This is a genomic window from Ramlibacter sp. AN1015, assembly GCF_037726105.1.
Taxonomy (GTDB): Bacteria; Pseudomonadota; Gammaproteobacteria; order Burkholderiales; family Burkholderiaceae_C; genus Ramlibacter.
This window is the reverse complement of record NZ_JBBJUM010000001.1, coordinates 112,494-167,171: the sequence shown is the minus strand read 5'-3', so window position 1 is coordinate 167,171 and position 54,678 is coordinate 112,494. Positions and strand designations below refer to the sequence as shown.

The 54,678-nt window shown below is 68.1% G+C and carries 58 protein-coding genes and 1 tRNA gene (2 of these 59 running past the window's edge); 46 read left to right on the top strand and 13 right to left on the bottom strand.

Annotated elements, in window-relative coordinates; genetic code table 11:
- The 26 genes from WG922_RS00820 to tatC form a co-directional block, all read left to right on the top strand.
- A protein-coding gene (locus WG922_RS00820; RefSeq protein ID WP_340279941.1) for a glutamate synthase-related protein crosses the window boundary here: on the top strand, window positions 1-3,842 show its 3' portion. Its footprint begins 886 nt before the window's first position; 3,842 of the gene's 4,728 nt are visible here — the last part of the coding sequence; the start codon falls outside the window, past its left edge; its stop codon occupies window positions 3,840-3,842.
- 33 nt (window positions 3,843-3,875) lie between these two features.
- Window positions 3,876-5,342: a glutamate synthase subunit beta gene (locus WG922_RS00815; protein WP_340279939.1), complete on the top strand. Its 1,467-nt coding sequence runs from the start codon at window positions 3,876-3,878 to the stop codon at window positions 5,340-5,342.
- 105 nt (window positions 5,343-5,447) lie between these two features.
- Window positions 5,448-6,266 carry an ABC transporter ATP-binding protein gene (locus WG922_RS00810; protein WP_340279937.1) on the top strand — a complete coding sequence of 273 codons (819 nt, stop codon included), beginning with the start codon at window positions 5,448-5,450 and terminating at the stop codon, window positions 6,264-6,266.
- A complete protein-coding gene (mlaE, locus tag WG922_RS00805) occupies window positions 6,263-7,045 on the top strand; it encodes a lipid asymmetry maintenance ABC transporter permease subunit MlaE (protein WP_340279935.1) in 783 nt (260 codons plus the stop codon). Before WG922_RS00810 ends, mlaE begins: the two co-directional genes overlap by 4 nt.
- Before the next feature lie 37 nt (window positions 7,046-7,082).
- Window positions 7,083-7,583 (top strand): outer membrane lipid asymmetry maintenance protein MlaD, encoded by a 501-nt coding sequence (gene mlaD / locus WG922_RS00800; protein ID WP_340279933.1) that lies wholly within the window; start codon window positions 7,083-7,085, stop codon window positions 7,581-7,583.
- Between the two features lie 7 nt (window positions 7,584-7,590).
- Entirely contained in the window at window positions 7,591-8,364 is a 774-nt protein-coding gene (locus WG922_RS00795; protein ID WP_340279931.1) for an MlaA family lipoprotein, read from the top strand.
- 101 nt (window positions 8,365-8,465) lie between these two features.
- Window positions 8,466-9,116 (top strand): MlaC/ttg2D family ABC transporter substrate-binding protein, encoded by a 651-nt coding sequence (locus tag WG922_RS00790; protein WP_340279929.1) that lies wholly within the window; start codon window positions 8,466-8,468, stop codon window positions 9,114-9,116.
- Between the two features lie 7 nt (window positions 9,117-9,123).
- Window positions 9,124-9,405: an STAS domain-containing protein gene (locus WG922_RS00785; RefSeq protein WP_340279927.1), complete on the top strand. Its 282-nt coding sequence runs from the start codon at window positions 9,124-9,126 to the stop codon at window positions 9,403-9,405.
- A gap of 62 nt (window positions 9,406-9,467) precedes the next feature.
- Window positions 9,468-10,394, top strand: coding sequence for an ABC transporter ATP-binding protein (locus WG922_RS00780; protein ID WP_340279925.1), 927 nt, complete (start codon window positions 9,468-9,470; stop codon window positions 10,392-10,394).
- Window positions 10,391-11,146, top strand: coding sequence for an ABC transporter permease (locus WG922_RS00775; protein ID WP_340279923.1), 756 nt, complete (start codon window positions 10,391-10,393; stop codon window positions 11,144-11,146). The genes WG922_RS00780 and WG922_RS00775 overlap by 4 nt, the downstream gene beginning before the upstream one ends.
- 2 nt (window positions 11,147-11,148) lie before the next feature.
- Window positions 11,149-11,394, top strand: a complete 246-nt coding sequence (locus tag WG922_RS00770; protein WP_340279922.1) for a BolA family protein — start codon at window positions 11,149-11,151, stop codon at window positions 11,392-11,394.
- A 13-nt stretch (window positions 11,395-11,407) separates the two neighbouring features.
- Window positions 11,408-12,670: a UDP-N-acetylglucosamine 1-carboxyvinyltransferase gene (murA, locus tag WG922_RS00765; protein ID WP_340279921.1), complete on the top strand. Its 1,263-nt coding sequence runs from the start codon at window positions 11,408-11,410 to the stop codon at window positions 12,668-12,670.
- A 17-nt stretch (window positions 12,671-12,687) separates the two neighbouring features.
- On the top strand, window positions 12,688-13,344 hold the full coding sequence (gene hisG / locus WG922_RS00760; protein ID WP_340279920.1) for an ATP phosphoribosyltransferase: 657 nt from the start codon (window positions 12,688-12,690) through the stop codon (window positions 13,342-13,344).
- Between the two features lie 2 nt (window positions 13,345-13,346).
- Window positions 13,347-14,678 carry a histidinol dehydrogenase gene (gene hisD, locus WG922_RS00755; RefSeq protein WP_445322783.1) on the top strand — a complete coding sequence of 444 codons (1,332 nt, stop codon included), beginning with the start codon at window positions 13,347-13,349 and terminating at the stop codon, window positions 14,676-14,678.
- A gap of 107 nt (window positions 14,679-14,785) precedes the next feature.
- Window positions 14,786-15,808, top strand: a complete 1,023-nt coding sequence (gene hisC, locus WG922_RS00750) for a histidinol-phosphate transaminase (RefSeq protein WP_445322782.1) — start codon at window positions 14,786-14,788, stop codon at window positions 15,806-15,808.
- Window positions 15,805-16,416, top strand: coding sequence for an imidazoleglycerol-phosphate dehydratase HisB (hisB, locus tag WG922_RS00745; protein WP_340279915.1), 612 nt, complete (start codon window positions 15,805-15,807; stop codon window positions 16,414-16,416). The genes hisC and hisB overlap by 4 nt, the downstream gene beginning before the upstream one ends.
- Window positions 16,417-17,070, top strand: coding sequence for an imidazole glycerol phosphate synthase subunit HisH (gene hisH, locus WG922_RS00740; RefSeq protein WP_340279914.1), 654 nt, complete (start codon window positions 16,417-16,419; stop codon window positions 17,068-17,070).
- Window positions 17,071-17,130: 60 nt separating this feature from the next.
- A complete protein-coding gene (hisA, locus tag WG922_RS00735; RefSeq protein WP_340279913.1) occupies window positions 17,131-17,871 on the top strand; it encodes a 1-(5-phosphoribosyl)-5-[(5-phosphoribosylamino)methylideneamino]imidazole-4-carboxamide isomerase in 741 nt (246 codons plus the stop codon).
- A gap of 2 nt (window positions 17,872-17,873) precedes the next feature.
- Window positions 17,874-18,653 carry an imidazole glycerol phosphate synthase subunit HisF gene (hisF, locus tag WG922_RS00730; RefSeq protein ID WP_340279911.1) on the top strand — a complete coding sequence of 260 codons (780 nt, stop codon included), beginning with the start codon at window positions 17,874-17,876 and terminating at the stop codon, window positions 18,651-18,653.
- Window positions 18,654-18,761: 108 nt separating this feature from the next.
- Window positions 18,762-19,151 (top strand): phosphoribosyl-AMP cyclohydrolase, encoded by a 390-nt coding sequence (hisI, locus tag WG922_RS00725; protein WP_340279910.1) that lies wholly within the window; start codon window positions 18,762-18,764, stop codon window positions 19,149-19,151.
- 5 nt (window positions 19,152-19,156) lie between these two features.
- The gene (locus WG922_RS00720; RefSeq protein ID WP_340279909.1) at window positions 19,157-19,528 is read left to right on the top strand and encodes a phosphoribosyl-ATP diphosphatase; all 372 of its coding nucleotides are present in this window, start codon (window positions 19,157-19,159) and stop codon (window positions 19,526-19,528) included.
- Window positions 19,529-19,559: 31 nt separating this feature from the next.
- Window positions 19,560-19,913 carry a DUF4870 family protein gene (locus WG922_RS00715; RefSeq protein ID WP_340279908.1) on the top strand — a complete coding sequence of 118 codons (354 nt, stop codon included), beginning with the start codon at window positions 19,560-19,562 and terminating at the stop codon, window positions 19,911-19,913.
- Between the two features lie 40 nt (window positions 19,914-19,953).
- Window positions 19,954-20,343, top strand: coding sequence for a histidine triad nucleotide-binding protein (locus WG922_RS00710; protein WP_340279907.1), 390 nt, complete (start codon window positions 19,954-19,956; stop codon window positions 20,341-20,343).
- Window positions 20,344-20,416: 73 nt separating this feature from the next.
- Entirely contained in the window at window positions 20,417-20,665 is a 249-nt protein-coding gene (gene tatA, locus WG922_RS00705; RefSeq protein ID WP_340279905.1) for a Sec-independent protein translocase subunit TatA, read from the top strand.
- A 25-nt stretch (window positions 20,666-20,690) separates the two neighbouring features.
- Complete coding sequence (tatB, locus tag WG922_RS00700; protein WP_340279903.1) at window positions 20,691-21,164, top strand: Sec-independent protein translocase protein TatB; 474 nt, start codon at window positions 20,691-20,693, stop codon at window positions 21,162-21,164.
- Window positions 21,164-21,955 (top strand): twin-arginine translocase subunit TatC, encoded by a 792-nt coding sequence (tatC, locus tag WG922_RS00695; RefSeq protein WP_445322775.1) that lies wholly within the window; start codon window positions 21,164-21,166, stop codon window positions 21,953-21,955. The genes tatB and tatC overlap by 1 nt, the downstream gene beginning before the upstream one ends.
- Before the next feature lie 179 nt (window positions 21,956-22,134).
- On the opposite strand, the gene WG922_RS00690 is transcribed toward tatC, so the two are convergent.
- Entirely contained in the window at window positions 22,135-23,283 is a 1,149-nt protein-coding gene (locus tag WG922_RS00690) for a S1C family serine protease (RefSeq protein WP_340279902.1), read from the bottom strand.
- 98 nt (window positions 23,284-23,381) lie between these two features.
- Between WG922_RS00690 and WG922_RS00685 the strand changes: the two genes are divergently transcribed.
- Together WG922_RS00685 and pdxA are read left to right on the top strand one after the other, a co-directional pair.
- A complete protein-coding gene (locus WG922_RS00685) occupies window positions 23,382-24,140 on the top strand; it encodes a Nif3-like dinuclear metal center hexameric protein (RefSeq protein WP_340279901.1) in 759 nt (252 codons plus the stop codon).
- A gap of 169 nt (window positions 24,141-24,309) precedes the next feature.
- The gene (gene pdxA, locus WG922_RS00680) at window positions 24,310-25,353 is read left to right on the top strand and encodes a 4-hydroxythreonine-4-phosphate dehydrogenase PdxA (RefSeq protein ID WP_340279899.1); all 1,044 of its coding nucleotides are present in this window, start codon (window positions 24,310-24,312) and stop codon (window positions 25,351-25,353) included.
- On the opposite strand, the gene mscL is transcribed toward pdxA, so the two are convergent.
- Window positions 25,350-25,802 (bottom strand): large conductance mechanosensitive channel protein MscL, encoded by a 453-nt coding sequence (gene mscL, locus WG922_RS00675; protein ID WP_340279897.1) that lies wholly within the window; start codon window positions 25,800-25,802, stop codon window positions 25,350-25,352. The two genes, pdxA and mscL, sit on opposite strands and share 4 nt — an antisense overlap.
- A 139-nt stretch (window positions 25,803-25,941) precedes the next feature.
- On the opposite strand from mscL, the gene petA reads away from it, so the two are divergent.
- From petA to WG922_RS00640, 7 genes are all read left to right on the top strand, one after another.
- Window positions 25,942-26,538, top strand: a complete 597-nt coding sequence (gene petA, locus WG922_RS00670; RefSeq protein WP_340279895.1) for a ubiquinol-cytochrome c reductase iron-sulfur subunit — start codon at window positions 25,942-25,944, stop codon at window positions 26,536-26,538.
- 5 nt (window positions 26,539-26,543) lie between these two features.
- Window positions 26,544-27,956, top strand: coding sequence for a cytochrome b (locus WG922_RS00665; protein WP_340279893.1), 1,413 nt, complete (start codon window positions 26,544-26,546; stop codon window positions 27,954-27,956).
- A gap of 20 nt (window positions 27,957-27,976) precedes the next feature.
- Entirely contained in the window at window positions 27,977-28,744 is a 768-nt protein-coding gene (locus WG922_RS00660) for a cytochrome c1 (protein ID WP_340279892.1), read from the top strand.
- 103 nt (window positions 28,745-28,847) lie between these two features.
- Window positions 28,848-29,459 carry a glutathione S-transferase N-terminal domain-containing protein gene (locus WG922_RS00655; RefSeq protein WP_340279890.1) on the top strand — a complete coding sequence of 204 codons (612 nt, stop codon included), beginning with the start codon at window positions 28,848-28,850 and terminating at the stop codon, window positions 29,457-29,459.
- 43 nt (window positions 29,460-29,502) lie between these two features.
- The gene (locus WG922_RS00650; RefSeq protein ID WP_340279888.1) at window positions 29,503-30,054 is read left to right on the top strand and encodes a ClpXP protease specificity-enhancing factor; all 552 of its coding nucleotides are present in this window, start codon (window positions 29,503-29,505) and stop codon (window positions 30,052-30,054) included.
- A 41-nt stretch (window positions 30,055-30,095) separates the two neighbouring features.
- Window positions 30,096-30,171, top strand: a tRNA-Thr gene (locus WG922_RS00645).
- A gap of 307 nt (window positions 30,172-30,478) precedes the next feature.
- Complete coding sequence (locus WG922_RS00640) at window positions 30,479-30,880, top strand: GreA/GreB family elongation factor (protein ID WP_340279887.1); 402 nt, start codon at window positions 30,479-30,481, stop codon at window positions 30,878-30,880.
- Window positions 30,881-31,000: 120 nt separating this feature from the next.
- On the opposite strand, the gene gdhA is transcribed toward WG922_RS00640, so the two are convergent.
- The 3 genes from gdhA to WG922_RS00625 form a co-directional block, all read right to left on the bottom strand.
- The gene (gene gdhA / locus WG922_RS00635; RefSeq protein WP_340279885.1) at window positions 31,001-32,344 is read right to left on the bottom strand and encodes an NADP-specific glutamate dehydrogenase; all 1,344 of its coding nucleotides are present in this window, start codon (window positions 32,342-32,344) and stop codon (window positions 31,001-31,003) included.
- 351 nt (window positions 32,345-32,695) lie between these two features.
- Window positions 32,696-33,076: a TraR/DksA family transcriptional regulator gene (locus WG922_RS00630; RefSeq protein WP_340279883.1), complete on the bottom strand. Its 381-nt coding sequence runs from the start codon at window positions 33,074-33,076 to the stop codon at window positions 32,696-32,698.
- 62 nt (window positions 33,077-33,138) lie between these two features.
- A complete protein-coding gene (locus tag WG922_RS00625; protein WP_340279881.1) occupies window positions 33,139-33,459 on the bottom strand; it encodes a hypothetical protein in 321 nt (106 codons plus the stop codon).
- 201 nt (window positions 33,460-33,660) lie between these two features.
- On the opposite strand from WG922_RS00625, the gene secA reads away from it, so the two are divergent.
- Window positions 33,661-36,429 carry a preprotein translocase subunit SecA gene (gene secA / locus WG922_RS00620; RefSeq protein ID WP_340279879.1) on the top strand — a complete coding sequence of 923 codons (2,769 nt, stop codon included), beginning with the start codon at window positions 33,661-33,663 and terminating at the stop codon, window positions 36,427-36,429.
- Between the two features lie 141 nt (window positions 36,430-36,570).
- Entirely contained in the window at window positions 36,571-37,863 is a 1,293-nt protein-coding gene (cqsA, locus tag WG922_RS00615; protein ID WP_340279877.1) for an alpha-hydroxyketone-type quorum-sensing autoinducer synthase, read from the top strand.
- A 20-nt stretch (window positions 37,864-37,883) separates the two neighbouring features.
- Here the strand turns inward: cqsA and WG922_RS00610 are convergent, their stop codons facing one another.
- Together WG922_RS00610 and WG922_RS00605 are read right to left on the bottom strand one after the other, a co-directional pair.
- The gene (locus WG922_RS00610; RefSeq protein ID WP_340279876.1) at window positions 37,884-38,861 is read right to left on the bottom strand and encodes a response regulator; all 978 of its coding nucleotides are present in this window, start codon (window positions 38,859-38,861) and stop codon (window positions 37,884-37,886) included.
- On the bottom strand, window positions 38,858-40,171 hold the full coding sequence (locus WG922_RS00605; protein WP_340279875.1) for a sensor histidine kinase: 1,314 nt from the start codon (window positions 40,169-40,171) through the stop codon (window positions 38,858-38,860). Before WG922_RS00605 ends, WG922_RS00610 begins: the two co-directional genes overlap by 4 nt.
- Here WG922_RS00605 and WG922_RS00600 point away from each other — a divergent pair.
- Both WG922_RS00600 and WG922_RS00595 read left to right on the top strand, forming a co-directional pair.
- Complete coding sequence (locus tag WG922_RS00600) at window positions 40,170-40,979, top strand: helix-turn-helix transcriptional regulator (protein ID WP_340279873.1); 810 nt, start codon at window positions 40,170-40,172, stop codon at window positions 40,977-40,979. The genes WG922_RS00605 and WG922_RS00600 overlap by 2 nt on opposite strands.
- 13 nt (window positions 40,980-40,992) lie before the next feature.
- Window positions 40,993-41,760 (top strand): type III pantothenate kinase, encoded by a 768-nt coding sequence (locus tag WG922_RS00595; RefSeq protein ID WP_340279872.1) that lies wholly within the window; start codon window positions 40,993-40,995, stop codon window positions 41,758-41,760.
- Between the two features lie 12 nt (window positions 41,761-41,772).
- Here the strand turns inward: WG922_RS00595 and WG922_RS00590 are convergent, their stop codons facing one another.
- Together WG922_RS00590 and WG922_RS00585 are read right to left on the bottom strand one after the other, a co-directional pair.
- On the bottom strand, window positions 41,773-42,900 hold the full coding sequence (locus WG922_RS00590; RefSeq protein ID WP_340279871.1) for a M14 family metallopeptidase: 1,128 nt from the start codon (window positions 42,898-42,900) through the stop codon (window positions 41,773-41,775).
- Window positions 42,897-44,093, bottom strand: coding sequence for a M20 aminoacylase family protein (locus WG922_RS00585; protein ID WP_340279869.1), 1,197 nt, complete (start codon window positions 44,091-44,093; stop codon window positions 42,897-42,899). The genes WG922_RS00590 and WG922_RS00585 overlap by 4 nt, the downstream gene beginning before the upstream one ends.
- A 112-nt stretch (window positions 44,094-44,205) precedes the next feature.
- Between WG922_RS00585 and WG922_RS00580 the strand changes: the two genes are divergently transcribed.
- Window positions 44,206-46,272: a molybdopterin-containing oxidoreductase family protein gene (locus WG922_RS00580; RefSeq protein ID WP_340279867.1), complete on the top strand. Its 2,067-nt coding sequence runs from the start codon at window positions 44,206-44,208 to the stop codon at window positions 46,270-46,272.
- A 53-nt stretch (window positions 46,273-46,325) separates the two neighbouring features.
- Window positions 46,326-47,450, top strand: coding sequence for an aminopeptidase (locus WG922_RS00575; RefSeq protein ID WP_340279866.1), 1,125 nt, complete (start codon window positions 46,326-46,328; stop codon window positions 47,448-47,450).
- On the opposite strand, the gene WG922_RS00570 is transcribed toward WG922_RS00575, so the two are convergent.
- From WG922_RS00570 to WG922_RS00555, 4 genes are all read right to left on the bottom strand, one after another.
- Window positions 47,431-47,685: an acyl-CoA-binding protein gene (locus tag WG922_RS00570; protein ID WP_340279865.1), complete on the bottom strand. Its 255-nt coding sequence runs from the start codon at window positions 47,683-47,685 to the stop codon at window positions 47,431-47,433. The two genes, WG922_RS00575 and WG922_RS00570, sit on opposite strands and share 20 nt — an antisense overlap.
- A 160-nt stretch (window positions 47,686-47,845) precedes the next feature.
- Window positions 47,846-48,304: a hemerythrin domain-containing protein gene (locus tag WG922_RS00565; protein WP_340279863.1), complete on the bottom strand. Its 459-nt coding sequence runs from the start codon at window positions 48,302-48,304 to the stop codon at window positions 47,846-47,848.
- 116 nt (window positions 48,305-48,420) lie between these two features.
- Window positions 48,421-49,194 (bottom strand): hypothetical protein, encoded by a 774-nt coding sequence (locus WG922_RS00560; protein ID WP_340279861.1) that lies wholly within the window; start codon window positions 49,192-49,194, stop codon window positions 48,421-48,423.
- Between the two features lie 175 nt (window positions 49,195-49,369).
- Window positions 49,370-49,918 (bottom strand): phasin family protein, encoded by a 549-nt coding sequence (locus WG922_RS00555; RefSeq protein WP_340279859.1) that lies wholly within the window; start codon window positions 49,916-49,918, stop codon window positions 49,370-49,372.
- Between the two features lie 139 nt (window positions 49,919-50,057).
- On the opposite strand from WG922_RS00555, the gene rfbB reads away from it, so the two are divergent.
- The 5 genes from rfbB to WG922_RS00530 all read left to right on the top strand — a co-directional run.
- Window positions 50,058-51,149 carry a dTDP-glucose 4,6-dehydratase gene (gene rfbB / locus WG922_RS00550; RefSeq protein WP_340279858.1) on the top strand — a complete coding sequence of 364 codons (1,092 nt, stop codon included), beginning with the start codon at window positions 50,058-50,060 and terminating at the stop codon, window positions 51,147-51,149.
- Window positions 51,146-52,075 carry a dTDP-4-dehydrorhamnose reductase gene (rfbD, locus tag WG922_RS00545; protein ID WP_340279857.1) on the top strand — a complete coding sequence of 310 codons (930 nt, stop codon included), beginning with the start codon at window positions 51,146-51,148 and terminating at the stop codon, window positions 52,073-52,075. Before rfbB ends, rfbD begins: the two co-directional genes overlap by 4 nt.
- Entirely contained in the window at window positions 52,072-52,959 is an 888-nt protein-coding gene (gene rfbA / locus WG922_RS00540) for a glucose-1-phosphate thymidylyltransferase RfbA (protein WP_340279856.1), read from the top strand. The genes rfbD and rfbA overlap by 4 nt, the downstream gene beginning before the upstream one ends.
- Entirely contained in the window at window positions 52,956-53,537 is a 582-nt protein-coding gene (gene rfbC / locus WG922_RS00535) for a dTDP-4-dehydrorhamnose 3,5-epimerase (RefSeq protein ID WP_340279854.1), read from the top strand. The genes rfbA and rfbC overlap by 4 nt, the downstream gene beginning before the upstream one ends.
- 120 nt (window positions 53,538-53,657) lie before the next feature.
- Window positions 53,658-54,678, top strand: the 5' portion of a protein-coding gene (locus tag WG922_RS00530; protein ID WP_340279853.1) for an MraY family glycosyltransferase. The gene runs 152 nt beyond the window's last position; only the first 1,021 of its 1,173 coding nucleotides appear in the window; it begins with the start codon at window positions 53,658-53,660; its stop codon lies off the right edge, out of view.

Here is a 54,678-nt window from a genome sequence, read left to right as displayed (position 1 = left end):
GCTTCGCGAGCCAGTCCGACACCGCCACCTTCGACAACTGCCTCGAACTGCTCACCATGGCGGGCTACCCCATCAGCCAGGCCGTGATGATGATGATCCCGGAACCCTGGGAGCAGCACGCCACGATGGACCCGCGCCGGCGCGCCTTCTACGAGTACCACGCCGCGATGCTCGAGCCCTGGGACGGCCCGGCGTCCATCGTCTTCACCGACGGGCGCCAAATCGGCGCCACCCTGGACCGCAACGGGCTGCGCCCCTCGCGCTACTGCGTCACCGACGACGACCTGGTCATCATGGCTTCCGAGTCGGGCGTACTGCCGGTTCCCGAGAACAAGATCGTTCGCAAGTGGCGCCTGCAGCCCGGCCGCATGTTCCTGATCGACCTGGAACAGGGCCGCATGATCGACGACGAGGAGCTCAAGGCCAGCCTCGCCAACAGCAAGCCCTACAAGCAGTGGATCGAGAACCTGCGCATCAAGCTCGACGACCTGTCCGAGGGTGCCGGCCATCCATCCGCCAACGAGGTCTCGCTGCTCGATCGCCAGCAGGCCTTCGGCTACACCCAGGAGGACATCAAGTTCCTGATGTCTCCGATGGCGCAGGCCGGCGAGGAGGGCGTCGGCTCCATGGGCAACGACAGCCCGCTGGCGGTGCTGTCCGACCGCAACAAGCCGCTCTACAACTACTTCAAGCAGCTGTTCGCGCAGGTGACGAACCCGCCGATCGATCCGATCCGCGAGGCCATCGTCATGTCGCTGGTGTCCTTCATCGGGCCCAAGCCGAACCTGCTGGACATCAACCAGGTCAATCCGCCGATGCGGCTCGAGGTGAGCCAGCCCATTCTCGACTTCGCGGACATGGCCAAGCTGCGCGACATCGACAAGGTCTCGCAAGGCAAGTTCCGCAGCTACACGCTGGACATCACCTACCCGCTCGCCTGGGGACACGAGGGTGTCGAGGCCAAGCTGGCCTCGCTCAACGCCGAGGCGGTGGATGCGATCAAGAGCGGCAAGAACATCCTGATCATCAGCGACCGCGGCGTGAGTGCCACGCAGGTCGCCATCCCCGCGCTGCTGGCGCTGTCGTCCATCCATCAGCACCTGGTGCGCGAGGGCCTGCGCACCACCGCAGGCCTGGTGGTCGAGACCGGCTCGGCCCGCGAGGTCCACCATTTCGGCGTGCTGGCCGGCTACGGTGCGGAGGCCGTGCACCCCTACCTGGCGATGGAGACCCTGGCCGCAATCCACAAGGACCTGCCGGGCGAGCTGTCGGCCGAGAAGGCCGTCACCAACTACGTCAAGGCGATCGGCAAGGGCCTGTCCAAGATCATGTCCAAGATGGGCGTGAGCACCTACATGAGCTACTGCGGCGCGCAGCTGTTCGAGGCCATCGGCCTGAACAGCGACACCATCTCGCAGTACTTCACCGGCACGGCCAGCCGCGTCGAGGGCATCGGCGTCTTCGAGATCGCCGAGGAAGCGATTCGCATGCACAAGGCGGCCTTCGGCAGCGACCCGGTGCTGTCCTCCATGCTCGACGTAGGCGGCGAGTACGCCTGGCGCGTGCGTGGCGAGGAGCACATGTGGACGCCCGATGCGATCGCCAAGCTGCAGCACTCGACCCGCGCCAACAGCTGGAGCACCTACAAGGAATACGCCCAGTTGATCAACGACCAGAGCCGGCGCCACATGACGCTGCGCGGCCTGTTCGAGTTCAAGGTCGATCCGTCCAAGGCCATTGCGCTGGACGAGGTCGAGCCGGCCAAGGAGATCGTCAAGCGCTTCGCGACCGGTGCCATGTCGCTCGGATCGATCTCCACCGAAGCGCACGCCACGCTGGCCATCGCCATGAACCGCATCGGCGGCAAGAGCAACACCGGCGAGGGCGGCGAAGACCCGGCGCGCTACCGCAACGAGCTCAAGGGCATTCCGATCAGGCAGGGCCAGACCCTGGCCGAGGTCGTCGGGCGCGACGTCATCGAAGTGGACATGCCCTTGCAGGAGGGCGACTCGCTGCGTTCGCGCATCAAGCAGGTGGCCTCGGGCCGCTTCGGCGTCACGGCCGAGTACCTGGCCTCGTCCGACCAGATCCAGATCAAGATGGCGCAAGGCGCCAAGCCGGGGGAGGGCGGCCAGCTGCCGGGCGGCAAGGTCTCCAACTACATCGGCAAGCTGCGCTACTCGGTGCCGGGTGTCGGCCTGATCTCGCCGCCGCCGCACCACGACATCTACTCGATCGAAGACCTCGCCCAGCTCATTCACGACCTCAAGAACGTCGCGCCGCACGCCAGCATCAGCGTCAAGCTGGTGTCCGAGGTGGGCGTGGGCACCATCGCCGCGGGCGTGGCCAAGTGCAAGAGCGACCACGTGGTGATCGCGGGGCACGACGGCGGCACGGGCGCCTCCCCCTGGTCCTCGATCAAGCACGCCGGCAGCCCCTGGGAAATCGGCCTGGCCGAGACCCAGCAGACGCTGGTGCTGAACCGGCTGCGCAGCCGCATCCGGGTGCAGGCCGACGGCCAGATGAAGACCGGCCGCGATGTCGCCATCGGCGCGCTGCTCGGCGCCGACGAGTTCGGCTTCGCCACCGCGCCGCTGGTGGTCGAGGGCTGCATCATGATGCGCAAGTGCCACCTGAACACCTGCCCCGTGGGCGTGGCCACCCAGGACCCGGTGCTGCGCAAGAAGTTTTCGGGCAAGCCCGAGCACGTCGTCAACTACTTCTTCTTCGTCGCCGAAGAAGTGCGCCAGATCATGGCGCAGCTGGGCATCCGCAAGTTCCAGGACCTGATCGGCCGCACCGACCTGCTGGACATGAAGAAAGGCATCGCGCACTGGAAGGCGCGCGGGCTCGACTTCACCCGCCTGCTGGCGCAGCCGCTGGTGCCCGCCGAGGTGCCGCGCTTCCACGTCGAAGACCAGGACCACGGTCTCGAGCGCAGCCTCGACAAGGTCCTGATCGAGAAATCGCGCCCGGCCATCGAGCGCGGCGAGAAGGTGCAGTTCATGGAGGTGGCGCGCAACGTCAACCGCTCGGTCGGCGCGATGCTCTCCGGCGCGGTGACCAAGGTGCATCCGGAGGGCCTGCCCGACGACACCATCCGCATCCAGCTCGAAGGAACCGGCGGGCAGTCTTTCGGCGCATTCCTCGCCAAGGGCATCACGCTCTACCTGATCGGCGACGCCAACGACTACACCGGCAAGGGTCTGTCCGGCGGACGGATCATCGTGCGCCCCAGCATCGACTTCCGCGGCCTCGCCACGCAGAACATCATCATCGGCAATACGGCGCTGTACGGCGCCACGACCGGCGAGGCGTTCTTCAGCGGCGTGGCAGGCGAGCGCTTCGCGGTGCGCCTGTCCGGCGCCACGGCGGTGGTGGAGGGCACCGGCGACCACGGCTGCGAGTACATGACCGGCGGCACGGTGGTGGTGCTTGGCAAGACTGGCCGCAACTTCGCGGCGGGCATGTCCGGGGGCGTGGCCTATGTCTACGACGAGGACGGACAGTTCGCCTCGCGCTGCAACACCGCGATGGTGTCGCTGGACAAGGTGGTCTCCTCGGTCGAACAGCAGGGGGCGGGCGCCCGCACCAGGATGCATGGCAACAGCACGGACGAGGCCCTGCTCAAGCGACTGCTGGAGGACCATAACCGCTGGACCGGGAGCCGGCGCGCGCGGGAGCTGCTGGACACCTGGGCCGAGAGCCGCCAGAAGTTCGTCAAGGTCTTCCCCAACGAATACAAGCGCGCGCTGGCCGAGATGCACGAGCGCGAGGTGGCCGAGGCCAGCACGGGTAACAACGCGCACGCGGCGGTGCACGACGGCGTGGCCGCCGCCTGAAGCCGGCGAACAACAATCTAACGGAGCAAGAGCATGGGCAAAGTCACCGGCTTCATGGAGTACGAGCGGCTCGAGGAGGGCTACAAGCCCGTCGCGGAGCGCCTGAAGCACTACAAGGAATTCACCATCGGCCTGGACGACAAGGCCGCCCAGGTGCAGGGCGCGCGGTGCATGGACTGCGGCATCCCGTTTTGCAACAGCGGTTGCCCGGTCAACAACATCATCCCGGACTTCAACGACCTGGTGTACCGCCAGGACTGGCGGGGCGCGTGGATGGTGCTGGATTCGACCAACAACTTTCCGGAGTTCACCGGCCGCATCTGCCCCGCCCCCTGCGAGGCGGCCTGCACGCTCAACTTCAATGACGACCCGGTCGGTATCAAGTCCCTCGAGCGCGCCATCGCCGATCGCGCCTGGGACAACGGCTGGGTGCTGCCGCGCGTGCCTGAGGCGCGCACCGGCCGGAAGGTGGCGGTGGTCGGCTCGGGACCGGCCGGCATGGCCGCCGCACAGCAGCTGGCGCGGGTCGGCCACGACGTCACCCTTTTCGAGAAGAACGACCGGATCGGCGGCCTGCTGCGCTACGGCATTCCCGACTTCAAGATGGAGAAGTTCCAGATCGACCGCCGCGTCGAGCAGATGCGCGCCGAAGGCGTGACCGTGCGCACAGGCGTGATGGTCGGGCGCCTGCCCGAAGGCTCCAAGGTCACCAACTGGGCAAGGGAAACCATCAGCCCCGAGCAGCTGCAGCAGGAGTTCGACGCCGTGCTGCTCGCCGGCGGGGCCGAGCAATCGCGCGACCTGCCCGTCCCGGGGCGCGACCTGGACGGCATCCACTTCGCCATGGAGTTCCTGCCGCAGCAGAACAAGATCAATGCCGGAGACAAGATCAAGGGCCAGATCCGCGCCGACGGCAAGCACGTCATCGTGATCGGCGGCGGCGACACCGGCAGCGACTGCGTGGGCACCAGCAACCGCCATGGGGCGGCCAGCGTGGTGCAGTTCGAACTGATGCCGCAGCCGCCAGAAGAGGAGAACAAGCCCCTGACGTGGCCGTACTGGCCCTACAAGCTGCGCACCAGCTCCAGCCACGAGGAAGGGTGCGAGCGCGAGTTCGCCATCGCCACCAAGGAGTTCATCGGCGAGAAGGGCCGCGTCACCGGCCTGAAGACCGTGCGCGTCGAATGGAAGGACGGCAAGATGATCGAGGTGCCCGGCACCGAGCAGATCCTCAAGGCCGACCTCGTCCTGCTGGCCATGGGCTTCGTGAGCCCGGTGGGCACCGTGCTGGAGTCCTTCGGCGTCGAGAAGGACGCCCGCGGCAACGCCCGCGCGCACACCGACTTCACCGGCGGTTATGCGACCAACGTGCCCAAGGTCTTCGCCGCGGGCGACATGCGGCGCGGCCAGAGCCTGGTCGTGTGGGCGATTCGGGAGGGTCGGCAGGCGGCCCGCGCCATCGACGAATTCCTGATGGGCACCAGCGTGCTGCCACGCTGAGGCATCGGGGGTGGACGCCAGGCCGGTCAACGGTCCGGCGGCGCTCGGTATCATCGCGCCACCGCAACGGCCGGGTTTTCCCGGCCCCGCCCTCCACCGAGCTTCATGTCCGACCCCGATCCTTCCGCGCTCGTCGCGTGCCGCAACCTGCGCTTCGGCTACGGTGAGCGGCGCATCCTCGACGGCGTGAGCTTCGACGTGCCGCGCGGCAAGGTCACCGCGCTCATGGGCGCCTCCGGCGGCGGCAAGACCACGGTGCTGCGCCTGATCGGCGGCCAGCTGCGCGCGCAATCTGGCGAGCTGCGCTTCGACGGCCAGGACATCGGCACGCTCGACGCGGCAGGGATGTACGCCATGCGCCGGCGCATGGGCATGCTGTTCCAGTTCGGGGCGCTCTTCACCGACATGACCGTGTTCGACAACGTCGCCTTTCCCCTGCGCGAGCACACCAGCCTGCCCGAGGCTCTGGTGCGCGACATCGTGCTGATGAAGCTCAATGCGGTCGGATTGCGCGGAGCGCGCGACCTGATGCCGGGCGAGGTCTCCGGCGGCATGGCGCGCCGCATCGCGCTCGCGCGGGCCATCGCGCTCGACCCGGAGCTGATCATGTACGACGAGCCCTTCGCAGGCCTGGATCCGATCTCGCTGGGAACCTCCGCACAGCTGATCCGCCAGCTGAACGACACCCTCGGCATCACCAGCGTCGTGGTGTCGCACGATCTCGACGAGACCTTTCGCATCGCCGACCAGGTCATCATCCTGGCCAACGGCCGCGTGGCCGCGCAGGGCACGCCCGAGCAGGTGCGCGCCTCGACCGACCCGCTGGTGCAGCAATTCGTGCAGGCGCGGCCCGAGGGGCCGGTCCATTTCCACTATCCGGGGCCCAGCGTGGACCAGGACTTCGGCGCAGGCCTCTCGGCATGAGCTGGTGGAACCCCGCCGACGTCGGCCGCGCCACCCGCGTGAAGCTCGCCGACCTGGGGCGCGCAGCGCGCCTGTTCGCACGCCTGGTGGCGCTGCTCGGGACGAGCCTGCGGCGCTTCTCGCTGGTGCGCGACCAGGTGCACCTCCTTGGCAACCACTCTCTGGCCATCATTGCCGTTTCCGGCCTGTTCGTCGGTTTCGTACTCGGCCTGCAGGGCTACTACACGCTGCAGCGCTACGGCTCGTCCGAGGCACTGGGTCTGCTGGTCGCCCTCAGTCTCGTGCGCGAACTCGGCCCGGTCGTCACGGCGCTGCTGTTCGCCGGCCGCGCCGGCACCTCGCTCACGGCCGAGATCGGCCTCATGAAGGCCGGCGAGCAGCTCTCGGCGATGGAGATGATGGCGGTCGATCCCGTGCGGCGCATCCTGGCGCCGCGCTTCTGGGGCGGCGTCATTGCCATGCCCCTGCTGGCGGCCGTGTTCAGCGCCGTGGGCATCATCGGCGGCTACGTCGTCGGAGTCCTGATGATCGGCGTCGATCCCGGCGCCTTCTGGAGCCAGATGCAAGGCGGTGTCGATGTGTGGCGCGACGTCGGCAACGGCATCGTCAAGAGCGTCGTGTTCGGCATCACCGTCACGTTCATCGCGCTGCTCGAAGGCTTCGAAGCCCATCCCACGCCCGAGGGCGTTTCGCGTGCCACGACGCGCACCGTGGTGGTGGCGTCGCTGGCAGTGCTCGGACTCGATTTCGTGCTGACGGCCATGATGTTCAGCCTGTGACCGCGATGCAGCGCAAATGACAAGGATGTGATTGCAAATGGAACGTTCGAAACTCGACGTGTGGGTGGGCCTTTTCGTGCTGCTCGGGGCGGCGGCGGTGCTGTTCCTGGCCCTGCAGGCGGCCAACCTCCTGAGCCTGAATTTCCAATCGACCTATGCGGTCGAGGCGCGATTCGACAACATCGGCGGCCTCAAGCCGAGGGCGGCGGTGCGCAGCTCCGGCGTGGTGGTGGGCCGCGTGGCGTCTATCACCTTCGACGACCAGAGCTACCGCGCCCGGGTGGTGCTCGAACTCGAGGACCGCTACCGCTTCCCGCGCGACAGCTCGCTGAAGATCCTCACCAGCGGACTGCTGGGCGAGCAGTACATCGGCATCGAGGCCGGCGCCGCCGAGAAGAATCTGGCGGCCGGCGATACGATCGGCAACACGCAGTCCGCCGTGGTGCTGGAGAACCTCATCGGCCAGTTTCTCTACAACAAGGCGGCCGAACCCACGCCGGCACCAGTGCCCGCGCCTACCTCTCCTCCTCGCAAGTAATTCAATCGTGTTCCGCTCTGCCGTGCCTTCTTTCGCGCTCCTCGCTCCCTGGTTCCGCCGGTTTGCCGTGCTGCTGGCCCTGGCGGCGCTGGGCGGCTGCGCCACCGGGCCCGACCCACGCGATCCGCTCGAGCCCTGGAACCGGCGCGTGTCCAACTTCAACGAAGCGGCCGACTCGCTGGTCCTCAAGCCAGCCGCCATCGCCTACCGCGAGGCCGTGCCGCCGCTCGCACGCACCGGGGTGAACAACTTCTTCGGCAACCTCGCCGACGCCTGGTCGGCAGCGAACACCCTGCTGCAGCTGCGCCTGCACCATGCCGCCGAGAACTGGCTGCGGTTCGGTGTGAACACCTTCTTCGGTCTGGGCGGCCTGCTGGACGTCGCGACCGACCTCGGCATCGAGCGCCACCGCGCGGACGCCGGGCAGACCCTGGGCCGCTGGGGCGTTCCCACGGGGCCGTACCTGGTGCTGCCGATCCTCGGGCCATCCACCGTGCGCGACACCGTAGCGCTTCCCGCCGACTACTGGGGCGACCCGCTGAGCGCGGTCAAGCCCGGCTCTCTGCAGACGGGCCTGCAGGCGCTGCGCATCGTGGAGGTGCGCTCCAACCTGCTGCGCGCCAGCTCGGTGCTCGATAACGCCGCCCTGGACAAGTACAGTTTCACCCGGGATGCGTATCTCCAGCGCCGGCAAGCCTTGATCTGGCGCCCTGCCGATGGCGAAGGTGGTCACGAAGGGGACAATGCCTCCGACGGCGACAGCGAGGATTTCTCGCGCTGAGCGTCGCCGCCGGTCGCGGGCGGAACCCGCCGGCACCCGGGCATTCCAACACCGCACATCCGGCGAGGCGCCTCGCCGGCAACGTAAAGGAAACAGGAACAATGAAACGACGCGTATTCGGCCTAGCGGCCTTCGTCTTTGCCGGTGGCGGCGCCGGCCTGCTGGCAGGTGTTCCCGTCAGCGCCTGGGCTGCCGACGAGGCGCCCGACGCCATGATCAAGCGCCTGTCCGCCGAGGTGCTTTCCCTGATCCGCTCCGACTCGGCGCTTCGGGCCGGGGACATCAATCGCATCATGACGGTGGTCGACAACCGCATCATGCCGAACGTGAACTTCCGGCGCATGACCGCTTCGGCCGTCGGACCCGCCTGGCGCCAGGCGACGCCGGAGCAGCAAAAGCGGCTGCAGGAGGAGTTCAAGACGCTCCTGGTGCGCACCTACGCGGGTGCCCTGGCGCAGGTGAACAACGAGCAGATCGTCGTCAGGCCGCTGCGCGCGTCACCCGGTGACGAGGAAGTGGTGGTGCGCAGCGAAATCCGGGGCCGGGGCGAGCCGATCCAGCTCGAGTACCGCCTGGAGAAGACACCGGGCGAGGGCGCCGGCTGGAAGATCTACAACCTGAACGTGCTGGGCGTCTGGCTGGTCGAGACCTACCGCAGCCAGTTCGCGCAGGAAATCAACACCCGCGGCATCGACGGGCTGATCGCCACGCTGAGCGAACGCAACCGGGCCAACGCGGCCCAACGCACCTGAGCGGCGCATGACCACCACGCTGGTGTTGCCGGTCCGCGTGACGCACGAGGATGCGGCCGCCTGCGCGCGCATGCTGGCGCAGGCCGTGCGGGCCCAGGCCGCCCCGGACGCGGTCGCCGATGCTTCGGCGCTCGAACAATTCGATTCCTCCGCACTGGCGGTGCTACTCGAGTGCCGGCGCGAGGCGCTCGCCCTGGGTAAGCGCTTTGCCGTGCGCGGGCTGCCGCAGCGGCTGCGCGCGCTGGCTGCGCTGTACGGGGTCGAGGCGCTGCTGCCGCAGACTGTCTGAGGCGCGGCCTGCCCGTGCGGGCGAAGGGGCGTTCGCCTGCCCTCTAAAATCGCGGGTTCCCTATGCCCGCCATTTCCTTTCAATCGGTCTCCAAGACCTATGCCACCGCGCGTGGCGAGTTCAAGGCGCTCTCCAGCGTCAGCCTCGAGATCGAAGAGGGCGAGTTCTTCGGGCTCCTGGGCCCGAACGGCGCCGGCAAGACCACGCTGATCAGCATCCTTGCCGGCCTGGTGCGCGCCAGCTCCGGCCGCGTTTCGGTCAAGGGGCACGACGTCCAGGCCGACTACGCGCAGGCGCGCCGCCAGTTGGGCATCGTGCCGCAGGAGCTGGTCTTCGATCCCTTCTTCACCGTGCGCGAAGCCCTGCGCATCCAGTCCGGCTATTTCGGCGTGAAGAAGAACGATGCCTGGATCGACGAGTTGCTCGAGAGCCTGGGGCTCGCCGACAAGGCGACCTCGAACATGCGCCAGCTTTCGGGCGGCATGAAGCGGCGCGTGCTGGTGGCCCAGGCCCTGGTGCACAAGCCGCCGGTGATCGTGCTGGACGAACCCACTGCAGGCGTCGATGTGGAGCTGCGCCAGACGCTCTGGCAGTTCATCGCGCGCCTGAACCGGCAGGGGCATACGGTGCTTCTCACCACGCACTACCTCGAGGAGGCCGAGGCCCTGTGCGGGCGCATCGCCATGCTCAAGGCGGGGCGCGTCGTCGCGCTGGAGCGCACCAGCGACCTGCTGCGCGCCGCATCGAGCAACGTGCTGCGCTTCAAGACCGAAGGCCACCAGCTGCCGCCCGACCTCGCGGCGCGCGCGCGCATCACCGGGCGCATCGTGCAGCTGCCGGCCCACGACGCGCACGAGATCGAGAGCTACCTCGCAGCCATCCGCCAGGCCGGCCTGCGGGTGGAGGACGTCGAAATCCGCAAGGCGGACCTGGAGGACGTGTTCCTCGACGTGATGGCCGAGAAGAACAAAGAGGTGATCGCATCGTGAACGGCTGGCAAACCCTGTTCTACAAGGAGGTGCTGCGCTTCTGGAAGGTGGGTTTCCAGACCGTCGCGGCACCGGTGCTCACCGCGCTGCTGTACCTCACCATCTTCGGCCACGTGCTCGAGGACCATGTGAAGGTCTACGACCGCATTCCCTACACGGCCTTCCTGGTGCCGGGTCTGGTCATGATGAGCGTGCTGCAGAACTCGTTCGCGAACAGCTCGTCCTCGCTGATCCAGAGCAAGATCATGGGCAACCTGGTGTTCGTGCTGCTCACGCCGCTGTCGCACTGGAGCTGGTTCGTCGCCTATGTCGGCTCGTCGGTGGCACGCGGGCTGGCCGTCGGCGGCGGGGTGCTGGTGGTGACCGCGCTGTTCGTGCGGCCGCAGTTCGCCTCGCCGCTGTGGATCCTGGTGTTCGCGGTGCTGGGCTCGGGCATGCTGGGTGCACTGGGCATCATCGCCGGTCTCTGGGCCGAGAAGTTCGACCAGATGGCGGCTTTCCAGAACTTTGTGATCATGCCCATGACCTTCCTCTCGGGCGTGTTCTATTCCATCCATTCCCTGCCCGGTTTCTGGCAGCAGGTGAGCCACCTGAATCCGTTCTTCTACATGATCGACGGCTTCCGCTACGGCTTTTTCGGCGTGAGCGACGTCTCGCCGTGGCTCAGCCTCGCGGTGGTGGGCGCGGCCCTGGCCGTGGTGAGCGCCGCCGCGCTGCACCTGCTGCGCATCGGCTACAAGATCAGGAGCTAAGCATGACCGCCGACGAACTCAGGACCCTCATCGCATCCGGGCTGGCGTGCCAGCACCTCGAGGTGGAAGGGGACGGTCGCCACTGGGCGGCCGTCATCGTTTCCAGCGAATTCGAGGGCAAGCGCCCGATCCAGCGGCACCAGCGCGTCTACGCGACCCTGGGTGCGAGAATGCACACGGACGAGGTGCACGCCTTGTCGATGAAAACGCTGACCCCGGCCGAGTGGGCAGCGTCGCCCGACCACTGATTCACGACTTTCCATGGACAAGCTTTTGATCCGCGGCGGCCGCAGGCTGCAGGGCGAGGTTCCCATTTCGGGCGCGAAGAACGCCGCCTTGCCGGAACTGTGCGCCGCGCTGCTCACGGCCGAGCCTGTGACGCTGGACAACGTACCGCGCCTGCAGGACGTGGCCACCATGGTCAGGCTGCTCGAGAACATGGGCGTGGCGGTGGAGCGCGCAGGCGACCAGGTGGGCATCGACGCGGGCCGCCTCACTTCGCCCGAGGCGCCCTACGAGCTGGTCAAGACCATGCGTGCCTCGGTGCTGGCGCTCGGGCCGCTGCTGGCCCGCTTCGGCGAAGCCACCGTTTCGCTGCCCGGCGGCTGCGCGATCGGATCGCGGCCGGTCGATCAGCACATTCGCGGCCTGCAGCAGATGGGCGCGGAAATCGTCGTCGAGCACGGCTACATCCTCGCCCGGCTTCCCAAGGGCCGCGAGCGGCTGCGCGGGGCGGCCATCCGCACCGACATGGTGACCGTGACCGGCACCGAGAACTTCCTCATGGCCGCCGCGCTCGCCGAAGGCGAGACGGTGCTGGAGAACGCCGCCATGGAGCCCGAGATCGCCGATCTCGCGGAAATGCTCATCGCGATGGGCGCGGACATCGACGGGCACGGCACCGGCCGCATCCGGGTGCGCGGCGTCGAGCGCCTGCATGGCTGCAGCCACCGCGTGGTGGCCGACCGCATCGAGGCGGGCACCTTCCTGTGCGCCGTGGCCGCCGCCGGCGGCGACGTGGTGCTGCGGCACGGCCGCGCCGACCACCTCGAAGCCGTGATCGACAAGCTGCGCGACGCGGGCGCGTCGGTGCAGGCGCTCGAGGACGGCATCCGCGTGCGATGCGACACGCGCGTGGCGGCGCAGAGCTTCCGCACCACGGAATACCCTGGCTTTCCCACCGACATGCAGGCGCAGTTCATGGTGCTCAACGTGATCGGCACCGGGGCGTCCCTGGTGACCGAAACCATCTTCGAGAACCGCTTCATGCACGTCAACGAACTGGTGCGCCTGGGCGCGAAGATCCAGGTCGATGGCAAGTCGGCGCTGATCGAAGGCGTCGAGAGGCTGTCGGGTGCGGCCGTCATGGCAACCGACCTGCGGGCATCGGCAAGCCTGGTGATCGCCGGGCTGGTTGCCGAGGGCGAAACCGTGGTGGATCGCATCTATCACCTCGACCGGGGCTACGACCGCATGGAGCACAAGCTGCGCGGCATCGGTGCCGACATCGAACGCGTCGGCTGACGCAAGCCCCAGGCGCCATGAACACCCCCGACGTTCTCACGCTGGCCTTGTCGAAAGGCCGCATCTACGACGAGACGCTGCCGCTGCTGAAGGCCGCCGGCATCGAGGTGCTGGAAGACCCCGACACCTCGCGCAAGCTGATCCTGGCCACCAACGACGCGGCCGTGCGGGTGGTGCTCGTGCGCGCGACCGACGTGCCTACCTACGTCCAGTACGGCGGCGCAGACCTGGGCGTCACGGGGCTCGACACCCTGATCGAGCACGGCAGCCATGGCCTGGTGCAACCGCTGGACCTGGGCATCGCGCGCTGCAGGGTGAGCGTCGCCGTACGCGCCGACTTCGACTACGCCACTGCCGTGCGCCAGGGCGCGCGCCTGCGGGTGGCCACCAAGTACGTATCCATCGCCCGCGAGTTCTTTGCGGCCAAGGGCGTGCACGTCGATCTCATCAAGCTGTACGGCAGCATGGAGCTGGCGCCGCTCACCGGATTGGCCGACGCCATCGTGGACCTGGTGTCCACCGGCAGCACGCTGCGCGCCAACCAGCTCGTCGAGGTCGAGCGCATCATGGACATCAGCTCGCGCCTGGTGGTGAACCAGGCCTCCCTCAAGCTCAAGCAGGCCCCCATACGGCGGCTGATCGACGCCTTCGCCACCGCCACCGCCACCGCATGACCATGCCCGCCGCTCCCGACGCACGCCCCCTGCGGCTGTCCACCGACCAGCCCGATTTCGAAGCGGCATTCAACGCGCGGCTGCATTGGTCCGACGCGACCGACGCCGAGGTGGAGCAGCGGGTGGCCGAGATCGTCGCTGCCGTGCAGCGCCGCGGCGATGCCGCCGTGCTCGAGTACACCGAGCGCTTCGATGCGTTGAAAGCACAGTCGGTGGGTGAACTCGAGATCGCCCATGGCGAGCTGCAGTCGGCCTTCGACTCCCTGCCGCAGGCGCAGCGGGACGCGCTCGAGCAGGCCGCGGTGCGCGTGCGCACCTATCACGAGGCCCAGAAGCGCGCCTGCGGCGAGAGCTGGAGCTACCGCGACGCCGACGGCTCGCTGCTCGGCCAGAAGGTGACGCCGCTCGACCGCGTCGGCATCTACGTGCCCGGCGGCAAGGCGGCCTATCCGTCCTCCGTCCTCATGAATGCGGTACCGGCTCAGGTGGCTGGCGTGCCCGAGATCATCATGGTCGTGCCCACCCCGCGCGGCGAGAAGAACGCGCTGGTGCTGGCGGCCGCCTACCTGGGCGGCGTCACGCGCGCCTTCTGCATCGGCGGAGCCCAGGCGGTCGCTGCGCTGGCGTATGGCACCGACACCGTTCCGCGCGTGGACAAGATCACCGGCCCGGGCAATGCCTATGTGGCCAGCGCCAAGCGCCGCGTGTTCGGCCAGGTGGGCATCGACATGATCGCCGGGCCGAGCGAAATCCTGGTGCTGGCCGACGGCAGCACGCCGCCCGACTGGGTGGCCATGGACCTGTTCTCGCAAGCCGAGCACGACGAGCTCGCGCAGAGCATCCTGCTGTGCCCCGATGCGGCGTACATCGCGCGCGTGCAGGCCGAGATCGCGCGGTTGCTGCCCACCATGCCGCGCGCCGGGATCATCGCCCGCAGCCTCAACGGGCGCGGCGCCCTGATCCAGACCCGCAGCATGGAAGAAGCCTGCGAGATCAGCAATCGCATCGCGCCCGAGCACCTGGAGATCGCCAGCACCGAGCCGCACCGCTGGGAGCCGCTGCTGCGCCATGCCGGCGCCATCTTTCTCGGCGCCTTCACCAGCGAATCGCTGGGCGACTACTGCGCCGGCCCCAACCACGTGCTGCCCACCAGCAGCACCGCGCGCTTTTCCAGCCCGCTGGGGGTCTACGACTTCCAGAAGCGCAGCAGCCTGATCGAGGTGAGCGAGCAGGGTGCGCAGGTGCTCGGCGCAATCGCCTCCGTGCTGGCCCACGGCGAGGGCCTGCAGGCGCACGCTCGCGCCGCCGAAATGCGCCTGCGACCGCGCCCATGACCCACGCCCCCATGCAGACCTCCGCACAGCCCGGCCAGCCAGTCGGCGAACCGCCCCTCGCTCTGCCCCCGCGCCTGGCCCGATTGATCCGCTCGGACGTGCAGTCGATGCACGCCTATGCCGTCCAGGACGCCACCGGCATGGTCAAGCTCGACGCCATGGAAAACCCCCATGGCTTGCCCCATGCGCTGCAGGCCGAGCTCGGGCGGCGACTGGGCGCGCTCGCCCTGAACCGCTACCCGGGGCCGCGCACGGAGGCGCTGAAGTCGGCGCTGGCCGCGCATGCGCAGCTGCCTGACGGCTGCGCGCTGATGCTTGGCAACGGCTCCGACGAACTGATCTCGCTCATCGCGATGGCCTGCGACGTTCCGGGCGCGACCATCCTGGCGCCGCAGCCGGGATTCGTCATGTACGGCCTCAGCGCCCAGCTGCAGGGCCTGCGCTTCGTGGGGGTGGACCTCACGCCCGACTTCGAGCTGGACGAGGCCGCCATGCTGGCCGCCATCGCACGCCACCAGCCGGCCATCATCTACCTGGCCTACCCGAACAACCCCACGGCCAACCTGTGGGACGACGCCGTCATCGAACGCATCGTCGAAGCCGCGCCGGGGCTGGTGGTGATCGACGAGGCCTACCAGCCGTTTTCCAGCCGCAGCTACCTGGATCGCCTGCCGCGCCATGCCCACGTGCTGCTGATGCGCACCATGAGCAAGTTCGGCCTGGCCGGGGTGCGCATCGGCTACCTCATGGGCGTGCGCGCGCTGGTCGCCGAGATCGACAAGGTGCGCCCGCCCTACAACGTGAGCGTGCTCAACGCCGAGGCGGCGCTCTTCGCCCTCGAGCATGCCCCGGTCTACGCCGCGCAGGCCGCGCAGCTGCGCGAGGAGCGCACGCGCTTGCTGCAGCGGCTGGCGCAGCTGCCGGGCGTGCAGGTCTGGCCGAGCGACGCCAACATGGTGCTCGTGCGCGTCCCGAACGCCCGCGCGGCCTTCGAGGGCATGCGCCGCCTGGGCGTGCTGGTCAAGAACGTTTCCGCGATGCATCCGCTGCTGGCAAACTGCCTGCGCCTCACGGTCGGCACGGCCGAGGAGAATGCGCGCATGCTGTCGGCCCTGCAGGCTTCCCTATGAGCAATCCCGTATCCAACGCCGAACGCACCGCCGAAGTGGTGCGCAACACCGCCGAAACCCAGATCCGCGTGCGGGTCAACCTCGATGGCACCGGGCAGGCCCGCCTGGCCACCGGCATCGGCTTTTTCGACCACATGCTCGACCAGATCGCGCGGCACGGCCTGATCGATCTGGAGATCGATGCAAAGGGCGACCTGCACATCGACGGCCACCATACCGTCGAGGACGTGGGCATCACGCTGGGGCAGGCCGTGGCCCGCGCCGTCGGCGACAAGAAGGGCATCCGCCGCTATGGGCATGCCTACGTACCGCTGGACGAGGCGCTCTCACGGGTGGTGATCGACTTTTCGGGCCGCCCCGGCCTGGTGATGGATGTCCCCTTCAAGAGCGGAATGATCGGCGCGTTCGACACCCAGCTCACCTACGAGTTTTTCCAAGGCTTCGTCAACCACGCCTTCGTCACCCTGCACATCGACAACCTGCGCGGCGAGAACGCGCACCACCAGTGCGAGACGGTCTTCAAGGCCTTCGCCCGCGCGCTGCGTGCCGCGCTCGAGCGCGATCCGCGATCGGCCGGGATGATCCCCTCCACCAAGGGCTCGCTGTAGATGGCGCTCGTCAAGACGGTCGCGGTGGTCGATTACGGCATGGGCAACCTGCGCTCGGTGACCCAGGCGGTGCTGCACGCCGCCCAGGGCAGCGGTGTGGACGTGGTCTGGGCGCGGCGGCCCGAGGAGGTGATGGCGGCCGAACGCGTGGTGCTGCCGGGGCAGGGCGCCATGCGCGACTGCGTGCGCGAGCTGCACGCGTCGGGCATGTATCCGGCCGTGATGCACGCCGCCGGCCACAAGCCGCTCATGGGGGTGTGCGTCGGCATGCAGATGCTGCTCGATCGCAGCGAGGAAGGTCCGACCGAAGGCTTGGGCCTGATCCCGGGCGAGGTGGTGCGCTTTCGCCTCGGTGAGTTGCGCCAGCCGGATGGCAGCCGCTACAAGGTGCCGCAGATCGGCTGGAACCAGGTGCGGCAGTCACAGCCGCACCCGGTCTGGGCGGGGGTTGCGGACAACAGCTGGTTCTATTTCGTCCACAGCTTCCATGCCCATACGTCGGATGCCCGCCACAGCGTCGGAGAGGCGGATTACGGCGGTCCCTTTACCGCCGCGATTGCCCGCGATAATATTTTCGCAACACAGTTCCACCCGGAAAAAAGCGCCGAGACCGGCCTTGCCCTCTACCGCAACTTCCTGCACTGGAATCCTTGATCCCGGTCCCCATTCGGGTCTGGTAGTCGGCCGTTCCTCCGCTTCACCCTTCTTTTCCTCATGCTTCTCATCCCCGCCATCGACCTGAAGGACGGACATTGCGTGCGCCTCAAGCAGGGCGACATGGACCAGGCCACCACCTTCAGCGAGGACCCTGCCGCCATGGCGCGGAACTGGCTGGAAAAAGGTGCTCGGCGCCTGCACCTGGTGGACCTCAACGGCGCGTTCGCCGGCAAGCCGCAGAACTTCAGCGCCATCCGCTCCATCCTGAAGGCGGTGGGCGACGAGATCCCGGTGCAGCTCGGAGGCGGCATCCGCGACCTGGACACCATCGAGAAGTACATCGACGGCGGCCTGCGCTACGTCATCATCGGTACCGCCGCCGTCAAGAACCCGGGCTTCCTGAAAGACGCCTGCAGCGCCTTCGGCGGGCACATCATCGTCGGGCTCGATGCCAAGGACGGCAAGGTCGCCACCGACGGCTGGAGCAAGTTGACCGGCCATGAGGTGGTCGATCTGGCGCGCAAGTTCGAGGACTGGGGCGTCGAGTCCATCGTCTACACCGACATCGGCCGCGACGGCATGCTCACCGGCATCAACATCGAAGCCACCGTCAAGCTGGCGCAGTCGCTCACGATTCCGGTGATCGCCTCGGGCGGCCTGTCCAGCATGGCCGACATCGAGAAGCTCTGCGCCGTCGAGGACGAAGGCATCGAGGGCGTGATCTGCGGGCGCGCCATCTATTCCGGCGACCTGGACTTCTCCCTGGCCCAGACCAAGGCCGACGAGATGAGCGCCTGAACGTGCTGGCCAAACGCATCATCCCGTGCCTGGACGTGACGGGGGGCCGCGTCGTCAAGGGGGTCAACTTCGTCGAGCTGCGCGACGCGGGCGACCCGGTCGAAATCGCGGCGCGCTACAACGATCAGGGCGCCGACGAGCTCACCTTCCTCGACATCACCGCCACCAGCGACGAGCGCGACCTGATCCTGCACATCATCGAGGCCGTGGCCTCGCAGGTGTTCATTCCGCTGACCGTCGGCGGCGGCGTCCGCAGCGTGGACGACGTGCGCCGCCTGCTCAATGCGGGCGCCGACAAGACCAGCTTCAATTCGGCGGCCATCGCCAACCCGCAGGTCATCTCCGATGCCTCCGACCGCTACGGCGCGCAGTGCATCGTGGTGGCCATCGATGCCAAGCGGCGCGCCGGCGCCGACGAGCTGGCGCGGGGTGCTGGCTGGGACGTCTACAGCCATGGGGGGCGCCGCAACACGGGACTGGACGCTGTGGCCTGGGCGAGCGAGATGGCGCGCCGTGGGGCGGGCGAGATCCTGCTGACCAGCATGGACCGCGATGGCACCAAGTCCGGTTTCGACCTGGCACTCACGCGCGCCGTGGCCGATGCGGTCGAGGTGCCGGTAATCGCGTCCGGCGGCGTCGGCAGCCTCGAACACCTGGCCGACGGCGTGCAGATCGGGGGTGCCGATGCCGTGCTCGCGGCCAGCATCTTCCACTACGGCGAATTCACGGTGGCCCAGGCCAAGGCCCACATGCGCGCGCGTGGAGTGCCGGTGCGCACCTGAGGGCCTGCAGCGGCCGCGCAGAGCGCGGAATTTTTCCCGCTGAGCCGGTGTTTTCGCGCGCCCGCAGCGCCGGTATCCCGGCCGATGCGATGGTGGACAATCGCCCCCATGAATTGGCTGGACCAGGTGCAGTGGGACGAGCGCGGACTGATTCCCGTCATCGCGCAGGAGGCGTCGAGCGGCGACGTGCTCATGTTCGCGTGGATGGACCGCGAGGCGCTGCGCCAGACGGTGGAGCTCGGCCGCGCCGTGTATTTCAGCCGCTCGCGCGGCCGCCTGTGGTTCAAGGGCGAGGAGTCCGGGCATGTGCAGCGCGTGCACGAGGTGCGCATGGATTGCGACAGCGACGTGCTGCTGCTCAGGGTGACGCAGCTCGGGCACGAGCCCGGCATCGCCTGCCACACCGGCCGCCACAGCTGCTTTTTCCACGTGCTGCGCGACGGCGCCTGGATCGAAGGCGAGCCGGTCTTGAAAGACCCCGCAACCATCTACAAGTGAGCTGCATGAGTTCCACCGACGCACTCGACCGCCTGGCTGCGGTCATCGAAAGCCGCAAGCCCGCCCAGGGCGGCGACCCCGAGCGCAGCTACGTCGCGCGGCTGCTGCACAAGGGCCCCGACGCCATTCTCAAGAAGATCGGCGAGGAGGCCTGCGAGACCGTGATGGCCGCCAAGGACTGCGACCACGGAGGCGACCGCTCCAAGCTCGTCGGCGAGGTCGCCGACCTCTGGTTTCACAGCATGATCGCCCTGGCGCACTACGGACTCTCGCCTGCCGACGTGGTGGCCGAGCTCGTGCGCCGCGAAGGCCTTGGCGGGCTGGAAGAAAAGGCCCTGCGCAAGGCCTTGGCACGCGAAGCGGGCCAGCAGCCTTGAATCTGCCACCCAACCGGAGCAAGGAATGTCGATGCACGATCCCGTCCCTGTGGCGCTGACGCCCAAGACTTCGAACGACCGGCTGCTCATGCATGTGCTGTACGGCATGCACACGGTCGCGTGGCTGAGCCTGGGGACGCTTGCCGTGATCGCCCTGGTAGTGAACTACATCAAGCGTGGGGACGAGCATCACCCGCTGTACCTGGCGCACCACGCCTACATGATTTCCACCTTCTGGTGGACGGTGCTGTGGCTGGTGGTCACGTCTCCCCTGTACCTGCTGTTCGTGCTGCCCGGGATGGCCGCCCACGGCATCGTGGGCCTCTGGTACCTCTATCGCTGCCTGCGCGGCTGGCTGCGCTTTACCAACGGTGCCACGCCGTGAGCACACCCGTTCTCCCGATTCCCTGTTTCGCCGCATTGCCATGACCGAGCACGACGACAACGCAGCCCCTCGCGCGCACGACCCCGACTGCCTCTTCTGCAAGATCGTCGATGGCAGGATCCCGTCGCGCAAGGTCTACGAAGACGAGGAACTCCTGGCCTTCCACGACATCCACCCGTGGGCGCCGGTGCACTTCTTGCTCGTTCCGAAGCGGCACATCGTTTCCATGGCCCACGTCACCGAATCCGATGCTCCCCTGCTGGGCCGCCTGATGGCCCTCGCACCGCGGCTGGCGCGCGAGCAGGGCTGCAATCCCTATCCCGCGGGTGGCTTCCGCATGGTGGTCAATACCGGTGCGGAAGGTGGCCAGGAAGTGCACCATCTGCACGTGCATGTGATCGGTGGGCCACGCCCTTGGCTCAAGGGGTGAAACCCTGTCCCTTCGGGGCAAGTGCCCATCCGCACGCGAACTAGAATCGTCCCAATTCATTCAGGAGTTATCCATGGGTTCCTTTTCCATCTGGCACTGGCTGGTCGTGCTGCTGATCGTGGTGCTGGTCTTCGGCACCAAGAAGCTCAAGAACATGGGCTCCGACCTCGGCGGTGCCGTCAAGGGCTTCAAGGACGGCATGAAGGACGGCTCCACGCCCGAGGATGCGTCCACCACGCCGCCGCAGCAGGTCACCAGCGCCCCGGCCGCGCAGGACAAGGGCAAGACGACGATCGACGTCGAGGCGCGCAACAGGTCCTGAACCTGCCTCATCGGCAGCATCGACCGTGATCGACCTCGGCATTTCCAAGATGGCGCTCATCGGCGCGGTGGCGTTGATCGTCATCGGGCCGGAGAAGCTGCCACGCGTGGCCCGCACCGTCGGCACGCTGCTGGGCAAGGCCCAGCGCTACGTGAACGACGTCAAGGCGGAAGTCAACCGCTCCATGGAGCTCGATGAGCTGCGCAAGATGAAGGACACGGTGGCGAACGCGGCGCGCGACGTCGAGAGTTCCATCCACGGAGCGGCCAGCGACGTCGAGCGCGAGTTCAACGAGGCGGCGAGCGCTTTCGACACCCACGGACCGGTTCAGTCGCTCGAGGTGCCGCCGTCCTACCCCGAGTACAAGAATCCGCGCAAGAAGTGGCGGATCAAGCAGGGCGCCATGCCCAACTGGTACAAGGCCCGCAACGGCGTCCGCACGCGCGCCCTCTCCGGCGCGGCGCGGGTCGCGCGCTACCGGCCGAAGAAATTCAACTGATGGCCGACCCCAACAAAGAAGACGAGCTCGCAGGGACTGAACAGCCATTCGTTGCGCACCTGGTCGAGCTTCGCGACCGACTGATCAAGGCCGTCATCGCAGTCGGCGTGGTGGCGGCCGCCCTGGCGATCTGGCCCGGACCGGCGGCGCTCTACGACCTGCTGGCAGCACCGCTCACCGCCACGCTGCCCGAAGGCGCGACCCTGATCGCCACCTCGGTGATCTCGCCTTTCATCGTGCCGCTCAAGATCCTGCTGATGGCGGCGTTCCTGATCGCGCTGCCGGTGGTGCTCTACCAGGTCTGGGCCTTTGTCGCTCCCGGCCTGTACAACCACGAGAAGAAGCTGGTGCTGCCGCTGGTGGTCTCCAGCACGCTGCTGTTCTTCGTCGGCGTGGCGTTCTGCTACTTTTTCGTCTTCGGGCAGGTCTTCACCTTCATCCAGAGCTTCGCGCCCAAGAGCATCACGGCCGCGCCAGACATCGAGGCCTACCTGAGCTTCGTGCTCACGATGTTCCTGGCCTTCGGGCTTGCGTTCGAGGTTCCCATCGTCGTGGTGGTGCTGGCGCGCGTGGGCATCGTCACAGTCGAGAAACTACGCGCGTTCCGCAGCTACTTCATCGTGCTGGCCTTCATCATTGCGGCCATCGTGACGCCGCCCGACGTGGTATCACAGCTGGCGCTCGCGATTCCCATGGTGCTGCTTTACGAAGTAGGCATCTGGGCTGCCCAGCTCTTCATCAAGCACACCAAGGCGCCTGACGAAGAAGGCGCGGCCGCGTCCGACGCCTGATCATCGGGACCCAATGGGCAGCTGCGGCTGCGCGGCCGGCCCCGCTGCACTGCGCGATTCCTCGTGCGGCACCGGCATGCTGGTGATTCCATGGCCACGCTGCGGCCTCCCGCGTGTCGCCGGACGGACCGGCACGGCCCCCTGCGCTGTGGCGCCCCCCGAACGGCTCGCCGGGCCTGCTAGCGCGGCTGCAGCTCTTGCGGACGAGGCCGTTCGCCGGGGGTGACGTTCACCTCCACCGCGTCGCTGCGTCGCTGCACCTTGAAGGGTGCCGGCGCCCCGGGCTTCAACGAAGCGACGCTGGTGAGCAGTTCCGACACGTTGCCAATGTTGCGGCCGTTCACCTGGACGATCACGTCGCCCGGGCGGATCCCCGCCTGTGCGGCAGGGCCGTTCTGCAGCACCCCGGTGATCAGCACACCGCTGCGTGCCTTGACCCCGAAGGTCTCCATGAGTTCGGGCGACAGGTCGGCCGGCTCCACGCCGATCCATCCGCGGCGCACGACCCCGTCGCGCACGATCGCTTCCAGCACCATCTTGGCCGTCGAGACGGGGATCGCGAAACCGATTCCCATGTTGCCGCCCGAGCGCGAGTAGATGGCTGTGTTGATGCCCATGAGCTGGCCGTTCACATCCACCAGGGCGCCGCCGGAATTGCCCGGGTTGATGGCGGCGTCGGTCTGGATGAAGTTCTCGAAGGTATTGATGCCCAGCTGGTTGCGCCCGAGCGCGCTCACGATGCCGCTGGTGACGGTCTGGCCCACGCCGAAGGGATTGCCGATCGCCAGCACCTGGTCGCCCACCTGCAGGCTGTCGGAGTTGCCGAGCGTGATTACCGGCAAGCGGTCGAGGTCGATCTTCAGGATGGCGAGATCGCTCTCCGGGTCGGTGCCGATCACGCGGGCCCGTGCACTGCGGCTGTCGTTGAGCAGCACCTCGATCGCGTCGGCGCCGGCGATCACGTGGTTGTTGGTGAGGATGTAGCCCTCGGGGCTGATGATCACGCCGCTGCCCAGGCCGCTTTGCGGCTGCGCGCCGCGTTCTCCGAAGAAAAAGCGAAACCACGGGTCCTGCGCATGCGGTCCCTGCAGCGCCTTGGAGGTGTTGATGCTCACCACCGCCGGCGAGGCCCGCTGCGCTGCGCCGCGGAAGCTGCCGATCGGGGTGGTGCCCGGCAGCGGCGGTGGAGCCTCGAACAGCGATACGCCCGTGCCGCGGCTGAGGCTGGCCGGACGGCCCAGCCACTCCGGCTTGAGGGTGGCAACGACGAACCAGGCCGCGAGCAAGACGGTGACGGCCTGGGAGAACACCAGCCAATAGCGACGCATGAAAATCCAGCTGCGAAGAGACACGGGAGTGTAGACCCCGCGCGACATCCGGCGGGCCCGCGCCACAATCGGCGTTTCGCGTTTTCGTCCTTCCTTTCATGGTCCAACAGCAAACGCTCTTGCGTGCATTCGACGACCTCCTCCAGCCCGGCCGCTTCAAGGACTACGGTCCCAATGGCCTGCAGGTCGAGGGACGCCCCGACGTCCGGCGCATCGTCTCCGGCGTGACGGCGAGCCTGGCGCTCATCGAGGCGGCGGTGCAGGCGCAGGCCGACGCCATCTTCGTGCACCACGGGCTGTTCTGGCGTGGGCAGGACGGCCGCGTCACGGGCTGGATGAAGCGTCGTCTCTCGGTGCTGCTGGCCCACGACATCAACCTGTTCGCCTACCACCTGCCGCTGGACGCGCACCCCGAACTCGGCAACAACGCCCAGCTCGCCGCCCGCCTGGGCCTGCGCACAACCGGTCGCTTCGGCGACCAGGAGCTCGGATTTCTTGGAGAGCCCGAGCAGCGAGCTGGATTCGCCGACACGGCCGCACTCGGCGAGCACGTGGCGCAGGTCCTCGGCCGTGCCGTGGTCGCCGTGCCGGGGCACCCGGGCCCGCTCGAGCGCGTCGCATGGTGCACTGGCGGCGCGCAGGGCTACTTCGAGGCCGCCATCGCCGCGGGGGCGCAGGCCTTCATTACCGGCGAGATCTCCGAGCCGCAGGCGCACTACGCACGCGAGTGCGGCGTGAGCTTCATCGCCTGCGGCCACCACGCGAGCGAGCGCTACGGCGCCCCGGCGGTGGCGGCCCATGTGGCCGCGCAGTTGGGTATCGAGCACCTGTTCATCGACCTGCCCAACCCCGCATGAGACATCCGGCGCCACCGCTTCATTCGCCGACGGCAGCCAGGGGGCTGCTCGCCGCCCGCCCATCACCTGCCTGCGGCACGCGGGAGCGAGGTCTCGGAGTCCGGCTTCGACGCCGCCGGGCGCCGGGTCGTTGGCGTGGCCGATGCGGGCAGCGTCCGGGAGGCGCCCCATGACAGCGAAGGTCCTGGCGCTCACCATGGGTGACCCCGCCGGTATCGGCGGCGAAATCCTTGCGCGCGCTTTCCGGGAGGCGCCGGCAGTCACGGCTGGCTGCTTCGTCGCCGGCGACCTGGCGCACCTGCGCCGTGCCGCGGCCGCCGCCACGCCACCGGGCGCCGCAGCGCTGCCGATCGCGCTGATCGAACGCCCCTCGCAGGCGCTGGAGGTTCCGCGGGGCTGTCTGCCGGTGCTGCAGGTCGGCGCTGCCGCGCCTGCGCTGGTGCATTGGGGACGGGTGCAGCCGCAGGCCGGCGCCATGGCTGCCGCAGCAGTCACGTGGGCGGCACGTGCCGCACTGGCGGGCGAGGTCGCCGGAGTAGTCACCGCGCCTCTGCACAAGGAGGCGCTGGCCGCCGCGGGCGTCGATTTTCCCGGACACACCGAGCTCCTGCAGCACGAGACTGCGGCTCAGCTGGGGCGCGCCGCGTCCGATGTGCCGGTGCGCATGATGCTGGCCAGCGACGAGTTGCGCACGGTGCTGGTGAGCATCCATGTCTCGTTGCGCGAAGCCATCGAGGCGGTCCGCACCGACAGCGTGCTGCAGACCCTGCGCATTACCCATGAGGCGCTCTCCCGGGCACTGGGCCGTCCGCCCCGCATGGCGGTGGCGGGCCTGAATCCGCATGCAGGGGAGGGCGGGCTGTTCGGCCGGGAGGAGATCGAGCACATCGCGCCGGCCGTCGAGATCGCCCGCCGCGAAGGGCTGGATGCGAGCGGACCCCACCCGCCGGACACCATCTTCATGCGCGCGCGGGGCCTGCGCAGCTTCGACGTGGTGGTCGCCATGTACCACGACCAGGGTCTGATTCCCGTCAAGTACCTGGGGCTGGACAAAGGGGTGAACGTCACCCTCGGCCTGCCGCTGGTGCGCACCAGCCCCGACCACGGAACGGCCTTCGACATCGCGGGCACGGGACAGGCCGACCCGTCGAGCCTGATCGAGGCGATCCGGGTGGCGCGCTCGCTGCTGCCGGACGCCGTGGCTGCGCGCTAGCGCTCGTTGGCAGGCGACGCGCCGCGCAGGCTGTCGCGGATCTCGCGCAGCAGCACGATGTCCTCGGCAGGCGCCGCAGGGCTTGCGGCTGCTGGTTCGGCCGACCGGCGCCGCAGCCGGTTGATCTGGCGCACCATCAGAAAGATCACCAGCGCCAGGATGAGGAAGTTGACCAGCACGGTCACGAAGCTGCCCCACGCGAGCACCGGGACGCCGGCGCGGACGAGTTCCGGGAGGCTGCGGCCCACGCCGTCGGGGACGGGGGCCAGCACCAGGAACTTGTTGGAAAAATCGATGCGTCCGACGATGGTCGAGACGATCGGCATGATGACGTCCTTGACCAGCGAATCGACGATCTTGCTGAAGGCGGCCCCGATGATGACGCCGACTGCCAGGTCGATGACGTTGCCCTTGATCGCGAACTCGCGGAATTCCTTGAGCATTCCCATGGTTTCTGACCCGTGTTGATGAAGCCCGGCAGTATCGATCCAAACCCCTTTCGCGCTGGCGTTACCCCTAAAGGGCGGGGGTTGCGCTCCGCTACAATCACCGGTTGACCTAACTTCAGCGATTCCCCCGAGGACCCCCATGAGTGACACCCCAGTGGACGCCAGCAAGCGGACGTGGTTGATCGCGTCCACCTGCGCGGGCGCGGTGGGCGGCGCGTTCGTCGCCGTTCCGTTCGTCAGTAGCTTCCAGCCGTCCGAGCGGGCCAAGGCCGCGGGTGCTGCCGTCGAGGTCGACATCTCGGCCCTGCAGCCCGGGGACAAGGTCACCGTCGAGTGGCGGGGCAAGCCGGTGTGGATCATGCGTCGCACGCCGGAGCAGCTTGCGGCACTGCCCAAGCTCAACGATCAGCTGGCCGATCCGATGTCGCAGCGCACCGCCTATCCCACGCCGGAATACGCGCAGAACGTGCACCGGTCCATCAAGCCCGAGTTCTTCGTTGGCGTCGGGATCTGCTCGCACCTGGGCTGCTCCCCGGTGGACAAGTTCCAGCCCGGTGCGCAGCCTTCGCTTCCGGACGACTGGCAAGGCGGGTTCCTCTGCCCGTGCCACGGCTCGACCTTCGACCTGGCCGGTCGCGTGTTCCGCAACCGCCCCGCGCCCGACAACCTCGAGGTGCCGCCGCACATGTTCCTCTCGGATACCCGGCTGCTGATCGGCGAAGACAAGAAGGCCTGAGCACCATGGCTGAATTCAAGGAAATCTCCCCCAACGCCCCGATCGGCGCGAAGCTCGGCAACTGGTTCAGCAACCGGTTCCCCTCGGCCATCGCCGGTTACCGCGACCACCTCGCCGAGTACTACGCGCCGAAGAACTTCAACTTCTGGTACTTCTTCGGGTCCCTCGCCCTGCTGGTGCTGGTGATCCAGATCGTCACCGGCATCTTCCTGGTGATGCACTACAAGCCCGACGCGAACCTCGCCTTCGCCTCGGTCGAATACATCATGCGCGACGTTCCCTGGGGCTGGCTGGTGCGCTACATGCACTCCACCGGCGCCTCGGCCTTCTTCGTGGTGGTGTACCTGCACATGTTCAAGAGCCTGATCTACGGCAGCTACCGCAAGCCGCGCGAGCTGGTCTGGATCTTCGGCTGCTCGATCTTCCTGGTGCTCATGGCCGAAGCCTTCATGGGCTACCTGCTGCCCTGGGGTCAGATGTCCTACTGGGGCGCACAGGTGATCGTGAACCTGTTCTCCGCCATCCCCTTCGTCGGTCCCGACCTGGCCATCCTGATCCGCGGTGACTACGTGGTGAGCGACGCCACGCTCAACCGCTTCTTCAGCTTCCACGTCATCGCCGTGCCGCTGGTGCTGCTGGGGCTGGTCGTGGCGCACCTGCTGGCGCTGCACGACGTCGGCTCCAACAATCCCGACGGTGTCGAGATCAAGGGCCCCAACGCTCCGAAGGACGAGCAGGGACGTCCGCTGGACGGCATCCCCTTTCACCCGTACTACACCGTGCACGACATCATGGGTGTATCGGTCTTCCTGATGGCGTTCTCGGCGGTGATCTTCTTCGCCCCCGAGTTCGGCGGCTACTTCCTCGAATACAACAACTTCATCCCGGCCGACCCGCTGAAGACGCCGGCGCACATCGCTCCGGTCTGGTACTTCACGCCCTACTACTCGATGCTGCGCGCCATCACCACCGAGATGATGTATGCGCTCGTGCTGATCGTCGTGCTCGCCACCGTGCTCGCGCTGGTGCGTACCCGGCTGCCGGGCCTGATCAAGGGCGCGCTGGTGGTCGCAGCCGCCGTCGCCATCGCCCTCATGCTCGGCATCGATGCCAAGTTCTGGGGTGTGGTGGTGATGGGCGGCGCTGTCATCATCCTGTTCTTCCTGCCGTGGCTGGACGCCAGTCCGGTGCGCTCGATCCGCTACCGCCCCGACTGGCACAAGTGGGTCTACGGCCTGTTCGTGCTGAACTTCCTGGTGCTGTCCTATCTGGGCGTACAGCCGCCGTCGCCGCTCGGGGAGCGTGTGTCGCAGGTCGGCACGGTGCTGTACTTCGCCTTCTTCCTGCTGATGCCGTTCTGGAGCCGGCTGGGCACGTTCAAGCCCGTGCCCGAGCGCATCACCTTCGCTGCGCACTGAGCCGGGACACCACTGCAGCCATGAAAAAACTCATTCAATTCCTGATCCTCTCGGCGGCCATGGCGCTCGGCGTGGCCGGGCCGGCGCACGCGGCCGGCGGCGGACTCGCCTGGGACAAGGCGCCGATTCGCACCAACGACCTGGCGTCTCTGCAGCACGGCGCCAAACTGTTCGTCAACTACTGCCTGAACTGCCACTCGGCAGCCTTCATGCGCTACAACCGGCTGGCCGACATCGGCCTGTCCGACGCGCAGATCAAGGACTACCTGCTGTTCACGAGCGACCGCGTCGGTGACACCATGAAAGCCGCGATCGATCCCAAGCAGGCCAAGGAATGGTTCGGAGCCAACCCGCCCGACCTGACGCTCATCGCGCGCTCGCGCTCGAGCCATGGTGGCACGGGCGCCGATTACCTCTACACCTTCCTGCGCACCTTCTACCCCGACCCGACCAAGCCGACCGGCTGGAACAACCTTGCCTTTCCCAACGTGGGCATGCCGCACGCGCTGTGGGAACTGCAGGGTCTTCGTGAGCCGGTGTTCGACACCGTCGTGAGCCACGGGAGCGAGGTCCAGGTGTTCCGCGGCTGGAACCAGGTGACGCCCGGCACCATGTCGCCCATCGAGTACGACCAGGCCGTGGGTGACCTCGTCAACTACCTGCACTGGATGGCCGAGCCCTACCAGAACCAGCGGGTGCGGGTCGGTGTGTGGGTGATGCTGTTTCTTGGCCTCTTCACCTTCATCGCCTGGCGACTCAACGCCGCTTTCTGGAAGAATGTCCACTGACCGGGCATCCTGAACGCCGCCGGCACGCCGCCGGCATCCACCGATTTTTCCGGAGTGGGCCGCCCGCGCGTCCCACTCCTTTCCGATTCAAGGAGCCATTGCCATGATGGTGCTGTATTCCGGTACGACCTGCCCGTTCTCCCACCGCTGCCGTTTCGTCCTGTTCGAAAAGGGAATGGACTTCGAGATCCGCGACGTCGATCTGTACAACAAGCCCGAGGACATCAACGTGATGAACCCCTACGGGCAGGTGCCGATCCTGGTCGAACGCGACCTGATCCTGTACGAGTCGAACATCATCAACGAGTACATCGACGAGCGCTTCCCCCACCCGCAGCTGATGCCGGGCGACCCGGTGGACCGCGCGCGCGTGCGGCTGTTTCTGCTCAATTTCGAGAAGGAGCTGTTCGCGCACGTCAGCACCCTCGAGTCCCGTGCCTCCAAGGGCAACGAGAAGGCGCTGGAGAAGGCGCGCAGCCACATCCGCGACCGCTTGACCCAGCTCGCACCCGTGTTCCTCAAGAACAAGTACATGCTGGGGGACAACTTCTCCATGCTCGACGTGGCCATCGCGCCGCTGCTCTGGCGCATGGACTACTATGGAATCGAGTTGTCCAAGAACGCAGCGCCGCTGTTGAAGTACGCCGAGCGCATCTTCTCGCGTCCGGCCTACATCGAGGCGCTGACGCCCTCCGAGAAGGTCATGCGCAAGTAAGTACCGCGTGTCGCGCGCGCTGCGCGCGCCACGCCCGCCTCCGATGAACGCTCTCGACTCCACGTCCACCCGCCCTTACCTGATTCGTGCCCTCTACGACTGGTGCACCGACAACGGCTTCACGCCCTATGTCGCGGTGCTCGTCGATGAGACCGTGCAGGTACCTCGCGAGTACGTGAAGAACGGCGAAATCGTGCTGAACATCAGCTTCGACGCCACCAGCTCGCTCAAGCTGGGCAATGAGTTCATCGAATTCCGCGCGCGCTTCGCTGGCGTGGCGCGCGAGATCATGGTCCCGATCGGCCGCGTGCTCGCCATCTACGCCCGGGAGAATGGCCAGGGCATGGCGTTCCCGGTGGCGCCCGCCGCACCCGGTGGCGCTGGCCCCCAAGCCGACGCGGCTTCGGCGCCGCGGCCTTCTCCTCTCAGCAGCGTGCCCGCGGCCGGTGGCGAGCCGGAACCTGCGCCCGACCGGATCATGCAACTGGTCCCCGGCGAAGCCGCAGCCGAAGGCAGCAAGGGCGGCGAGGACGGCGAGCCGCCCAAGCCGCCGCCAGGGGGCGGTCCGCGACCGGCCCTCAAGCGGATCAAGTGAGCTGCTGCAGGCGGCTTCGGTCCGCTTAGAATTTTCGTGCTGCCGGTTTAGCTCAGTTGGTAGAGCAACCGCCTTGTAAGCGGTAGGTCATCAGTTCGAATCCGATAACCGGCACCAGTCCTTCTCCTCCGCGCGCAGCGGCCCAGCCGCACGGCTGCGCGGCCGCAGGTCCGAGCAGTGCACCGGTCTGGATCCACGGTCGCGGCAATGCCCCTGCCGGCCTTGCCAGAATCGCGTCAACTTGCCCGCGTGCCGCATACTGGCGGCGTGTCCTGCCTGCCGTACCACCTCCTGTCTGCCGCCGCTGCGCCTGCGCGTGGGCGACGGCGTGCTGTCGCACTTTTCCCGGCCCGGCGGCCCCTCGCATTTCCTTGACGCGCCATCCGTACCGCCGGGCCGATCCGGCGCACTCATGGAGCGAAGCATGCAACCGACCCCCCATTTTCTCGACAAGCAACTGACCGAGCTGGACTTCGTCCGGCTTCAAAGACTGAGCGCCTCGCACACCACCGCCGGCCTGGCGGACCTGCTCGCCGACGCCGACGTGGTGCCCGGCCCGCAGATCGCAGCGGAGGTGATCACCATGTACTCGCAGTTCGAGCTGGAGGACAGGGATTCGGGCGAGCGCCGCGTACTTGCCGTGTGCTATCCCGAGGACGCGGAGCCTTCGAGCGGCTTCATCTCGGTGCTGTCGCCCCTGGGCTGCAGCCTGATCGGACTGCCGGCAGGCGCGCAGGTGCGCTGGCAGACGCCCACGGGCGAGCGCCAGGGGCTGGTGCGGGCGGTTCTGTTCCAGCCGGAAGCCAGCGGCGACTACGTGACCTGATGCGGCTTCGGAGGGCGCCTTCGCCAGGTGCTCGGACCTGACGCACCGCGCGTGCGTGCCGTCCGGATCGGGCGCTGGACCGGCGGCTCGCCGGGCAGGCCTGGCGAGCGGGCCCTTCGCTCAGATGACGCCCTGGGCCAGCATGGCGTCGGCGACCTTCACGAAACCTGCGATGTTGGCGCCATCGACGTAGCTCACGGTGCCGTCGTCGCGCTGGCCGTGCAGGACGCAGGCATCGTGGATGCCGCGCATGATGGTCAGCAGGCGTGCATCCACCTCTTCGCGGGGCCAGCTCAGGCGCATCGCGTTCTGGCTCATCTCCAGCCCCGAAGTGGCCACGCCGCCGGCATTGCTGGCCTTGCCCGGAGCGAACAGGACGCCGGCCTTCTCGAACAGTTGCACGGCGGAGTTGGTCGATGGCATGTTGGCGCCTTCGGCCACGCACTGGACGCCGTTGTCCACGAGCATGCGTGCGTCGTCCGCGTCCAGCTCGTTCTGGGTGGCGCAAGGCAGCGCCACATCCACCGGCACGCTCCAGGGGGTGCGGCCCGCGTGGAACTCGCTCCCGGTGCGGGCGGCATATTCGCTGACGCGGCCGTAGAGGTGGTTCTTTACCTCCATCAGCAGGGCCAGCTTTTCCGGAGTGAAGCCGTCCGCGTCCACGACCGTGCCGCTCGAGTCGGAGACTGTGACCACCCGGGCGCCCAGCGCCATGGCCTTTTCCACGGCGTATTGCGCGACGTTCCCCGACCCCGACACGCTGACCCGCATGCCCTCGAGCGAGCGGCCCTTGCGCTGGAGCATTTCCTGCGCGAAGTAGACCGTGCCGTAGCCGGTAGCCTCAGGGCGGATCAGGGAGCCGCCGAAAGACAGTCCCTTGCCGGTGAAGACGCAGTCGGCGCGGTTGGTGAGCTTCTTCACCATGCCGGCCATGAAGCCGACCTCACGGCCGCCGACGCCGATATCCCCCGCCGGTACGTCGGTGTCGGCGCCCACGTGGCGGAACAGTTCGGTTGCGAATGCCTGGCAGAAGCGCATCACTTCGGCCGGGCTGCGGCCTTTCGGGTCGAAATCGGAGCCGCCCTTGCCACCGCCCATGGGCAGCGTGGTCAGCGCATTCTTGAACGTCTGCTCGAAAGCCAGGAACTTGAGGATCGATGCATTGACGGACGGATGGAACCGCAGCCCGCCCTTGTACGGGCCGATCGCGCTGCTGTGCTGGATGCGATAGCCCCGGTTGACCTGGACGTCGCCATGGTCGTCCACCCAGGACACGCGGAACTGGATCATCCGCTCCGGCTCGACGAGGCGGTCCAGCAGGCCGTGCTGGGCGTACTTGGGGTGGCGCTGGATGAAAGGCCAGAGGCTTTCGATGACCTCGGTGACCGCCTGCAGGAACTCGGGCTGTCCCGGATTGCGCGCTGCCACTTGGGCCAGGAATTCGTGACTGTCGGTGTATTTCATGCGGCCGCTAAGGATGGAGTTTTGCCAAAGTCGCGCATTGTCGCTCCATCCGTGCAAGGCGCTTTGACCCCGCACGGACCCGCAGGCGTGCGCCGGTTATCCAGTGGTCTCGCAGGGCGAGCGGTGGGCATTGGATTCACGCGGCCACTTCGGCATCGCGCGGGACGTATTGCGCGTTCCATGCGGGTGCGCCGTCCGCTCTTGCTGCTGCTTTCTGCTGCCGCTGCCGCCGCGTCGTTCTTGCGTCGGTGGCCCGTGCGCGCATGTGCGCAATGGCGGGCTTGTCTGCGGGCGAGGTAAGGCATTGCTCGGGAAGCGGACCGCGGCTCGCAGGCAGCGGAGCGCCCTGGCTCAGCCAGCCGGCATTTGCCCCTGTCGCTCGCGTTCTGCTTCGTGGCGCAGGCAGTAGCGCGCTGCGGGCACCACGTGCAGCCGTGCGTAGCCGATGTCCTCGCCGCACTCCTCGCAGCTGCCGTAGCTGCCATCGCGCAGCCGCTGCCGTGCCTCTCGCACTTCGCTCAGTGCGGCTTCGTGGCGCCGCAGCTGGGTGATGTCCAGCGACTCCATCATGCGCGCGTCGCCGTCCTCGACAGAATCCTTGACTTCGGGCCAGCCGTGCCCTGCGCCGTCGGTGAACTCGTGACGGTTGTCGCGTACCGCATGGGCCAGCTCGTCTTCGCGCTCGGCCAGTTGCAGGTCGAGTTCGGCGCGCTGTTGCTCGGTCAGTTCCATGTCCGTGCTCCTTTGCTTTGACGATAGGCCAGCCGGCAAGCGGCCGTGTTGCAAAACGCTGCTCAGCGCCAGTCGGTCTGCACCTTGATGCGGATGGCATCGACCGGGCAGCCGCTGCGGCGAAGCTCGGCCTGCAGCAGGGGGAGCAGCTGGCGCAGCTTGGCCGCTGCCGCGCTGCCGCGCACCAGCAGGCACCAGCTGCCGCCGTCCAGCGGACCGGCCGCCACGGCTGCGCGCAGGCCCGGCGGAATGTGTGCCTTGATGGCTTCGAGACGCTGCGACGATTCGCGCACCAGTGCCGTGAGCCGGGCCAGGGAAGGGGCGGCCTGCGCAGCTTCTTGGAGCGTCACGGGGTGGTGGCGGCGGGTCGGATCGCTGGGCATGGGGAAGGGGTGCAAGGCGCGGCCATTATCCCGCCGCAGCCGGTGCCGGCCGCCGGAGCCTTCCGGGTGGCAGCTAAAATCGCCCCCTCGGGTCCCGCAGCACGCACTTGCACGGTGGGCGGCGGCCCCCATCTCCTTGCTCAACGAGAGGATTGCGCTGCCCTGCTGGTCCCGGTGGGCTGGCAGGGCAGCATTGCGTTCATGGCCAAGAACTTCCTGACCCAGATTTTCGGTTCCCGCAACGACCGCCTGCTCAAGCAATACCGCAAGACGGTCGATCGCATCAACGCCCTGGAGCCGGAGCTGGAGAAGCTTAGCGACGAGGCGCTGCGCGGCAAGACGCAGGAGTTTCGCGACCGGTTGGCGCGCGGCGAGGAGCTCGACGCGCTCCTGCCCGAGGCCTTCGCCGTGGTGCGCGAGGGCTCCAAGCGCATCATGAAGATGCGCCACTTCGACGTCCAGCTGCTCGGCGCCATGGCGCTGCACCAGGGCAAGGTCGCCGAGATGCGCACCGGCGAGGGCAAGACCCTGACCGCCACGCTCGCGGTCTACCTGAACGCACTGCCCGGCAAGGGCGTGCACGTCGTCACCGTCAACGACTATCTCGCCAATCGCGATGCCCAATGGATGGGCAAGCTCTACAACTTCCTCGGTATGACGGTGGGCGTGAACCTGCCGCAGATGCCTCGCGAGATGAAGCAGGCCGCCTACGGGTGCGACATCACCTACGGCACGAACAACGAGTTCGGCTTCGACTACCTGCGCGACAACATGGTCTACGAGACGGCGGACCGCGTGCAGCGGGGGCTGCACTACGCCATCGTCGACGAGGTGGACTCGATCCTGATCGACGAGGCGCGCACGCCGCTCATCATCAGCGGCCAGGCCGAGGACCACACCGACCTGTATGTCGCGATGAACCGCATCGTGCCGCAGCTCACGCGTCAGGAGGGCGAGGCCGATCCGCGTACCGGCGAGGGCGTGCTCAAGCCCGGCGACTTCACCGTCGATGAGAAGTCGCGCCAGGTGTTCCTCACCGAGCGCGGCCACGAGACCGCCGAACGCATCCTGAGCGCGCAGGGGCTGATCGCCGAAGGCGCCACGCTCTACGACCCGGCCAACATCGCGCTGATGCACCACCTGTACGCGGCACTGCGGGCCAACAACCTCTACTTCCGCGACCAGCATTACGTGGTGCAGCCGGGCGAAGACGGCCGCCCCGAGGTGGTGATCGTCGACGAGTTCACCGGGCGCCTGATGGCGGGCCGCCGCTGGAGCGAGGGCCTGCACCAGGCCGTGGAGGCGAAGGAGGGCGTTCCGATCCAGCCAGAGAACCAGACGCTGGCATCCATCACCTTCCAGAACTACTTCCGCCTCTACGGCAAGCTCGCCGGCATGACCGGCACCGCCGACACCGAGGCCTACGAGTTCTCGGAGATCTACGGCCTCGAGGTGGTGGTGATTCCGCCGAACCGGCCGAGCCGCCGCGAGGACCAGCTCGACCGGGTCTACAAAACCACCAAGGAAAAGTACGAGGCGGCCATCGAGGACATCCGCGACTGCTACGAGCGCGGGCAGCCGGTCCTGGTGGGCACCACCTCCATCGAGAACTCCGAAATCATCGACCAGCTGCTGATCGAGGCGCAGCTGCCCCACCAGGTGCTCAATGCCAAGCAGCACGCCCGTGAGGCCGAGATCGTCGCGCAGGCGGGTCGGCCGAAGATGATCACCATCGCGACCAACATGGCCGGTCGCGGCACCGACATCGTGCTGGGCGGCAACGTCGAGAAGGTCATCGAGGGCGTCGAGGCCGACGAGTCCCTGGACGCCGCCACGCGCGAAGCCCGCATTGCGCAGTTGCGTGCGCAGTGGGCCAAGGACCACGAACAGATCGTCGCGCTCGGGGGGCTGCGCATCATCGCCACCGAGCGCCACGAGTCGCGGCGCATCGACAACCAGCTGCGCGGCCGCTCTGGCCGCCAGGGCGACCCCGGGTCCTCGCGCTTCTACCTGAGCCTGGACGATCCGCTCATGCGCATCTTCGCGGGCGAGCGGGTCAAGTCCATCATGGACCGGCTGAAGATGCCCGAGGGCGAGGCCATCGAAGCCGGCATCGTCACGCGCAGCATCGAGAGCGCGCAACGCAAGGTGGAGGCGCGCAACTTCGACATCCGCAAGCAGCTGCTCGAGTACGACGACGTCGCAAACGACCAGCGCAAGGTGATCTACCAGCAGCGCAACGAGATCATGGACGCCCAGGATCTCTCCGCCCAGATCGCAGGGCTGCGCGAAGGCTGCTTCACCGACCTGGTGCACCAGTACGTGCCGCCAGAGTCGGTCGAGGAGCAGTGGGACCTGGCGGGGCTGGAGAGGGTGCTGGCCGACGAATGGGGCATCGGCCTGCCACTGCAGCAGGAGGTGCAGGCCTCCAGCGCCATCACCGACGAGGACCTCCTGCAGAAGGTGCTCACGGCCGCCGAGGAGGCGTTCGAGACCAAGGTCACGCTGGTGGGCAAGGAGAACTTCACCCACTTCGAGCGCATGGTGCTGCTGCAAAGCATCGACACGCACTGGCGCGAGCACCTCGCCGCCCTCGACTACCTGCGCCAGGGCATCCACCTGCGCGGTTATGCACAGAAGCAGCCCAAGCAGGAATACAAGCGCGAGGCTTTCGAGCTGTTCGGGCAGCTGCTCGATTCCGTGAAGAACGAGGTCACCAAGATCCTGATGACGGTGCGGGTGCAGTCGGGTGCCCAGCTCGACGCCGCCGCGGACGACATCGAGCAGCGCGCCGAGCAGGTGGCCAACCTCACCTACTCAGCGCCCACCATCACGGGCGAGGTCGAGACCATCGCAGACGAGGCCTCGGCGCGCGGGTCGGCAGGGGCGGTGCCGCGCGTCGGACGCAACGATCCGTGCCCCTGCGGCAGCGGCAGGAAGTACAAGCAGTGCCACGGCAAGCTGGCTTGAAGAGCGGCCGGACGCGCTCGCAGAAGTCAAGTGCGTCAGCGTAGATCGACCCGGCTCATCTGTCAGGACTGACAGGGGTCCCCGGCGGCGGCGCGCTGCATGACTCTTCAATGGAGAGCTTCCAGTCCTTAGGAGCTTTCCATGAACGAACTCGCCGAACGCGCACCCTCCACGCCCGCCCCGACCTGCGCATCGGGCCCATCCAGCCTCCGCGCGGGCGGCCGAAGTGCCCCCTTGTCCGGCCATCTGCGCCAGCGCATCGAGCGCGAGTTCCGCTCCCGCTGGGAGGACGAGTGGGGTGGATCGCCCATCACCCAGAGCCGCCCGGCAGGTCCGGATGCGGTGCGCCTGGACGGCAACGACTACCTGGGCGTGTCGGGCCACCCGCGCATCGTGCAGGCGCAGATCGATGCCCTCAGCCGCAGCCAGTCCACGGTGGTGCAGTCGGGCGTCTTCCAGCTCCAGGGGACGCCCAGCAACCGGCTCGAACAGGCCTTTGCCGATTACGTGGGCCACGAGGGCGCGGTGCTGTGCCAGTCGGGCTACACCGCCAACCTGGGCCTGCTTCAGGTGATCGCGGACCGCGACACGCCGGTGTACCTGGACAGCCTTGCGCACATGTCGCTATGGGAGGGCGTGCGCGCCGCCAATGCACCGGCCCATGCCTTCCGGCACAACGACCCCGGTCACCTGCAGCGCATGATCGCGCGGCATGGCAGTGGGCTGGTGGTGGTGGACTCGGTCTACAGCACCACCGGTGCGATGTGCCGGCTGCAGGAGATCGTGGAGGTGGTGGAGGCCAGTGGTTCGATGATCCTTGTGGACGAGTCGCATTCACTCGGCACGCACGGACCACAGGGACGCGGCGTATGTGTCGAGCTCGGACTGAGCGATCGCGTGCACTTCATCACGGCCAGCCTGGCGAAAGCCTTCGCCGGACGTGCCGGCATCTTCACGGTACCGCACGAGATGCGCTTCTACCTCATGTCCAACAGCTTCCCGAACATCTTCAGTTCGTGCCTGCTGCCGCAGGAGGTCGCGGGTCTCGCCGCCACGCTGGAGGTGGTCCAGCGCAGCGACGCGGCGCGAGATCGCTTGAGGGCGAACACCGCACGGCTGCGCGGCACGCTGGCATCGCTGGGCTTTCCCATCCACCAGGGCAGCGAGCAGATCATCGCGCTGGAGTCGGGCACCGAGAGCAACACCGTGGTGCTGCGCAATGCGCTGGAGCAGCGGGGCGTGTTCGGCGCGGTGTTCTGTGCGCCGGCCACGAGTCGCAACCGGGCCATGGTGCGCCTGACGCTCAGCGCTGCCCTGACCGAAGCGGAGCTGCGCCATGTCGAAGCGGTCGCCCGCGACATCGCGCCGTTGGTCCAGCCGTGGAACTGGCCGATAGCCCGTCGCAACCGGGGCTCGGGCGAGCTGTCGGCCTGAGTTCAGCAGGGGGTTCGGTGTCAGTCCTGCACGCGCCGTGGCAACTGTTCGGCCAGCCAGCCGCGATAGCCCTGGATCCGGTTGGGGAGCGCCTCGGCGGGGATGCGGAACTGGGCCGCCAGCAGGCGCGCGTCGCGCCCCGGTGAGAACGCCGGCACCAGCTCGCAGGGCCCTGTCAGGCCCACGGCCTGCCGCAGCTCCAGGCTCACGAGCTTGCGGCCGCTGCGGATGTCTTCGAGGCCGTCCGCATCGACGCCCTCGAGCTCGGCCAGCTCCGCCAGGGCATGCAGGCCGTCACGCGTCTCCAGCTGCAGCCAGCTCACGCTGCCGGCGTCGTCGATGCCGAGGATGCCGAAGGGGTCACCAATGGCAATGTGCTCGACCCAGTGCGACGCAACGAACTCCTGCAGCGCCTGCTGCACGCCGGAGGACTGCAGCAGCGCATGTTGATCCGGCGTGAGCGTGGTGCGCCAGATTTCCGAATGCCGCGGGTGCGGCGCCGCCAGCATGCCGTCCACGGCCTCGATCAGGCGGCGCGAGATGTCGGGCAGCTGCTTGGGAATGAACTGGTCGATGAGGCCGCGGTTGAAGGCGCGTACCGCCACCTGTTCATCGGCCTGCCCCGTCAGCAGCGCGCGCGCGCCCTGCCACTCGGAGATGTCCGCGAGCACCTGCAGACCGTCCATGCCGGGCATGGAGAAATCGACGACGCACACGCGCGCCAGCGCGTAGCGATCGCCGGAGCGGGCCCAGTAGGCGAGGATCTGCGGGATCAGGGGCTTGCCCTGGCGCCACTGATCGACCAGCACCTGCTGGTTCCAGGCATCGATCTCCCACAGCGGCGGCTCGCGCAGCAGCTCGTGGATGCATTGGCTGGGCCGTACGTGCAGTCGCAAGTGCCAGTGGCGGGGCAGCACCATCGCCAGCATGTCGAGGTAGTCGGCGTCGTCATCGACGAAGACCACCGTGCCGGGACGTCGGAAAAGGGGGAAGCTCATGGGGCGGGGTGCTCGAGAGTCGGTTGGGAAATGGGGGACGCCAGGGCCACCGGGAGATCGAGCACGAAGCGCGCGCCGCGGCCGGGTGCCGATTCGACGTCGATGGTGCCACGGGCATCCCGGATCACCCGGTGGCAGAACGCCAGGCCGAGGCCGTGGCCGGTGCCCCGGTCGGTCGATACGAAGGGCTGGAAGATGCGGGCCTTCATCTCGTCACGCATGCCCAGGCCGCGGTCTTCGATGGAGATGCGGCCGCGCCGGCCTTGCACATCGACCTCGATGCGCAGGTCGCCCGGTTCGCGCACCGAGGGCATGGCCGCCAGCGAGCGCAGCGCGTTCTTCATCAGGTTGTCGATGACCTGGCGAAAGAGGGCCGCCGAGGTGTGGAATTCGAAGTCGCGCACCACCAGTACCTGCACGCAGTTGCGCTCGCGCTCGCCCCGGTAGGGGAATTCGGCCACCGCCCTGCGCACCACGGCGGCCGCGCGCACCACCTCCTTCTGCAGGGGCAGGTGCATCAGCTGGGCGTTGGTGATCTGCATGTCGATCTGGCGGTTCATGTTGCGCAGCAATCCGTGCAGGCGGTCGGCGAGATGTTCGAGCTTGGTGGCACTGCCTGCGGGAGCCGTTGCGGCTTCGTTGCGCACCGCATCCGCGATCAGGGCCATGGTGGCGAGCGGCGTGCGCAGCTCGTGCGCCATGATGCCCATGGTACCCAGTGCCTGCTTGAGCTGTTCGCGCCGCAGGTTGCTGGCCGACAGGCCCAGCATCAGCGCCATGTACCAGCAGAAGGCGAACACCACCACGTGCGTCGCGACTTCTTCGGCCGTTGGCGGCGGCAGCTGCGGCCCGAAGAGCGAATACAGCAGCCACCCCGTCGCGATGCCGGCACCCAGGCCGATGGTGGCGAGCCGCCAGTCGGTCGCGTGGTAGTAGATCAGGAACATCGCCGCCATCGTGGCGAGCCAGACGGCGTTGCGCCCGTTGCAGAAATACATCCAGGTGAAATAGACAGGCACCGTCAGCCAGAACACGAGGGTGATCACCACCACGGCCAGCCGCGTGGGCGGTGGCTCGGTGAACTTGGGAAACAGCAGCAGTGTGAGGCCCAGCGCGCTCACCAGCAGGCGCTGCCACAGGCTCTCGTAGGGCTGCGGCAGCCAGTAGGTCCAGACGACGTAGAACAGCGGATGCCCCAGAACGATGGATATGCACAGCGCACGGATCCGCCACTGCGAAGGATGCAGGATGGGCTCGGAAATCGGCTCCAGCAGCGGTTTGAACGCCTCGCGGGCCGTGCGTGCACGCATGGTCGAATGGCTCCATCGCTTCCAGAACGCTGCTGGCATGTGCTCCCAAGGACTGGTGGAACCGCCGCAAGGCTGCGACTGGCCGGGGGCGGTTGCAGGTGATATTGTGTCGGCCGGTAAGGGAGGAATGGCACAAGATATGGGGGATCCTGTTAACTTTGACAGCGTCAGTCTGGACGGCATCCTGAGCGACTGGCTGGCCGCGCTCAAGGAATTCTCGGTCGAGGCCGTCGCGGTCCTCGGCCCCGATCCGTTCGGCGGCTATGAAGATCGCCTCCTTCTGTGTGTGCATCCGCCGCTCGCCGGCGACGCTGCGCGCGCGCTTGCGGCGAGCCGCGACTTCGGTGCGCCCTGGCGCGAATCCGACGCGCCGCTGGTCGCGTGGCAGCACATTGCAAAGACCGGAGAACTCAATGCGAGCCGCTGGCGCGTACTCGCACTGGCGCATGGCTACCAGTCGATGGTGCGCGTCGAATTTCCTTTGCCCGCGGGGCGCGCCTTCGAGTGCTTCATGTTCAGCCCGCGCGAGCTCGCCGACCGAAGCGAGGCAGCAGCGCTGGTCTGGTCGGCGCTGAATATCTGGCCGGTGGTCAAGCGGTGCATATCGCAGGAGCGCTCCAGCCTCAGCCCACGCGAGCGCCAGTGCCTGATGCTGGCCTTCAACGGTCTCACCGCGCGTGAGAGCTCGCTTCAGATGTCCTGCACCGAGCGCACCGTCAACTACCACCTGGCGAACGCGATGGGAAAGCTGAAGGTCGACAACAAACTCGCGGCCATCCAGCGAGCCTGCTGGATCGGCGCCATCTAAGCAGGAGAGACCCATGTTCCTTGCCATCGACGTCGGCAACACGCGGCTCAAGTGGGCTGTCTACGACCAGCCGCGAGCGGGCGCGCGGCCGCTGGTCCATGGGGCCGAATTCCTCGAGAACATCGACAAGCTCTCCGATGGCCCATGGGCGTCGCTGCCGGAGCCCACCCGCATGCTTGGTTGCTCCGTTGCGGCCGACGCCATCAAGCTCCGCGTGGCCGAGCAGATGGAGGAGTTGTGGGATGTGACGCCGCAGTGGGTGCATGCGTCGAGCAGCGAGGCAGGCGTGTCCAATGGCTACGACCACCCCACGCGCCTCGGCGCCGACCGCTGGGTGGCGATGGTGGGTGCCTGGCACCGGATGCTCGGCCAGGGTGCTGCGCGCCCGGTAGTGGTCGCGATGGTCGGCACGGCCGTCACCGTGGAGGCGATCGATGCAAGCGGGCATTTCCTCGGCGGGTTCATCCTGCCGGGCCACGGCATCATGCTGCGTGCGCTGGAGTCGGGCACCGCCGGACTGCACGTGCCCACGGGCGAGGTGCGCGAGTTCCCGACCAACACGAGCGACGCGCTGACAAGCGGCGGCACCTTCGCCATCGCCGGCGCGGTGGAGCGGATGATCCACCACGTGCGCGCGCGCTGCGGCGCCGATCCCGCGTGTTTCATGACCGGCGGCGCAGGCTGGAAGATGGCCCCCTTCATGGCCGCGCCGTTCGAACTGGTCGAGACGCTCATCTTCGACGGGCTGCTCGAGATCGCCGAGCGACGCGCCCCGGCCTGACCGGCCCGTCCCTCAGGCTGCCAGCCCTTCGACGGCCTGCGCCATCGATTCGCGCGCCTGTGCCAGCACCTGATGCTTCCACTGCGGCGTGTCCGTGTAGAAGGCCGCGAGCATGCGCTGACGGATCGCGTCCTGCAGCGTGGCTGGCGCCTCGGGATGCTGGTTCAGCCAGTGCTCGCCGCGCAGGGCGGTGAGCACCTCCATCACCGGCTCTGTGCCGTACTCCATCGCGATCCCGGTGTACTGCGCCTGTGGGCATTCCTCGTACATGGCGTTCCACATCAGGCCCGTGAGGAAGGCTGAACTCGACGAGCCGTCGTAGATGGAGGTCACCGGCGTTCTTCCGCCGCCATCCCACCAGCGCCGCGCGCGTGCGACGCCGGCTGGGTCGTCCGCTCCGGCCCAGATGCGCTCGCCGACGCCGCTGGGGCCCAGCCCCGTGTGGACGTCGATCCAGGCGATGCGTGCCGCGGCGCTTCCGTGCACCCGCAGCACCTCGCGCAGCGTGCGGTTGCTCCAGGTGGGCGCCGTGCCCCCGAAGAACATGCCGTCCGCGAATTCGTGCTGGCCGCGTGTGATGGCGGCCTGGAATGCGCCCTCGCCACGCCGCGCGATGAATTCGCCCACTGCCTGCACATTGCGCGCGTCGGGCGGCCACTGCGCCGGCAGCAGCAGCGGCTGCAGTTCTCGGTAGGCCTCGTTGACCGGAAGCGGCCTGGAGAAATCGTGGAAGTTGCGGTTGAGATCGACGTTCTCGTGCGTGACGCGCCGCAGGTGCGAAAAGCCGTAGGGGTTGAGCGCATGCACGTAAAGCACTGCCACGTCGCGTGCGCGCGCCTGTTCCGCCCACCGCCGGTCGCGCAGCGCCGCCACCTGCACGCCGCTGCCGCAATAGCCCTCCACGCCGTGGCACGCGCTCGAGACGATCAGCAGGGCCTTGGCATCGGCGCTTCCCTCGCGCGCGACGTCCATGGCGAGTTCCTCGCCCTCGCGCCCGCGCAGGGGATGCGTATGCGACTCGACCTGCAGGCGGGCCTCGCGCGCGGCCTCGAGAAACTTGTGGCGAGCCTGCCGGTAGGTGGACGAGAAAGCCTCCAGGTCCAAGCCTGCGGCGGTCGCGCCTGGGGAGGACGCGGTCATGCGCGCTCCCGGGCCAGCCAGGCCTCGGCAAGCTTGACCCAGTACGTCGCACCCAGGGGGATGAGGTCGTCGTTGAAGTCGTAGCTGGGGTTGTGCAGCATGCAGGGGCCGCCGCCGTGGCCCATCTCGCGGTGCGCACCGTCGCCGTTGGCGATGAAGCAGTAGGCGCCGGGGAGTTCCTGCAGCATGTAGGCGAAGTCTTCGCCGCCCATGGTGGGCTCCTGGGGCTCCACGTTCTGGGCGCCCACGATCGAGGCCATCACCTCGCGCGCGAACGCCGCCTCGGCCGGGGAGTTGATGGTCGGCGGGTAGTTGCGCACGAACTCGAATTCGCATTGGGCTTCGTGCGCCGCGCACACGTGCTCGGCGATCTGCCGCATGCGGCGCTCGATCAGGTCCAGCACCTCGGTGGTGAAGGTGCGCACGGTGCCTTGCAGCTCGCAGCTGTCGGGCACCACGTTGGTGGCCTCGCCTGCATGGATCATGGTCACCGAGATCACGCCGGCATCCACCGGCTTCTTGTTGCGGCTGATGATGGTCTGGAAGGCCTGCACCATCTGGCAGGCGATCGGCACCGGATCGATGCCGTTGTGCGGCAGCGCCGCGTGGCTGCCCTTGCCGCGGATGGTGATGCGGAATTCGTTGGTCGATGCCATCACCGGGCCGGGGCTCACGGCGAACTTGCCGACCTGCGAGCCGGGCCAGTTGTGCATGCCGAACACGGCCTCCATCGGGAACTTCTCGAACAGGCCGTCCCGGATCATCTCGCGGGCCCCGCCGCCTCCTTCCTCGGCGGGCTGGAAGATCAGGTACACCGTTCCGTCGAAGTTGCGGTGCTTGGCCAGGTGCTGGGCGGCCGCCAGCAGCATGGCCGTGTGGCCATCGTGGCCGCAGGCGTGCATGCGCCCGGGGTGCGTGCTGGCATGGGCGAAGGTGTTGAACTCCTGCATGGGCAGGGCGTCCATGTCGGCGCGCAGGCCCACGGCGCGCTCGCTGCTGCCGTTCTTGACGATCCCGACCACGCCGGTCTTGCCCAGGCCACGGTGGATCGGAATGCCCCATTCGGCGAGGCGGGCCGCCACCAGGTCGGAGGTGCGCAGCTCCTCGAAACACAGTTCGGGGTGGGCGTGGATGTCGCGGCGGATCGCGGCGATGCCGGCCGCCTGGGTAACGAGGGAGTCGAGGAGATTCATGGGGTACTGCGCGTGCGGTGCGGGGCAGCCAGTCTAGCCTCGGCGTGGCTTTCGGGCATGCGGGGGAACACCTGCCGGCGCCTCGGCGACGCCTCCCTTAGACTTGCCCGCCATGTCCACCCCGCGCCCCGCACACCCTGGTTCCACCGCGACGACGCAGGTGCGCGGGGCCTGCCCGCACGACTGTCCCGACACCTGCGCGCTGATCACCACGGTGCAGGGCGGCGTCGCGGTTCGGGTCCAGGGCAATCCGGCGCATCCGGCCACCGATGGGGTGCTCTGCGCCAAGGTGTCGCGCTACCACGAGCGCACGCACCATCCCGATCGGCTGCTGCAGCCCCTGCGCCGCAGTGGCCCGAAGGGTTCGGGCCGGTTCGATCCCATCGATTGGGAGACGGCGCTGACCGAGATCGCGGCGCGCCTGTCGGCCATTGCCGCTCGCGACCCGCAGGGAATCGTGCCGTACAGCTACGCGGGGACCATGGGCCTGGTGCAGGGCGAGAGCATGGCCGGGCGCTTCTTCCACCGGCTGGGCGCCTCCCTGCTGGACCGCACCATCTGCTCGGCGGCGGGCGGCGAAGCCCTGCTGCAGACGCTGGGCGGCAAGCTCGGCATGAAGGTCGAGTACTTCGCCGAGTCGCGGCTGATCCTGATCTGGGGCAGCAACTCCATCGCGAGCAATCTTCATTTCTGGCGCCTGGCCCAGCAGGCCAAGCGGGCGGGTGCGCGTCTGGTCTGCATCGATCCGCGCCGCACCGAAACCGCCGAGAAGTGCCACGAGCATGTGCAGCTGCGCCCGGGCACCGATGCGGCGCTGGCGCTGGCGCTGATGCACGAGCTGATCGTGAACGACTGGCTCGACCACGACTACATCGAGCGCCACACCCTCGGGTGGGAGGCGCTGCGCGAGCGGGCACTGCGCTGGACGCCGGAGCGTGCCGCCGAGGTGTGCGGTGTGCCGGTTGCGCAGATCCGGGCGCTGGCCCGCGACTACGGCACCACGCCGGCCCCCGCCATCCGCCTGAACTACGGCATGCAGCGCGTGCGCGGCGGCGGCAACGCGGCGAGGGCGGTGGCCTGCCTGCCGGCGCTGGTGGGCGCATGGCGGCACCGCGCCGGCGGCCTGCTGCTGTCCAACTCGGGGCGCTTCCCGGTGCGCAGAGACGCCTTGCAGCGCCCCGACCTGCTGGCCGGCCGCAGCCCGCGCACCATCAACATGAGCACCATCGGCGACGACCTGCTGCGTCCTGCCAGCGACGCGTTCGGCCCGCGCATCGAGGCGCTGGTGGTCTACAACAGCAACCCCGTCGCGGTGGCGCCCGAGTCGGCGAAGGTGGTTGCCGGTTTCGGCCGCGAAGACCTGTTCACCGTGGTGCTGGAGCACTTCCAGACCGACACCGCCGACTGGGCCGACTACATCCTGCCGGCGACCACCCAGCTCGAACACTGGGACATCCACCCCTCGTACGGCCACACCGACGTGCTGCTGAACCGGCCGGCGATCGCGCCGCTGGGCCAGGCGCTGCCGAACACCGAGATCTTCCGTCGCCTCGCGCGGCGCATGGGCTTCACCGAAGCCTGTTTCGACGACGACGACGAGAGCCTGTGCCGCAGCGCCTTCGGCGATGCCGTCGATTTCGACGCACTGCTGGCGCAGGGCTTCGCGCCGCTGCGCGTTGCCGACGCGCCGTTCGCCGAGGGGGGCTTCGCCACGCCTTCGGGACGCTGCGAGTTCTTCAGTGCACGGCTGGCGCGCCAGGGGCTCGACGGCCTGCCCGACCACCTGCCCAACTACGAGCCGCGGGACGGGGCGGCACCTTATCCGCTGGCCATGATCTCGCCGCCGGCCAGGAACTTTCTCAACTCGAGCTTCGTCAACCTGCGCAGCCTGCGGGACATCGAAGGCGAGCCGCTGCTGGAGATCAGCGCCGAGGATGCGGCAGCGCGGGGCATCGCCTCGGGCGGCATGGTGCGGGTCTTCAACGACCGGGGCGACTACCACTGCCGGGCCGAGGTGTCCGAGCGGGCGCGGCCGGGCGTGGTGCACGGCCTGGGCATCTGGTGGCGCAAGTTCGGTGCGCGTGGCACGAACGTGAACGAACTCACCAGCCAGCGACTCACCGACCTCGGCCGCGGCCCGGTGTTCTACGACTGCGCGGTCGAGGTTGAGGCGGTGTGAGGGTAATTGCGTTGGCTGCTGGCAAGCGATTGAAGGTAGGGCTGGTTGCAGGCGTGGCCGCCGCCGTGCTGGGCGGCTGCGCCAGCACGGAGCTGGACTATTACTGGCAGTCGGCGAGCGGACACCTGTCGATGCTCAGTGCCGCACGGCCGGTGCCCGACTGGCTCGAGGGCGCGCAGGCGCCCGACAAGCTCAAGGAGAGACTGGCGCTGAGCCAGCGCATCCGCCGCTTCGCCAGCGCTGCGCTGCACCTGCCGGACAACGCCAGCTACACGCGCTACGCCGACCTCGGCCGCAGCGCGGTCATCTGGAACGTCGTCGCCGCCCCACCGCTGTCGCTCAAGCTCGAGACCTCATGCTTTCCGGTGGTGGGCTGCGTTGGTTACAGGGGCTACTTCAACGAGGGTGCCGCACGCGCGCGGGCGCAGCAGCTGCGCGCGCAGGGCTTGGAGGCGAGCGTCTACCCCGTGCCCGCCTACTCGACGCTGGGATGGTTGAACTGGGCCGGCGGCGACCCGCTGCTCAACACCTTCATCCACTACCCGGAGGGCGAGCTGGCGCGGCTCATCTTCCACGAGCTCTCGCACCAGGTGCTGTACGTGCGCAACGACACCACCTTCAACGAGTCCTTCGCCACCGCGGTCGAGCGCCTGGGCGTGCGCCAGTACCTCGCCAGTGCCGCCAGCGGCGCAGCACCCGAGGAATTCGGCGAGTTCACCCGCAGGCGCACCGAATTCCGCGCGCTGGTGCGTGCCACGCGGGAGCAGCTGCGCGACATCTACGAGGACAAGGCGGCCGGCCAGGAGCGCCAGCACGCCCGCAAGGAGGAGGCGATGCGCGCTTTCCGCGAGGCGTACGCCCGCATGCGCGCCGGCTGGAGCGGCGATCCTGCGCGCTTTCGCAACAGCGACCGCTGGGTGTCCGAGGCGAACAACGCCTCGTTCGGCGCGCAGGCCGCATACGACGAACTGGTGCCGGGTTTCGAGGCGCTGTTCGAGCGCGAGGGACGTGACTGGCCGCGCTTCTACGAGGCTGCCCGCCGCATGAGCGCGCTTCCGAAGGACGAGCGGCACCGGGTGCTCAAGGAGCTGGCGGCGGCTGCCGCGGCAGAGCCCGCGCCGGTCCCCCGCGAGGCCGGGTCCGATCGTGCCGCAGCCCTCACTCCAGCGACTCGATGAGGTCGACGTAGCGCTGCTTGGCCTCGTCCTGCGGCGTGCCCTTCAGGCTGTTCCAGGCGTCCCACTTGGCGCGCCCGACGAGGTCGGAAAAGCCCGGTTTCGGCCCGGCGTTGTCGCCCACCGTCGCCTGCTTGTAGAGGCCGTAGATCTTGAGCAGCGTGGCGTTGTCGGGGCGCTCGCTGAGGTTCTTGGATTGGGCGACGGCTTGGTCGAATGCGGCTTGCAGGTCGGACATGGCGGCTCCGGAGAAAAAAGGTCGATGGTAGGGGCAGGGCAGCGCGATCCGCACGCCGGCCATGAAGCGCTGATGGGCGCGCGATCACGCGGCCGCAGCGGCCGTTGCAGCGAACACGAGCAGAGTGCGAGCGGCCTGAGCAGAAAGGGCCCTCAGGCCTTCATGCGGCCTCTTGCGACTCCTTGTCCAGCAAGCGATCGAACTCTTCGCGGTATTGCACGGCCAGGGCCAGCTTCTGGTCCTCCGTGAGCACCCGGCCGGCGGCCTGGAAGAAGCGATTTTCTTCTTCGTCGAGGTGGTGCTGGATCTTGTGCACCAGCTTGTGAACGAGCTCGCTCCACTGCGGCGAACCCTCCTGCATCTCCTCGAGCGACTCCACCATCTCGTCCATTTCGTGGTGCTCGGCGATGGCGTGGCGTGAGGGATCCACCGTCTCGTCATGCTCCCAGAGCGGCACGTAGAAGTAGCGCTCTTCGGCGGTTTCGTGCGCCGCCAGCTCACGCTTGAGGTTGAGGAAGGCGCGATGCCGGTCTCCGCGGCCGTCGTCCGCCGCGAGGAGGCGGGCGCCGAGGGTTCGCTGGGTCTCGTGGCTTTGCCGCAGTGCGTCGAAGATGTTCATGCCCGAAAGTCTTGCCGCGTCGCCGTCAGGGCCATGTAGGCGCAAGGCGCAAGAGCCATGGCGCATGGCGCCCGGGTGCAGCGCGCTCCGCCCGCCCGCGGTCGGGCCGCTGTTCTTCAGTCGTGCAATTCGTGGCGTGCACGCTCGACATTGAGGCGCTCGACCGCGTCCAGGGGCTCGCTTGCCGCGGCCTGCGCGTAGAGCTGGTGCGCCCGCTGCGCGCTCTCCTGCCCGTCGAGCATCAGCAGGCCGCCAGCGCATTCGATCATTCCGATGGCCGAACGCGGGTTCAGGCGCAAGCCTTCCTCGAACATGCGCAGGCCGACCTCACGCTTGGCGCCATAGGTCATGCCGCCGATCAGCGCACCGACCTTGTCGATCACCTCGGCATGGAAGCTGCCGAGGGCGATGTGCGCATCGGCGTGCGCAGGCTGCAGCGCGATGGTGCGCTCCAGCGACTCGCGCACCTTTCCGCCCAGCCCCTGCGCGAGCGCCTTGGCCACGCTCACCCCCTGGCTGTAGCGCCCGAGCGCATAGGCGTGCCAGTACCAGGCGTTGGGGTTGTCCGGCTGAGCCTCGGATTGCGCCTGCGCCCGCTGGGCGACGTAGAGGAACATGTCCAGCCGCACAGGCTCGGCGGCCTCGAGGTGGGTGGCCTGCATGGCGGCCGCCTTGTTGGCCACGGTGATGCCGCTCCCACCGGCAGCCAGTCCCGCCTGCTCGGCGGCTTCGAACTCGCCGCGGTGGTAGAGCACCCAGGCCTGCAGCACCGCTGCGTCCGCGGGCAGGGGCTCTGCGTCTCCCCGGTGCAGGCGGTCCCAGAGGGCGCGTACCTGCTCGGCGTCGAGCGGGTACTCGCCCACGAAGGGGCATGCGGTCCAGCGGGCCATGCGTGTCTCCTGCGGTCGTACGTGGTCGGCTCCGGGCGTGGTCCGCCCGTGTGCGGACAAGCGTACCAGCAGAAGGCGCGCGCACGCGCCTCGCGCCCGTGCGAACTTCCGGGGAAGTGCGGGTGCGGCACGCGACATGAAGGTCGAATCCCCGCCGCGCCGCGCCGCGCTTTGCCTAGTACGGCTCGCGCGGGTCGTCCTGCGCCGGACTGCTCGGTCGGGACCGGCCGGACGCCGCGTCCTCGTCGAAATCGGTGACCTCGGCAGTGCCGCCGAGCGCGGAGACGCGCTCGCGTTCAAACTCGTCGAGGCGCTCCTGGGCCTCGGCAAGAGCGTCCTCCAGGTGATCGACGCGCGCATGCAGCGCATCCATTTCCTCGCGCGTGGGCACCCCCAGGCGAGCAAGACCCCGCGCGATGCCGTCCTCGATGCGGGCCTCGACGCGTTCCCACTGGCCTGCCGCCCGGCCCGACAGCCCGGCGGCGACCCCGGACATGCGCTGGCCGGCCTCGTTCATGCGCTCGCCGGCCGCGGCCTGCGTGCGGCGCTGCCAGGCCTGGCCTTCCTGCACCAGGGTGTCGAAGGCCTTGCCGCCTTCCTGCTGGGCGCGGGCGAGGGCGCCCAGGCCGGCCAGCCAGATGCGCGAGGCCGAGGCGCGCAGGCGCTCGGGGCCCGAGGGCCCGGTGGTCCGGTCGTCTTCGTCGTGGGGCGGCGTTGCTGGCACGGTGTGCTCCTTGTCTCGGGTTCGCTTCCATGAATGGGACAATCCCTGCGCTGCAGCGGCCCGCCGCTGCACAAAGGTCCTTCTTGGCGCTAAGGCATAATTTTCGGCGCTTCCGGCTCGGCCGGGTGGCCCCCCACACATGTCATCCATCCTTGTTACCGGCGGTGCAGGTTTCATCGGCGCCAACTTCGTGCTCGACTGGCTGCGGCGCACCGATGAGTCTGTCGTCAACCTCGACAAGCTCACCTACGCCGGCAACCGGGACAACCTGGCTCAGGCGGACGAACGCCGTCATGTCTTCGTGCACGGCGATATCGCGGACGCCGCTCTGGTGAGTTCGCTGCTGGCACAGCACCGGCCGCGCGCAATCGTCAATTTCGCCGCCGAGTCCCACGTGGACCGCTCGATCCACGGTCCCTCGGAATTCATCGACACGAACGTGGTCGGCACGTTCCGCCTGCTCGAAGCCGTGCGCGGCTGGCTCGGCCAGGGCGCGGCGGCGCAGCAGGCCTCGTTCCGCTTCGTGCACGTCTCCACCGACGAGGTGTATGGCTCGCTGCAACCGGGCGAGCCGGCGTTTACCGAGACGCACCCCTACGACCCCAACAGCCCTTACGCAGCGAGCAAGGCGGCCAGCGACCATCTGGTGCGCGCCTGGCACCACACCTACGGCCTGCCGGTGCTCACCACCAACTGCTCGAACAACTACGGGCCCCTGCACTTTCCCGAGAAGCTCATTCCGCTGACGATCGTCAACGCGCTGTCCGGCAAGCCGCTGCCGGTGTACGGCGACGGCTTGCAGGTGCGCGACTGGCTCTACGTCACCGACCACTGCAGCGCCATCCGTCGCGTGCTGGAGGCCGGCCGCGTCGGGGAGACATACAACGTGGGCGGCTGGAACGAGAAGGCCAACATCGAGGTCGTGCGCTCCATCTGCGCCCTGCTGGACGCGCTGCGGCCGCGCTCCGATGGCCGGTCGTATGCGGAGCAGATCGCCTTCGTGCAGGATCGCCCGGGCCACGACAGGCGCTACGCCATCGATGCCCGCAAGATCGAGCGCGAACTCGGCTGGAAGCCGGCCGAGTCCTTCGAAAGCGGCTTGCGCAAGACCGTGCAGTGGTACCTGGACAACCCGGAGTGGGTGCGCCGCGTGCAGACCGGCGCCTACCGGGAGTGGATCGCCCGCCACTACCAGCAGCCACCTGCCGAGGCGGCGGCCGCAGCCGCATGAAGATCCTGTTGTTCGGCAAGAACGGCCAACTGGGCTGGGAGCTGCAGCGCAGCCTGGCGCCCTTGGGCGAGCTGGTCGCGCTCGGATCGGGCGACGCCGGCGGCAGCGGCTACGCGACCGATTTCCGCGAGCCCGAACGCCTGGCCGACACCGTGCGCCGGATCGCACCCGACGTGGTCGTCAACGCCGCCGCCTACACCGCGGTGGACCAGGCCGAGTCCGATGCCGACACGGCACGGCGGGTCAATGCGCTTGCACCCGGCGTGCTTGCCGAATCGGCGCGGGCGGTGGGGGCCATGATGGTCCACTACTCCAGCGACTACGTGTTCGACGGCTCCGGCAGCGGGCCGCGGCATGAGGCCGATGCCACTGGGCCGCTCAACGTCTACGGGCAGACCAAGCTGGACGGCGAGCGTGCGGTCGCGGCCGGGTGCGCGCGGCACCTGATCCTGCGCACCAGCTGGGTCTATGCGGCGCGCGGGGGGAATTTCGTGCGCAAGGTGCTGCAGCTCGCGCAGGAGCGTGAGCGGCTTACGGTGGTCGATGACCAGGTCGGCGCGCCCACCGGGGCGGACCTGCTGGCGGACATCACGGCCCACGCCGTCCGGGCGCTGGCCGCCGATGCCGGAAAGGCTGGCCTCTACCACGCCGCAGCGGCCGGCCAGACCAGCTGGAACGGCTACGCGCGCTTCGTGCTCGCCCAGGCGCATGCGCTGGGCATGCGCCTGCGTGTCGCGCCGGAGTGTGTCGATGCGGTACCCACCAGCGCCTTCGCCACCGCGGCGCGGCGCCCCGCGAACTCGCGCCTCGACAGCACGCGGCTGGTCACCACCTTCGGCCTTGCCATGCCCGACTGGCGGGTGGGCGTGGCACGGGTGGTCCGGGAAATGATTCCGGGCGAGTCCTTGGGAGCGCCTGCCGCATGACGCGACGCAAGGGCATCATCCTGGCCGGGGGCTCGGGCACCCGGTTGCACCCGGCCACCCTCGCCATCAGCAAACAACTGCTGCCGGTCTACGACAAGCCGATGGTCTACTACCCTCTCGGCACGCTCATGCTCGCGGGCATCCGCGAGATTCTCATCATCAGCACGCCGCAGGACACGCCGCGCTTCGCCCAGCTGCTCGGCGACGGCTCGCAGTGGGGCCTGAACATCCAGTACGCGGTGCAGCCCAGTCCAGACGGTCTCGCGCAGGCGTTCCTCATCGGCGCCCGGTTCATCGGCGACGCACCCTGCGCGCTGGTGCTCGGAGACAACATCTTCTATGGCCACGACCTCGCCACGCTGCTGCGCAAAGCCGATGCCGACACCCAGGGCGCCACGGTCTTCGCCTACCACGTGAAGGACCCGCAGCGGTATGGCGTCGTGGCGTTCGAGGCGGGCGGCAAGGCCGTGAGCATCGAAGAAAAGCCCGTGCGGCCGCAAAGCAACTTCGCGGTCACGGGCCTGTACTTCTACGACGGGCAGGTGGTAGACATCGCGCGCGGCGTGCGGCCCAGTGCGCGCGGCGAGCTGGAGATCACCGCCGTGAACCAGGCCTACCTCGACCGTGGCCAGCTGCGCGTGGAGATCATGCAGCGGGGCTTCGCCTGGCTGGACACAGGAACCCACGAGAGCCTGCTCGAAGCCGGCCAGTTCATCGCCACGCTGGAACACCGCCAGGGGCTGAAGATCGCCTGCCCCGAGGAGATCGCCTGGCGCGCCGGGTTCATCGACGATGCCCAGCTCGGTGCGCTGGCGGCGCCGCTCGCCAAGAGCGGCTACGGGCAGTACCTGATGCAGGTGCTCGAGGCCGGGAGGTCGGCATGAACGTGCAGCGCACGGATATCGAGGGCGTGCTCCTGCTCGAGCCGCGCGTCTTCGCCGACGCACGCGGTTTCTTCCTGGAAAGCTTCAACGCCCGGACGTTCCGGGAGGCCACGGGCCTGGACGACGTCACCTTCGTGCAGGACAACCATTCGCGCTCCGCGCGCGGCGTGCTGCGCGGGCTGCACTACCAGCTGCAGCAGCCGCAGGGCAAGCTGGTGCGCGTGGTGCGCGGCACAGTGTTCGACGTGGCGGTCGATCTGCGGCGCTCCTCCCCGAGCTTCGGCCGCTGGTTCGGCGTGGAACTCAGCGAGGACAACCACCGGCAACTGTGGGTGCCGCCCGGATGCGCCCATGGCTTCCTGGTGCTCAGCGAAACGGCCGATGTGCTGTACAAGGCCACCGACTACTACGCGCCGGAGCACGAGCGGTGCATTGCGTGGAACGATGCGATCCTGAATATCGCCTGGCCCATCAAGAACGGCCCGCCGCTACTGTCCGAAAAGGACCGGCGAGGAGACCAGTTCGAAAGCGCCGCGCTGACGAAGCTCCCTAGTGGGGGGCGACAGGCGCTGTCATAATCCGCCCCCGGCCGGCCGTTGGACGGCTCCTGCACATCCAGTTGCTTTCGCGTTGCGAAATGTCCATGCAGAAAACTATAATTTTCCAGCTCGGGGCTCAGCAGGTCGTCGCTGCGTAGCGTGTTCGACGCGCGGCGTTCGACGGAACCGTTGCCCCGCCGTTCGTGCAGTCTCGCTTCCGGCAGGACACCACGGGTTTCTCAAGATTGGTTTACACACTCCGCGATGCCGCTCTACCTTGACCTATCGAGCCTGACTCTCGTCTGGGCAGCGCTGACTTCCCTGGTGGTCTGTCTCGGCATCGCATTCACCACCTCCTGGCATGGGCGCCTCACGCTCGACACCAGCATTGGAGTCCAGAAATTCCACACCACCCCGACGCCCCGGGTCGGGGGCGTCGGAATCGTGCTGGCCCTGTATATCGCTCTCATGAACCTGCCCGGCTCGGTCGCATCGATCGTGCAGCCCATGCTGCTGGCGGCGACCCTTGCGTTCGTAAGCGGGCTTGCGGAAGACGTTACCAAGCGCGTATCGGTTCGCGAGCGGCTCCTTGCCACGGTGTGCAGCGGCGTGGCGGCATGGTGGCTCAGCGGGGTGACCCTGACGCGGCTCGATGTCTGGGGCCTGGACTACCTGCTGCAGTGGTTGCCGTTCTCCGTGTTGTTCACGGCTTTTGCCGCGGCCGGGGTCGCCAATGCCATCAACATCATCGACGGTTTCAATGGCCTGGCCGCTGGCGTGATTCTCATCGCCCTGCTTGCACTGGGCGCCGTCGCGCATGGCGCAGGCGACCCGGACATGGTCAAGGTGTGCCTGCTGCTCGGCGCCGCGACCATCGGCTTCCTGCTGGTCAACTTCCCCTTTGGCAAGATCTTCCTGGGCGACGGGGGCGCCTACCTGTTGGGATTCATGCTGGGATGGGTGGCCGTGCTCGTCTCGGTGCGCAATCCCGAGGTTTCGCCCTGGGCCAGCCTGCTTGCCTGCGCGTATCCGATCCTGGAGGTCCTTTTCAGCGTCGCGCGCCGCTCGCGCCGCCGCACCAATCCGGGACACCCCGACCGGCTGCACATGCACAGCCTGCTGAAGTGCCGCGTGACTCGCAAGCTCCTGCCGAACTCGCCGGCGGTGATGAAGAACTCGG

What these genes read in the sequence shown, in the direction of transcription:
- WG922_RS00815 (WP_340279939.1), top strand. Translation starts at nt 3,876, where the DNA reads ATGGGCAAAGTCACCGGCTTCATGGAGTACGAGCGGCTCGAGGAGGGC.
- WG922_RS00810 (WP_340279937.1), top strand. Translation starts at nt 5,448, where the DNA reads ATGTCCGACCCCGATCCTTCCGCGCTCGTCGCGTGCCGCAACCTGCGC.
- mlaE (WP_340279935.1), top strand. Translation starts at nt 6,263, where the DNA reads ATGAGCTGGTGGAACCCCGCCGACGTCGGCCGCGCCACCCGCGTGAAG.
- mlaD (WP_340279933.1), top strand. Translation starts at nt 7,083, where the DNA reads ATGGAACGTTCGAAACTCGACGTGTGGGTGGGCCTTTTCGTGCTGCTC.
- WG922_RS00790 (WP_340279929.1), top strand. Translation starts at nt 8,466, where the DNA reads ATGAAACGACGCGTATTCGGCCTAGCGGCCTTCGTCTTTGCCGGTGGC.
- WG922_RS00785 (WP_340279927.1), top strand. Translation starts at nt 9,124, where the DNA reads ATGACCACCACGCTGGTGTTGCCGGTCCGCGTGACGCACGAGGATGCG.
- WG922_RS00780 (WP_340279925.1), top strand. Translation starts at nt 9,468, where the DNA reads ATGCCCGCCATTTCCTTTCAATCGGTCTCCAAGACCTATGCCACCGCG.
- WG922_RS00770 (WP_340279922.1), top strand. Translation starts at nt 11,149, where the DNA reads ATGACCGCCGACGAACTCAGGACCCTCATCGCATCCGGGCTGGCGTGC.
- murA (WP_340279921.1), top strand. Translation starts at nt 11,408, where the DNA reads ATGGACAAGCTTTTGATCCGCGGCGGCCGCAGGCTGCAGGGCGAGGTT.
- hisG (WP_340279920.1), top strand. Translation starts at nt 12,688, where the DNA reads ATGAACACCCCCGACGTTCTCACGCTGGCCTTGTCGAAAGGCCGCATC.
- hisD (WP_445322783.1), top strand. Translation starts at nt 13,347, where the DNA reads ATGCCCGCCGCTCCCGACGCACGCCCCCTGCGGCTGTCCACCGACCAG.
- hisC (WP_445322782.1), top strand. Translation starts at nt 14,786, where the DNA reads ATGCACGCCTATGCCGTCCAGGACGCCACCGGCATGGTCAAGCTCGAC.
- hisB (WP_340279915.1), top strand. Translation starts at nt 15,805, where the DNA reads ATGAGCAATCCCGTATCCAACGCCGAACGCACCGCCGAAGTGGTGCGC.
- hisH (WP_340279914.1), top strand. Translation starts at nt 16,417, where the DNA reads ATGGCGCTCGTCAAGACGGTCGCGGTGGTCGATTACGGCATGGGCAAC.
- hisA (WP_340279913.1), top strand. Translation starts at nt 17,131, where the DNA reads ATGCTTCTCATCCCCGCCATCGACCTGAAGGACGGACATTGCGTGCGC.
- hisI (WP_340279910.1), top strand. Translation starts at nt 18,762, where the DNA reads ATGAATTGGCTGGACCAGGTGCAGTGGGACGAGCGCGGACTGATTCCC.
- WG922_RS00720 (WP_340279909.1), top strand. Translation starts at nt 19,157, where the DNA reads ATGAGTTCCACCGACGCACTCGACCGCCTGGCTGCGGTCATCGAAAGC.
- WG922_RS00715 (WP_340279908.1), top strand. Translation starts at nt 19,560, where the DNA reads ATGCACGATCCCGTCCCTGTGGCGCTGACGCCCAAGACTTCGAACGAC.
- WG922_RS00710 (WP_340279907.1), top strand. Translation starts at nt 19,954, where the DNA reads ATGACCGAGCACGACGACAACGCAGCCCCTCGCGCGCACGACCCCGAC.
- tatA (WP_340279905.1), top strand. Translation starts at nt 20,417, where the DNA reads ATGGGTTCCTTTTCCATCTGGCACTGGCTGGTCGTGCTGCTGATCGTG.
- tatC (WP_445322775.1), top strand. Translation starts at nt 21,164, where the DNA reads ATGGCCGACCCCAACAAAGAAGACGAGCTCGCAGGGACTGAACAGCCA.
- WG922_RS00690 (WP_340279902.1), bottom strand. Translation starts at nt 23,283, where the DNA reads ATGCGTCGCTATTGGCTGGTGTTCTCCCAGGCCGTCACCGTCTTGCTC.
- WG922_RS00685 (WP_340279901.1), top strand. Translation starts at nt 23,382, where the DNA reads ATGGTCCAACAGCAAACGCTCTTGCGTGCATTCGACGACCTCCTCCAG.
- pdxA (WP_340279899.1), top strand. Translation starts at nt 24,310, where the DNA reads ATGACAGCGAAGGTCCTGGCGCTCACCATGGGTGACCCCGCCGGTATC.
- mscL (WP_340279897.1), bottom strand. Translation starts at nt 25,802, where the DNA reads ATGGGAATGCTCAAGGAATTCCGCGAGTTCGCGATCAAGGGCAACGTC.
- petA (WP_340279895.1), top strand. Translation starts at nt 25,942, where the DNA reads ATGAGTGACACCCCAGTGGACGCCAGCAAGCGGACGTGGTTGATCGCG.
- WG922_RS00665 (WP_340279893.1), top strand. Translation starts at nt 26,544, where the DNA reads ATGGCTGAATTCAAGGAAATCTCCCCCAACGCCCCGATCGGCGCGAAG.
- WG922_RS00660 (WP_340279892.1), top strand. Translation starts at nt 27,977, where the DNA reads ATGAAAAAACTCATTCAATTCCTGATCCTCTCGGCGGCCATGGCGCTC.
- WG922_RS00655 (WP_340279890.1), top strand. Translation starts at nt 28,848, where the DNA reads ATGATGGTGCTGTATTCCGGTACGACCTGCCCGTTCTCCCACCGCTGC.
- WG922_RS00650 (WP_340279888.1), top strand. Translation starts at nt 29,503, where the DNA reads ATGAACGCTCTCGACTCCACGTCCACCCGCCCTTACCTGATTCGTGCC.
- WG922_RS00640 (WP_340279887.1), top strand. Translation starts at nt 30,479, where the DNA reads ATGCAACCGACCCCCCATTTTCTCGACAAGCAACTGACCGAGCTGGAC.
- gdhA (WP_340279885.1), bottom strand. Translation starts at nt 32,344, where the DNA reads ATGAAATACACCGACAGTCACGAATTCCTGGCCCAAGTGGCAGCGCGC.
- WG922_RS00630 (WP_340279883.1), bottom strand. Translation starts at nt 33,076, where the DNA reads ATGGAACTGACCGAGCAACAGCGCGCCGAACTCGACCTGCAACTGGCC.
- WG922_RS00625 (WP_340279881.1), bottom strand. Translation starts at nt 33,459, where the DNA reads ATGCCCAGCGATCCGACCCGCCGCCACCACCCCGTGACGCTCCAAGAA.
- secA (WP_340279879.1), top strand. Translation starts at nt 33,661, where the DNA reads ATGGCCAAGAACTTCCTGACCCAGATTTTCGGTTCCCGCAACGACCGC.
- cqsA (WP_340279877.1), top strand. Translation starts at nt 36,571, where the DNA reads ATGAACGAACTCGCCGAACGCGCACCCTCCACGCCCGCCCCGACCTGC.
- WG922_RS00610 (WP_340279876.1), bottom strand. Translation starts at nt 38,861, where the DNA reads ATGAGCTTCCCCCTTTTCCGACGTCCCGGCACGGTGGTCTTCGTCGAT.
- WG922_RS00600 (WP_340279873.1), top strand. Translation starts at nt 40,170, where the DNA reads ATGGTCGAATGGCTCCATCGCTTCCAGAACGCTGCTGGCATGTGCTCC.
- WG922_RS00605 (WP_340279875.1), bottom strand. Translation starts at nt 40,171, where the DNA reads ATGCGTGCACGCACGGCCCGCGAGGCGTTCAAACCGCTGCTGGAGCCG.
- WG922_RS00595 (WP_340279872.1), top strand. Translation starts at nt 40,993, where the DNA reads ATGTTCCTTGCCATCGACGTCGGCAACACGCGGCTCAAGTGGGCTGTC.
- WG922_RS00590 (WP_340279871.1), bottom strand. Translation starts at nt 42,900, where the DNA reads ATGACCGCGTCCTCCCCAGGCGCGACCGCCGCAGGCTTGGACCTGGAG.
- WG922_RS00585 (WP_340279869.1), bottom strand. Translation starts at nt 44,093, where the DNA reads ATGAATCTCCTCGACTCCCTCGTTACCCAGGCGGCCGGCATCGCCGCG.
- WG922_RS00580 (WP_340279867.1), top strand. Translation starts at nt 44,206, where the DNA reads ATGTCCACCCCGCGCCCCGCACACCCTGGTTCCACCGCGACGACGCAG.
- WG922_RS00570 (WP_340279865.1), bottom strand. Translation starts at nt 47,685, where the DNA reads ATGTCCGACCTGCAAGCCGCATTCGACCAAGCCGTCGCCCAATCCAAG.
- WG922_RS00565 (WP_340279863.1), bottom strand. Translation starts at nt 48,304, where the DNA reads ATGAACATCTTCGACGCACTGCGGCAAAGCCACGAGACCCAGCGAACC.
- WG922_RS00560 (WP_340279861.1), bottom strand. Translation starts at nt 49,194, where the DNA reads ATGGCCCGCTGGACCGCATGCCCCTTCGTGGGCGAGTACCCGCTCGAC.
- rfbB (WP_340279858.1), top strand. Translation starts at nt 50,058, where the DNA reads ATGTCATCCATCCTTGTTACCGGCGGTGCAGGTTTCATCGGCGCCAAC.
- rfbD (WP_340279857.1), top strand. Translation starts at nt 51,146, where the DNA reads ATGAAGATCCTGTTGTTCGGCAAGAACGGCCAACTGGGCTGGGAGCTG.
- rfbA (WP_340279856.1), top strand. Translation starts at nt 52,072, where the DNA reads ATGACGCGACGCAAGGGCATCATCCTGGCCGGGGGCTCGGGCACCCGG.
- rfbC (WP_340279854.1), top strand. Translation starts at nt 52,956, where the DNA reads ATGAACGTGCAGCGCACGGATATCGAGGGCGTGCTCCTGCTCGAGCCG.